The organism is Sphingomonas sp. BE138 (assembly GCF_031456125.1).
Classification (GTDB): Bacteria; Pseudomonadota; Alphaproteobacteria; order Sphingomonadales; family Sphingomonadaceae; genus Sphingomonas.
Genome location: NZ_JAVDUC010000005.1, coordinates 111,667 through 169,337, shown reverse-complemented (window position 1 = coordinate 169,337; position 57,671 = coordinate 111,667). Strand labels below are relative to the sequence as shown.

General features: G+C 69.9%; 40 protein-coding genes and 1 tRNA gene (2 of these 41 only partly in view). 27 read left to right on the top strand and 14 right to left on the bottom strand.

Annotated features, from left to right (window positions below; all coding sequences use genetic code 11):
* The 3 genes in view from ileS to J2Y58_RS08945 are tightly spaced (each overlapping or abutting the next) and all read left to right on the top strand, a layout consistent with a single transcriptional unit that may run on beyond the window.
* Positions 1-2,646: the 3' portion of an isoleucine--tRNA ligase gene (gene ileS, locus J2Y58_RS08955; RefSeq protein WP_310101739.1), read on the top strand. 243 nt of this gene lie to the left of the window's left edge; only the last 2,646 of its 2,889 coding nucleotides appear in the window; its start codon lies off the left edge, out of view; the stop codon is at positions 2,644-2,646.
* Positions 2,643-3,146: a signal peptidase II gene (lspA, locus tag J2Y58_RS08950; protein ID WP_310101736.1), complete on the top strand. Its 504-nt coding sequence runs from the start codon at positions 2,643-2,645 to the stop codon at positions 3,144-3,146. Before ileS ends, lspA begins: the two co-directional genes overlap by 4 nt.
* Positions 3,139-3,594: a DUF3035 domain-containing protein gene (locus tag J2Y58_RS08945; RefSeq protein WP_310101734.1), complete on the top strand. Its 456-nt coding sequence runs from the start codon at positions 3,139-3,141 to the stop codon at positions 3,592-3,594. The genes lspA and J2Y58_RS08945 overlap by 8 nt, the downstream gene beginning before the upstream one ends.
* Before the next feature lie 145 nt (positions 3,595-3,739).
* Here J2Y58_RS08945 and metC read toward each other — a convergent pair whose 3' ends face one another.
* Complete coding sequence (metC, locus tag J2Y58_RS08940; protein ID WP_310101731.1) at positions 3,740-4,936, bottom strand: cystathionine beta-lyase; 1,197 nt, start codon at positions 4,934-4,936, stop codon at positions 3,740-3,742.
* Positions 4,933-5,781: a sulfurtransferase gene (locus J2Y58_RS08935; RefSeq protein ID WP_310101728.1), complete on the bottom strand. Its 849-nt coding sequence runs from the start codon at positions 5,779-5,781 to the stop codon at positions 4,933-4,935. Before J2Y58_RS08935 ends, metC begins: the two co-directional genes overlap by 4 nt.
* A gap of 101 nt (positions 5,782-5,882) precedes the next feature.
* Between J2Y58_RS08935 and queF the strand changes: the two genes are divergently transcribed.
* The 3 genes from queF (at position 5,883) to J2Y58_RS08920 (ending at position 10,056) form a co-directional block, all read left to right on the top strand.
* The gene (gene queF / locus J2Y58_RS08930; RefSeq protein WP_310101725.1) at positions 5,883-6,329 is read left to right on the top strand and encodes a preQ(1) synthase; all 447 of its coding nucleotides are present in this window, start codon (positions 5,883-5,885) and stop codon (positions 6,327-6,329) included.
* Positions 6,330-6,455: 126 nt separating this feature from the next.
* Entirely contained in the window at positions 6,456-8,729 is a 2,274-nt protein-coding gene (locus tag J2Y58_RS08925; protein WP_310101723.1) for a glycosyltransferase family 4 protein, read from the top strand.
* Between the two features lie 46 nt (positions 8,730-8,775).
* Complete coding sequence (locus J2Y58_RS08920) at positions 8,776-10,056, top strand: glycoside hydrolase family 130 protein (RefSeq protein WP_310101720.1); 1,281 nt, start codon at positions 8,776-8,778, stop codon at positions 10,054-10,056.
* Positions 10,057-10,263: 207 nt separating this feature from the next.
* Here the strand turns inward: J2Y58_RS08920 and J2Y58_RS08915 are convergent, their stop codons facing one another.
* Both J2Y58_RS08915 and J2Y58_RS08910 read right to left on the bottom strand, forming a co-directional pair.
* Positions 10,264-10,728, bottom strand: a complete 465-nt coding sequence (locus tag J2Y58_RS08915) for a glycine zipper 2TM domain-containing protein (RefSeq protein ID WP_310101718.1) — start codon at positions 10,726-10,728, stop codon at positions 10,264-10,266.
* Positions 10,729-10,837: 109 nt separating this feature from the next.
* A complete protein-coding gene (locus tag J2Y58_RS08910) occupies positions 10,838-12,544 on the bottom strand; it encodes an alpha-L-fucosidase (protein ID WP_310101715.1) in 1,707 nt (568 codons plus the stop codon).
* Between the two features lie 164 nt (positions 12,545-12,708).
* On the opposite strand from J2Y58_RS08910, the gene J2Y58_RS08905 reads away from it, so the two are divergent.
* A complete protein-coding gene (locus J2Y58_RS08905) occupies positions 12,709-14,619 on the top strand; it encodes a CocE/NonD family hydrolase (protein WP_310101712.1) in 1,911 nt (636 codons plus the stop codon).
* A gap of 232 nt (positions 14,620-14,851) precedes the next feature.
* Positions 14,852-17,488, top strand: coding sequence for a PAS domain-containing protein (locus J2Y58_RS08900; RefSeq protein ID WP_310101710.1), 2,637 nt, complete (start codon positions 14,852-14,854; stop codon positions 17,486-17,488).
* Here the strand turns inward: J2Y58_RS08900 and J2Y58_RS08895 are convergent.
* Complete coding sequence (locus J2Y58_RS08895) at positions 17,386-18,387, bottom strand: LysR family transcriptional regulator (RefSeq protein WP_310101990.1); 1,002 nt, start codon at positions 18,385-18,387, stop codon at positions 17,386-17,388. The genes J2Y58_RS08900 and J2Y58_RS08895 overlap by 103 nt on opposite strands.
* A gap of 95 nt (positions 18,388-18,482) precedes the next feature.
* Between J2Y58_RS08895 and J2Y58_RS08890 the strand changes: the two genes are divergently transcribed.
* The 9 genes from J2Y58_RS08890 (at position 18,483) to J2Y58_RS08850 (ending at position 32,657) form a co-directional block, all read left to right on the top strand.
* Positions 18,483-20,552, top strand: coding sequence for a malate synthase G (locus J2Y58_RS08890; protein WP_310101707.1), 2,070 nt, complete (start codon positions 18,483-18,485; stop codon positions 20,550-20,552).
* 337 nt (positions 20,553-20,889) lie between these two features.
* Positions 20,890-21,726, top strand: a complete 837-nt coding sequence (locus J2Y58_RS08885; RefSeq protein ID WP_310101704.1) for a TorF family putative porin — start codon at positions 20,890-20,892, stop codon at positions 21,724-21,726.
* A gap of 110 nt (positions 21,727-21,836) precedes the next feature.
* Positions 21,837-21,926 carry a K(+)-transporting ATPase subunit F gene (kdpF, locus tag J2Y58_RS08880; RefSeq protein WP_310101702.1) on the top strand — a complete coding sequence of 30 codons (90 nt, stop codon included), beginning with the start codon at positions 21,837-21,839 and terminating at the stop codon, positions 21,924-21,926.
* Positions 21,927-21,939: 13 nt separating this feature from the next.
* Positions 21,940-23,643: a potassium-transporting ATPase subunit KdpA gene (gene kdpA / locus J2Y58_RS08875; protein ID WP_310101699.1), complete on the top strand. Its 1,704-nt coding sequence runs from the start codon at positions 21,940-21,942 to the stop codon at positions 23,641-23,643.
* 14 nt (positions 23,644-23,657) lie between these two features.
* Positions 23,658-25,682 carry a potassium-transporting ATPase subunit KdpB gene (kdpB, locus tag J2Y58_RS08870; protein WP_310101696.1) on the top strand — a complete coding sequence of 675 codons (2,025 nt, stop codon included), beginning with the start codon at positions 23,658-23,660 and terminating at the stop codon, positions 25,680-25,682.
* Positions 25,683-25,701: 19 nt separating this feature from the next.
* A complete protein-coding gene (kdpC, locus tag J2Y58_RS08865) occupies positions 25,702-26,277 on the top strand; it encodes a potassium-transporting ATPase subunit KdpC (protein WP_310101693.1) in 576 nt (191 codons plus the stop codon).
* Complete coding sequence (locus J2Y58_RS08860) at positions 26,274-28,955, top strand: sensor histidine kinase KdpD (protein WP_310101690.1); 2,682 nt, start codon at positions 26,274-26,276, stop codon at positions 28,953-28,955. Before kdpC ends, J2Y58_RS08860 begins: the two co-directional genes overlap by 4 nt.
* On the top strand, positions 28,955-29,644 hold the full coding sequence (locus tag J2Y58_RS08855; protein WP_310101687.1) for a response regulator transcription factor: 690 nt from the start codon (positions 28,955-28,957) through the stop codon (positions 29,642-29,644). Before J2Y58_RS08860 ends, J2Y58_RS08855 begins: the two co-directional genes overlap by 1 nt.
* A 202-nt stretch (positions 29,645-29,846) precedes the next feature.
* The gene (locus J2Y58_RS08850) at positions 29,847-32,657 is read left to right on the top strand and encodes a TonB-dependent receptor (protein ID WP_310101683.1); all 2,811 of its coding nucleotides are present in this window, start codon (positions 29,847-29,849) and stop codon (positions 32,655-32,657) included.
* Positions 32,658-32,777: 120 nt separating this feature from the next.
* Here the strand turns inward: J2Y58_RS08850 and J2Y58_RS08845 are convergent, their stop codons facing one another.
* The 5 genes from J2Y58_RS08845 to J2Y58_RS08825 all read right to left on the bottom strand — a co-directional run bounded on the left by J2Y58_RS08845 (position 32,778) and on the right by J2Y58_RS08825 (position 39,226).
* Entirely contained in the window at positions 32,778-33,695 is a 918-nt protein-coding gene (locus tag J2Y58_RS08845) for an alpha/beta hydrolase (RefSeq protein ID WP_310101988.1), read from the bottom strand.
* 92 nt (positions 33,696-33,787) lie between these two features.
* The gene (locus J2Y58_RS08840; protein ID WP_310101678.1) at positions 33,788-34,777 is read right to left on the bottom strand and encodes a glycoside hydrolase family 43 protein; all 990 of its coding nucleotides are present in this window, start codon (positions 34,775-34,777) and stop codon (positions 33,788-33,790) included.
* 692 nt (positions 34,778-35,469) lie between these two features.
* Positions 35,470-35,543, bottom strand: a tRNA-Gly gene (locus J2Y58_RS08835).
* 34 nt (positions 35,544-35,577) lie between these two features.
* Complete coding sequence (locus J2Y58_RS08830; RefSeq protein ID WP_310101675.1) at positions 35,578-35,874, bottom strand: hypothetical protein; 297 nt, start codon at positions 35,872-35,874, stop codon at positions 35,578-35,580.
* Positions 35,852-39,226 (bottom strand): amidohydrolase family protein, encoded by a 3,375-nt coding sequence (locus tag J2Y58_RS08825; RefSeq protein ID WP_310101670.1) that lies wholly within the window; start codon positions 39,224-39,226, stop codon positions 35,852-35,854. Before J2Y58_RS08825 ends, J2Y58_RS08830 begins: the two co-directional genes overlap by 23 nt.
* A 187-nt stretch (positions 39,227-39,413) precedes the next feature.
* Between J2Y58_RS08825 and J2Y58_RS08820 the strand changes: the two genes are divergently transcribed.
* The 3 genes from J2Y58_RS08820 to J2Y58_RS08810 all read left to right on the top strand — a co-directional run bounded on the left by J2Y58_RS08820 (position 39,414) and on the right by J2Y58_RS08810 (position 44,152).
* Positions 39,414-40,145: a Crp/Fnr family transcriptional regulator gene (locus tag J2Y58_RS08820; RefSeq protein ID WP_310101667.1), complete on the top strand. Its 732-nt coding sequence runs from the start codon at positions 39,414-39,416 to the stop codon at positions 40,143-40,145.
* A gap of 113 nt (positions 40,146-40,258) precedes the next feature.
* Complete coding sequence (locus J2Y58_RS08815) at positions 40,259-43,543, top strand: glycosyltransferase (protein WP_310101985.1); 3,285 nt, start codon at positions 40,259-40,261, stop codon at positions 43,541-43,543.
* 186 nt (positions 43,544-43,729) lie between these two features.
* Complete coding sequence (locus tag J2Y58_RS08810; protein ID WP_310101665.1) at positions 43,730-44,152, top strand: VOC family protein; 423 nt, start codon at positions 43,730-43,732, stop codon at positions 44,150-44,152.
* A gap of 95 nt (positions 44,153-44,247) precedes the next feature.
* On the opposite strand, the gene J2Y58_RS08805 is transcribed toward J2Y58_RS08810, so the two are convergent.
* From J2Y58_RS08805 to J2Y58_RS08795, 3 genes are read right to left on the bottom strand one after another with little or no spacing between them, the layout of a single operon-like run.
* A complete protein-coding gene (locus J2Y58_RS08805) occupies positions 44,248-45,411 on the bottom strand; it encodes a glutathionylspermidine synthase family protein (RefSeq protein ID WP_310101663.1) in 1,164 nt (387 codons plus the stop codon).
* Positions 45,412-45,417: 6 nt separating this feature from the next.
* Positions 45,418-46,146 carry a PspA/IM30 family protein gene (locus J2Y58_RS08800; RefSeq protein ID WP_310101660.1) on the bottom strand — a complete coding sequence of 243 codons (729 nt, stop codon included), beginning with the start codon at positions 46,144-46,146 and terminating at the stop codon, positions 45,418-45,420.
* Between the two features lie 15 nt (positions 46,147-46,161).
* Positions 46,162-46,587, bottom strand: coding sequence for a DUF2170 family protein (locus J2Y58_RS08795; RefSeq protein WP_310101657.1), 426 nt, complete (start codon positions 46,585-46,587; stop codon positions 46,162-46,164).
* Positions 46,588-46,675: 88 nt separating this feature from the next.
* Between J2Y58_RS08795 and J2Y58_RS08790 the strand changes: the two genes are divergently transcribed.
* From J2Y58_RS08790 to J2Y58_RS08765, 6 genes are all read left to right on the top strand, one after another.
* Positions 46,676-47,317 carry a DUF2491 family protein gene (locus J2Y58_RS08790; protein WP_310101655.1) on the top strand — a complete coding sequence of 214 codons (642 nt, stop codon included), beginning with the start codon at positions 46,676-46,678 and terminating at the stop codon, positions 47,315-47,317.
* A gap of 146 nt (positions 47,318-47,463) precedes the next feature.
* Complete coding sequence (locus tag J2Y58_RS08785; protein WP_310101652.1) at positions 47,464-47,877, top strand: DUF350 domain-containing protein; 414 nt, start codon at positions 47,464-47,466, stop codon at positions 47,875-47,877.
* Positions 47,878-47,889: 12 nt separating this feature from the next.
* The gene (locus tag J2Y58_RS08780) at positions 47,890-48,519 is read left to right on the top strand and encodes a DUF1190 domain-containing protein (RefSeq protein ID WP_310101650.1); all 630 of its coding nucleotides are present in this window, start codon (positions 47,890-47,892) and stop codon (positions 48,517-48,519) included.
* Positions 48,520-48,603: 84 nt separating this feature from the next.
* Positions 48,604-49,380 (top strand): metallophosphoesterase, encoded by a 777-nt coding sequence (locus J2Y58_RS08775; protein WP_310101648.1) that lies wholly within the window; start codon positions 48,604-48,606, stop codon positions 49,378-49,380.
* 110 nt (positions 49,381-49,490) lie between these two features.
* Complete coding sequence (locus J2Y58_RS08770; protein ID WP_310101645.1) at positions 49,491-51,899, top strand: RNB domain-containing ribonuclease; 2,409 nt, start codon at positions 49,491-49,493, stop codon at positions 51,897-51,899.
* Between the two features lie 11 nt (positions 51,900-51,910).
* Positions 51,911-52,216: a hypothetical protein gene (locus tag J2Y58_RS08765; RefSeq protein WP_310101641.1), complete on the top strand. Its 306-nt coding sequence runs from the start codon at positions 51,911-51,913 to the stop codon at positions 52,214-52,216.
* 185 nt (positions 52,217-52,401) lie between these two features.
* Here the strand turns inward: J2Y58_RS08765 and J2Y58_RS08760 are convergent, their stop codons facing one another.
* Positions 52,402-56,856 (bottom strand): AAA domain-containing protein, encoded by a 4,455-nt coding sequence (locus J2Y58_RS08760; RefSeq protein ID WP_310101638.1) that lies wholly within the window; start codon positions 56,854-56,856, stop codon positions 52,402-52,404.
* A 258-nt stretch (positions 56,857-57,114) separates the two neighbouring features.
* Between J2Y58_RS08760 and J2Y58_RS08755 the strand changes: the two genes are divergently transcribed.
* A protein-coding gene (locus J2Y58_RS08755) for a TerD family protein (protein WP_310101635.1) crosses the window boundary here: on the top strand, positions 57,115-57,671 show its 5' end (the start). It continues 616 nt past the right edge of the window; the window shows 557 of its 1,173 coding nt (coding positions 1-557); it begins with the start codon at positions 57,115-57,117; its stop codon lies off the right edge, out of view.

The following is a 57,671-nucleotide window of genomic DNA, read 5'->3' as shown; positions in this document are numbered from 1 at the left end:
AAGGACGTGATCGTCCGCAGCCGCACCCTGATGGGCTATGACGCGCCCTACGTGCCCGGCTGGGACTGCCACGGCCTGCCGATCGAATGGAAGGTCGAGGAGGCGTATCGCGCCAGGAAGCTCGACAAGGATCAGGTGCCGGTCGCGCAATTCCGCGCCGAATGCCGCGCCTATGCCGAGAAATGGGTCGCGGTGCAGCGGCAGGAGTTCGAGCGGCTGGGCGTCATGGGCGATTGGGACGACCCGTACCTGACCATGAAGTACGAGGCCGAGGCGACGATCGCGGCCGAGCTGCTGAAGTTCGCCGAAAGCGGCCAGCTTTATCGCGGCGCGAAGCCGGTGATGTGGAGCCCGGTCGAAAAGACCGCACTGGCCGAGGCCGAGGTCGAATACGAGGACATCGTCTCGACCCAGATCGACGTCGGGTTCGAGGTGATCGACTGCCCCGAATATCCGGGGCTGGCGGGGACGCTGGCGGTGATCTGGACGACGACGCCGTGGACGATCCCCGTCAACCAGGCGCTCGCTTACGGGTCGGCGGTCGATTACCTCCAGTTCGAGCATGACGGGCGTCGCTATCTGGTCGCAGAACCGCTGATGCCCGCCTTCACGAAGCGGACCGGCATCCCGATGGGCAAGATCATCGCGCTCATCAAGGGGCCGGTGCTGGAGGGCGCGACCGCGCGCCACCCGATGCACCATCTGGGTGGCTTCTTCGCGACTCCACGCCCGTTCTTCGAGGGCGCGTTCGTCACCACCGACGCGGGAACCGGGCTCGTCCACATGGCCCCCGATCACGGTGAGGACGACTTCCTGCTGTGCAAGGCGCACGGGCTGGATCCGGTGTTCGCGGTCGACGGCGCGGGCATGTACCGCGCCGACTGGGCGTGGCTGGGCGGGCAGGGCAGCGTCATCAACAAGAAGTTCGTCAGCGCGGAAGGGCCGATCTGCTCGGACCTGCGCGCGACCGGCAACCTGCTGTCGGCCAGCGACGATTTCGCGCACAGCTACCCGCATTCGTGGCGGTCGAAGGCGAAGGTGATCTTCCGCGCGACCCCGCAATGGTTCATCCCGATGGACGCCAATTCAAAGCCCTCTCCCCTCCGGGGAGAGGGTTTGGGTGAGGGGCAGGTGTCTCATGGAGAGGCCGTTCTCGGTGAGACCCCGACCCCTCACCCAACCCTCTCCCCGGAGGGGAGAGGGCTTGATGGGGGCAACGCCGCCACCCTGCGCGAGGTCGCGCTGGATGCGATCGGCCGCACGCAATGGGTCCCGGCCCGCGCCGAGAACCGCATCCGTTCGATGGTCGAGGGGCGTCCCGACTGGGTCATCAGCCGCCAGCGCGCCTGGGGCGTGCCGATCGCGCTCTACGTCCACCGCCAGACCGGTCAGTATCTGAACGACCGGGCGGTCAACGATCGCATCATCGCGGCCTTTCGCGAGGGCGGTGCGGACGCGTGGTTCACCGCCGACCACCAGGCACTGCTCGGCGACCGCTACGACCTCGCCGATTACGAGCCGGTCAACGACATTCTCGACGTGTGGTTCGACTCGGGCTCGACCCATGCGTTCGTCGTCGAGGCGCGCTACGGCGAGGGCACGCGCGCGAACCTCTACATCGAGGGCTCCGACCAGCATCGCGGCTGGTTCCAGTCGTCGCTGCTCGAATCGTGCGGCACGCGCGGGCGTGCGCCGTACGATGCGGTGCTGACGCACGGCTTCGCGCTCGACGGGCAGGGGCGGAAGATGTCGAAGTCGCTCGGCAACGTCGTCGATCCGCTCAAGGTCATCGGCGAGTCGGGCGCGGACATCCTGCGGCTGTGGTCGGTGTCGACCGACTATTTCGACGACGTTCGGATCGGCAAGGAAGTGCTGGCGACAGCGTCGGACGGCTATCGCAAGCTGCGCAATACCTTCCGCTACCTGCTCGGCGCGCTCGACGGCTTCACCGACGGAGAGCGCGTGCCCGTCGCCGAGATGCCGGAGCTGGAGCGGTACATGCTCCACCTGCTCCACGCGCTCGACCGCGAGCTGAAGGATGCGGCGCAGACCTACGAGTTCAACCGCTACGTCCGCCGTCTGACCGACTTCTGCAACGAGGATCTCTCCGCGTTCTTCTTCGACGTGCGCAAGGACTCGCTCTATTGCGATGCCGCGACCGACGTGAAGCGGCGCGCGTATCGCACGATGCTCGACGTGCTGTTCCACGCGCTGGTCCGCTATGCCGCGCCGATCCTCGTCTTCACCGCCGAGGAGGTGTGGCAGGCGCGTTACCCGAGCGACGACAGCTCGGTCCACCTGCTCGAATGGCCGTCGCTGCCTGCGGAAGCGGGCGAGGACGTGTCACAGCGCTGGCTGGCGGTCCGGCAGCTGCGCGAGCGCGTGACCGAGGCGATCGAGCCGCTGCGCCGCGAGAAGACCATCCGCTCCAGCCTGGAGGCGGAGGTGACCGTCCCCGAACTGCCGCTGGCGGCAGATGCGCTGGCGGAGGTGTTCATCGTCGCCAGGGTCGACGAGGCGCCGACCGTCGACGTCGCACGCACCGATTACCACAAGTGCGGGCGGTGCTGGCGTCACCTGCCCGACGTCGCCGCCGACGCTGACCTGTGCGGACGTTGCGCGGACGTGACCGGAGGCACCGCGTGATCCCGCGCGCCGGATTGCTGGTCGCCGGCGTCGTGCTGGTCGTCGATCAGGTCGTGAAGTGGTTCGTCACCGGGCCGCTGCGAATCGACTTCCTGGGCGCCTATCGCACCTTGCTGCCGATCTTCGACCTGCGCTTCACCAAGAACGAGGGCGTGTCGCTGGGCATGTTGCGCGCGGAGACCGACGTGACGCGCTGGCTGCTGGTCGCGTTCACCGCCGCGATCGCGATCGCGGTGGCGGTGTGGATGTTCCGGGAGCGCAAGCGCGCCGACCAACTCGCGCTCGGGCTGGTGCTGGGCGGGGCGCTGGGCAATATTCTGGATCGGGTGCGGCTGGGCTATGTGGTCGATTTCGCCGACCTGCACTTCGGCGAGTGGCGGCCCTTCCTGGTGTTCAACGTCGCCGATGCCGCGATCTCGATCGGGGTGGTGATTTTGCTGGTGCGCGCGCTGCTGATCCGCGAGAAGCGCGACGAGATTTCGGAGAATGTCCATGCGTAAGTCTGTGGTGGTGGTGGCCGGGATGGCGGCGCTGGGGCTGCTGGGCGGCTGCGGCAAGCGCGGCTACGACCGGGCGCGCCCCGACGAGTTCGCGGTCGCGCGGCAGGCGCCGCTGATTATCCCGCCCGACTTCGCGCTGGTCCCGCCGCAGCCGGGTGCCGCGCGGACGCAGGGCAACAACCCGCAGGCGCAGGCGATCGAGGCGCTGTTCGGCGGCCCGGCCGCGCGCAGCGCGGGCGAGACGGGCGTGATCGACCAGGCCGGCGGCACCGGCGCCGCGACGCCGGGCATCCGCTCGGGCGTGGGCGATCCGGCCACCAACGTGATCGACAAGGGGCAGACGACCAACGACATCGTCGCCGCCCCGCAAGGCGACGGGCAAGACGCGCGGGCGGCGGCCGGTGGCGCGGCGACCGCGCCGGCGGCGCAGCCCACGCCGCAGAACTGACGCTTTCTCCCCGACCAACGTCATCCCAGCGAAAGCTGGGATGACGTGCCGCATCGGCATCGCTGGTGGAAAGAAGTCCCAGCTTTCGCTAGGGTGACGAAGGGGAAGTCTACCGTCTCCCCCTGCCAGCGTGGGGACGACGCCGCTATACCCCCCGCGCCGCCCGCCAGGCCGCGAGTCCGCGCTCCAGATCGGCGATCAGGTCGTCGGCATCCTCCAGCCCGATCTGCAACCGAACGACCGGCCCGGCGAAGGCGCGATCGGTGACGCTGCGGTGGCGCTGCGGATCGACCGGCACCGCCAGGCTCTCGAACCCGCCCCAGCTGTAACCGATCCCGAAGTGGTCGAGCGTGTCGATCAACGCCGTCCGCGCTGCATCGTCGCCCCCCGCCAGCACGAACGAGAACAGCCCCGCCGCGCCGCGGAAGTCGCGCGTCCAGATGTCGTGCCCGGGGCAGGAGGGCAGCGCGGGATGCAGCACCTGCGCCACCTCGGGCCGGGCCGCGAGCCACTGCGCGATGCGCAGCGCGCTCGCCTCGTGCCGCTCCAGCCGCACCCCCATCGTGCGCAGCCCGCGCGACGCGAGATAGGCGTCGTCGGCGCTCACCACCTGCCCCAGCTGGAAACTGGTCTCGCGAAGCGCCGCGAATCGCCCCGGCCCGGCGGTGACCGACCCCATCATCACGTCCGAATGCCCGCCGATGTACTTGGTGCACGCCAGGATCGCATAATCGACGCCCAACCCGATCACCGGGAACAGCAGCGGCGTTGCCCAGGTATTGTCGATGACCGTCGCCACCCCGCGCGCCTGCGCGGCGGCGACGATCGCGGGCACGTCCTGCACCTCGAAGGTGAGGCTGCCGGGGCTTTCCATGAAGATCGCGCGCGTTCGCTCGCCGATCAGTTCGGCGATGCCCGCGCCGATCATCGGATCGTAATAGCGCGTCGTCACCCCCATCCGCGCCAGCAGCTTGTCGGCGATCCCGCGCGTCGGGTCGTAGGCGCTGTCGACCAGCAGGAGTTCGTCGCCCGGCGACAGCAAGGTCAGCAGGCACGCCGCCACCGCCGCCACGCCCGAGGGATAGAGGAAGGTCCCTTCCGCGCCGGGCTCCAGCTCGGTCAACGCATCGGCGAGGCTCCACTGCGTCGGCGTGCCGCGCCGGCCGTAGAACAGCCGGTGGTGGGTATCGCGCGCGCCGGTCGCGCGCAGGTGCGCGACGTCGTCGTAGAGGATCGTCGAGGCGCGCCACACCGGCGTGTTGACAACCCCGGCCGTCCACTCCTTGCGCCGCCCGCCGGTGACCAGCCGCGTCGCGGGGCGGATGTCGTCGCGGTCGCTCATGCTTCACCTGTCGCCTTCGGCGTGGTGGGGTCGCCGCCCCATTCGGTCCAGCTGCCGTCATAGACGGCGGCCTCCTGCCCCAGCAGATGCGCTCCGAACGCCAGCACGCTGGCGGTGATTCCGGAACCGCAGGTCATCGCCATCGGCTTGTTCGGGTCGATTCCGGCGGCGGCGAACGCGTCGGTGAGTGCCGCACCCTGCCTCCACGTCCCGTCGGCGTTGAACAGCCGCGGATAGGGCAGGTTGCGCGACCCCGGAATGTGACCGAGTGCCACGCCGGTGCGCGGATCGGCCTCCGCGCCGGTAAAGCGCGCCGCCGAGCGCGCATCGACGATCTGCACGGTCCCTTCCTGCTGGATCTTCCGCATCGCGGCGAGGTCGAGCACCCCGACCCCGGCGGCGGCCACATCCACCGTCGTCGGCGCCGGCGTGGGCGTTCCCTGTTCCAGCGGCCGCCCCTCCGCTTTCCACTTCGCCAGTCCGCCATCGAGCAGCGCGACCTGCGCGAAGCCGAACGCGCGCAACATCACCCACGCCCGCGCCGCGGTCCGGTGCGGCGCGTCGTCGTAGAGCACGATCCGGTCGTCCGCACGCAGCCCCAGCCGCCCGGCCAGCGCCGCGAAGTGGGTCGCGCCCGGCATGGTCGAGGGCAGCGCCGCGCCCGGCTCCGCGAACGCCGCCAGGTCCATGAATGCCGCGCCCGGAAGATGGCCGGCGGCGAACTCGGCGGCGGCGTCGCGCGGCGGCTCGCCGGGCAGCCCGACATGGTAGCTGGCGTCCAGGACGCGCAGGCCCGGCGCCCCGGTGTTCGCGGCGAGCCATTCGGTGGAGACGAGATCGTGCATCGCCTTCCCATAGCCCTTCGGACGCCGCGGTGAACAGGTCGCAGGCGCGCGCCGCGGTGAACAGGTCGCAATCGCGCACGCGAGCGCCTATGTGCGCGCGCATGACCCCGATGCACCTTGGCCAGACCAGCACGCTTCCCGCCTCGCCGGAGGAAGCGGTCCTCGACTATGTCCCGAACCCGCGCCCCGGCACCACCTATCTGGTGCGCTTCACCCAGCCCGAATTCACCTCGCTCTGCCCAGTTACGGGGCAGCCCGACTTCGCACATCTGGTGATCGATTACGCCCCCGCCGCGACGATCGTCGAATCGAAATCGCTAAAGCTGTTCCTGGGCAGCTTCCGCAACCATGCCGCCTTCCACGAGGATTGCACGGTGGGGATCGGCGAGCGACTGTTCCGCGAGATGCAGCCGCAATGGCTGCGGATCGGCGGTTACTGGTATCCGCGCGGCGGCATGCCGATCGACGTGTTCTGGCAATCGGGCGCGGCGCCTGCCGGCCTATGGCTGCCCGATCAGGGGGTCGCGCCGTACCGCGGACGCGGGTGAACTGATCGCGATCAACCCGTTCGCGGATGCTGCATTGCGGAATTATGGCAACCTTTCGTCTTAATGTCGGTTCATCTTCGCGAACGCGCAGGCATCGGGCCGCGTACCATCGGCAAGGGCAAGGGGATGAAGCAGTCGACCGGAGCGCTGGATGTCGGGCATATCGCGCTGATCGGTAATTTCCTGCCGCGAAAGTGCGGGATCGCGACCTTCACCACCGATACATACACCGCGCTCCGCGCGCGTTTCCCCGACATGCAGGTCGACGTCTACGCGATGGACGACCATCCCGGCCGCTACGATTACCCCGAGGCGGTGGTCGGTGCGATTCCGCAGCACGATCGCGACAGCTACGTCGCCATCGCGCGCACGATCGAGAACAGTGGTGCGCAGGTGCTGTGGCTCCAGCATGAATACGGCATCTTCGGCGGCGAGGCCGGCGGGCACATCCTCGCGCTGCTCGACCGGGTGTCGATCCCGCTGATCGTCACGCTCCACACCGTGCTCGAGAAGCCCAGCGCGGCCGAGCGTACGGTGCTGGAAGGGTTGTTGCGTCGCGCCGCCAAGGTCATCGTCATGGCCGAGCGCGGGCGCGAAATTCTCGAGCGCGTCTATGGCGCTAATCCGAAGCAGATCGCGACCATCCCGCACGGCGTCCCCGATCGGCCGTTCGCCGAGCCTGACGCGTTCAAGACGCGGTTCGGCTGGGAAGGGCGACGCGTAATCCTCACCTTCGGGCTGCTGGCGCCGGGCAAGGGGATCGAGACGATCATCGAGGCGATGCCCGCGGTCGTCGAGCGCAACCCGGAGGCGATGTATGTCGTGCTCGGCGCGACGCACCCCAATCTGGTCGCGCACGAGGGCGAGAAGTATCGCGACTCGCTCAAGGCGCGCGCGGAGCGCTTGGGCGTCGGCGCGAACGTGGCGTTCATCGACGCGTTCGTCGACCATGACGACCTGATCGACTATCTGCAGGCCGCCGATATCTATGCCACGCCGTACCTGAACCCCGCGCAGATCACGAGCGGTACGCTCAGCTACGCGGTCGGCGTCGGCAAGGCGGTGGTGTCGACCCCTTACGTCCATGCGACCGAGATCCTCGCTGACGGGCACGGCGTGCTCGTCGACTTCCGTGACCCGGCCGCGTTCGCGCGTGAAATCAACGACCTGCTCGGCAGTTCGCGCAATCTCGCGCGGTTGTCGGCCCGGGCTTATGCGCGGGGCCGGACGATGATCTGGCCGCGCGTGGTGGAGAAGGCGATGGACGAGCTGATGGCCAGCCTGGCGACCCGGACGCAGCGACTGCCGCATCCGGGCAAGGCCGACAAACAGGTGCTGCCTCCCGATATCGCCGCGGTCGAACGGATGAGCGACGCGACGGGCATGCTCCAGCATTCGATCTTCTCGGTCCCCGACCGCCGCCACGGCTATTGCATCGACGACAACGCCCGCGCGCTGATGTTGATGAGCATGGTGGAGGATTTGGAGCCCTCCGTCCGCGACAAGTGGATGACGATCTACGCCTCGTTCGTCCAATATGCGTGGAATCCCGACGCGCGGCGCTTCCGCAACTTCATGAATTTCGACCGGACGTGGTGCGAGGAGGTCGGCTCGGAGGATTCGAACGGCCGCACGCTCTGGGCGCTGGGTGTCACCGCGCGCGACGCACGCGAGCCCAAGCATCGCGACTGGGCGAAGGCGATCTTCGACAACACCGCGAGCCTCGCGCTGGAACTCGGCAGCCCGCGCGCACAGGGGTTCGCGATGCTCGGTGCGGCGGCGATGCTGGAGGCGTCGCCCGGCCATGAGATGGCGCTGCAGATTCTGCGTCGCTTCCCCGACGAGCACCTCGCGCTGCTCGACGCCGCGCGCCGGCCGGAATGGGGCTGGTTCGAGATCGTGCTGGCCTATGACAACGCCCGCCTGCCCGAGGCGATGTTGCGCGCGGGTATGGCGCTCAACCGCGCGGACCTGATCGCGTGCGGGCTGGACACGCTCGACTGGATCGTCGCGCGCCAGACCGCCCCGGAGGGGCACTTCCGCGCGGTCGGGTCGGAGAGCTTCGGGCGAGTCTATGCCGATCCGCTGCCGTTCGATCAGCAGCCGCTGGAGGCGCAGGCGACGATCGATGCGTGCGCGGCGGCGTTCGACGCGACCGGGGACGCCCGCTGGTACGAGGAGGCGAAGCGCGCCTACGACTGGTATCTCGGCGTCAACGACCTCGATCTGCCGCTGGCGACGCAGCGCGACGGCGGCTGTTTCGATGGGCTGATGCCGACGGGTCTGAACCGCAACCAGGGTGCCGAATCGATCCTTGCGCTGCAAATGGCGTCGTGCGCGATTTCAGGGCTATCAAAGCGCCTCGGAAAAGTGGCAGGGACGGCGCGCGTCTCGGCCTGACGGCTGCGGCGCCCGCGTTCGACGTCACCAACCACGAGGCTAGTCCTTGGAGCTGTTCAACCACCGGCTGCGTTTGCACGCCGATCCGTCGCGCGTCGTCGTGCGCCCCTTCCACATCGGCTGGATCGCCAATGCCAACGGCATCAGCCGTTCGCAGCGGCTGATCAGCGAGGTCATGGACATGTCGCCGCAGGAAGCGCGCGACCAGCTCGACCTCGTGCTCAAGGACTTCGAGGCGCGCCACTGGCAGACGCGGCGCGTGTTCATGACCCGCTACGACGAGATCGCGGCGGCGCACGGCCTCGACGGCAGCCGCATCTCGGACGAGAAGCGGCAGTTGATCGGCGCCTATTTCTGCCACGAATACAGCTACGCCGCCGCCGCGCTGATGAATCCCAGTGCCGTCCCGCACCCCGATCAGTCGGGGATGGAGGACGGTGCGCAGCGGATCGTGATGAGCCTGCGCGCGGTCGGCGAGGGGCATATCTCCTCGGTGGCGTTCCGCGAAGGGATCATCACCAGCGACAACGAGCTGAAGCTGGCGCCCGAGCCGCCGTTCGCGACCGCGACCGACGCGACCGGCACCGACGAGGAAGCGCCGCCCACCGGGCCGGTCACCGTGTATCGCCACCGCGACAGCACGTTGTCGGGCACGGTGATCTTCCCGATCACCGACGCGCAGTCGAAGGGGCTCGAGGATCTGCGCCTCGTCCACTTCACCCACGACGACGGAACGCAGGAGTGGCTGGGCACCTATACCGCCTATAACGGCGCGACGATCCAGTCGGAGCTGCTGCGCACGCGCGATTTCCGTGCATTCGACCTGATTCCGATGACCGGCAGCGCGGCGCGCAACAAGGGCATCGCGCTCTTCCCGCGCAAGGTCGGCGGCGAATATCTCTCGATAGGGCGGCAGGACGGTGAGAACCTGTACCTGCTGCGCACGGACGACCTGACGCATTGGGACGACGGCGAGCTGATCCTGAAACCGGTGTTCCCGTGGGAGTTCGTCCAGATCGGCAATTGCGGCCCGCCGATCGAGATCGACGAGGGCTGGCTGCTGCTGACCCACGGCGTCGGCGCCATGCGCAAATATTCGATCGGCGCGGCGTTGCTCGACAAGCACAATCCCGCGCGCGTGATCGGCCGGACCCGCTCGCCGATCCTGGCGGCGGCGGATCAGGACCGCGAAGGCTATGTGCCTAACGTCGTCTACACCTGTGGCGCGATGAAGCACGGCGACAAGTTGTTCATGCCGTATGGCATTGCGGACAGCTCGGTCGGCTTTGCATTCGTGTCCATCAAGGAGCTGCTGGCGAAGATGTGACCGGTCGCTGCCGCGGCCGCGCCCGCAGCGATGCGCCGGCCGACTGGCCGCGCAGCGACCGGTCCGGCCGGCGGGGCGGCAAGGCCGATCCCGTCAGACGTCAAGCCGGCGGCTCTGCCGTCGACGCCCGCGCCCGTGCCCGCCGTTCCGTCATGGCGAAAGGGCCAGGTCACCTGGTCCCTCCGCCTCGACAGCCCGCGCGTTCGATCACCGCTGGCAGTACCGCGGGTTGTTGCTCCGCTCGACCGCATTGCCCGCCAGCGCACCCGCGCCCGCGCCCAGCACCGTGCCGAGCGTGCGGTCGCCGCGCGAGTCGATCACGCGTCCCAGCAGCCCGCCGGCGATCGCGCCGACCACCGACCCGGTCGTCCCGCTCTGGCAGCGCGCATTGTAGCGATACCGCCCGTTGTCGCGATAGTCGCGATACCCGCGGTCGTCGCGATAATAGCCGCCGCGGTCGTATTCGGCATAGCGCGGCCCCCGGTTCCAGCCGTCGCGATAGGCGCCGCGATACGCACGGTCGTGATCGCGATAGCCATCGTCGTCATAGCCACGATACTCGCGCTCGTAATAGTCGCGCTCGACATACCGCTGCGCCTGCGCCGCCACCGGGGTCAGCGCGACCAGCGCCAGCGCGGCAGACCCGAGACCGACCGACATCTTCCTGAACATGACCAGCTCCCCAACACGCATCACCGTCGCGACACCGGGATCGGCTGCGACGATGATCCGTATTCGCGGGCGCGGTTGAGCCGGTCCTGAATGCGTCCGTTATCGTGCGTTAAGCCACCGATCCCTCGGTCAGCCCCGCGCCCGACAGGATCAGCGCCACACCGATGTCGTTGCGGCGCTCGGCGGGCACGTCCACCTCCAGCGCTTCGGCGGTGCGCCGGAACCGCAGCGGCGCATCGCTGCCGGGAAGGGTGACCCGCTCCACCGTCCCGCGGCCGACGCGATCGTCCCTGGCCAGCAACGTCAGCCGTACGACGTTGTCCTCGGGCCAGCCGAGCACGAGGGCGTGCAGCTTGCCCGCCTTCGTGACGTAGCGGACGTCTTTCGGACCGTAGAGCGACGTCGGCCCGCCCTCCGAGAACAACCCGCCGCCGGACTTGCGCGGCCCTTCGCCGAAGACGCGCCACGGTCGCGTCGCATGGATCGCCGCGCCGTACCGCTGCATCCACGTGGCAATACCTTCGACGATCCGCTCTTCCTTGTCGTCGATCGTCCCGTCGCCGCGCAGCGGCACGTTGAGCATCAGATTGCCGTTCTTCGAGACGACATCGCACAGCGTGTGGATGACGGTGGCGGCGGATTTGTAGCGGTCGTTGTCGTAGACGGCCTGATCGTAATGCCATTCGCCGATGCAGGTGTCGGTCTGCCACGGGAAGCGCTCGATATAGGTCTTGCCGCCGCGCTCGACGTCGTCGACGATGCCGGTACGCCGCTGCGGCGGAATGTTCTTGCCGGTGACGACCGCCTCCAGCCGCCCGCGGTTCCACGCCATGCTGCGGTTGTAGAAATAGGCGGTGATGTCCAGCCCGGCCTGTTCCAGCGGCAGATCGAAATTGTCGAAATAGACGAGGTCGGGCTTGTAGCGGTCGATCAGTTCCTGACAGCGCAGGTACCAGTTGCGCACGAACGCGGCGCTGGCGGGCGTGCCCTCGTTCCACAGCCGGTCGTGCGCCTCGTGCCAGGCATCGGCCTCCAGGATCGTCTCGATGCCGTCCGGCATGATGTCGTCGCGCCCGGTGTAGAGCTGTTGCGGGTCCAGCCCCTCCCACCACTTCCCGCGGCCGTCCGCCTTCGTCAGCCGGAACGCGTCATAGCGCTCGCCGCGCCGCGGCCCTTCGGGGTCGTAGCCATAAGCGGCCTGGTTCCAGTGCCAGGCATGCGCCGAGTGGTTCGACACCCCGAACCGCAAGCCCCGCTCGCGCGCCAGCCGCTCCCAGGTGCCGACGATGTCGCGCTTCGGCCCGACGCGCGTGCTGTTCCAGCCATGATGCGTCGAGGCATAGCAATCGAGATTGTCGTGGTGATTGGCGAGCGCCATGAAATAGCGCGCGCCCGCCTTCTGATAGAGGTCGATCAGCCGCACCGGGTCCCATTTCTCGGCCTTCCAGCGGTTCTGGATCTCCATGAAGCCGGTGTCGGCGGGATGGCCGTAGGTCTTCAGGTGATGCGCATAGTGCGTCGACCCTTGAAGATACATGTTGCGCGCGTACCAGTCGCCGGCCGCCGGCACGCATTGCGCGGTCCAGTGCGCCCAGATCCCGAACTTGGCGTCGCGGAACCAGTCGGGGACGGTGTAGCCGCTGGTCAGCGATCGCCAGTCGGGCGTGAAGGCCGCCGGTGCGGGAACGCGGACCGGGCGGAAACCGCCCGCGTGCGTGCCATAGCCGCACGACGACGGCGCGGCGGTGGCGGGCGCCCCCGCGATCGCACCGGCGGCGGCCCCGGCGCCCAGCGCCTGCCTGCGGGTTACCTTCATCGCGGTTCCTCTCCCATGATGGCACGTTCGACCGTGCCTGTTTTTGAAAACTGGTTTTCATCATGCCTGCGCCCTCGCGGACTTACCAGTCCCTCATGCGCCGCTTGCCGTCGCGCCGGGTGTAGGCCACAGGACCGGGTCAGTCATTCTGCCGGAGTTTCTCCATGCGTCGTCTCGCCGTGCCGCTGATCGCCCTGGCCACCATCGCGGCGCAGGCGCCCCAGCAACCGCCCGCCACCGGCGATATCCCGGCCAAGTTCGTCCTGCCAACCGCCGCCAACGATTACGAGAAGCGCGAGGTGATGATCCCGATGCGCGACGGTGTGCGGCTCCACACCGTCATCGTCATCCCGAAGAACGCCGCCAACGCACCGATCGTCCTGACCCGCACGCCCTACAACGCGTCGGCGCGCGCGAATCGCAGCGACAGCCCCTCGATGCTGAACGCGCTGCCGCTCGCCGACGAGATCTTCGTGAAGGGCGGCTATATCCGCGTCTATCAGGACATCCGCGGCAAATACGGGTCGGAGGGCGATTACGTCGTCACGCGCCCCGTGATCGGCCCGCTCAACCCGACGAAAGTCGATCACGTCACCGACGCGTACGACACGATCGACTGGCTGGTGAACAAGGCGAACCTGCCACAATCGAACGGCCGCGTGGGGATGATCGGCTCGTCCTACGAAGGCTTCACCGTCGTCATGGCGTTGCTGAACCCGCACCCCGCGCTGAAGGTCGCTGCACCCGAAAGCCCGATGATCGACGGCTGGATGGGCGACGACTGGTTCCATTACGGCGCGTTCCGCCTTGCCAATATCGCGTGGCTCGGCGGGCAGACCGGCTACAAGTCGGGCGGGGCGTTGCCGCCGACCGGCGGGTGGGACGACTACGACAATTTCCGGAGCGGTTCGGCGGGAGACTGGGCGAAGAAGTCGGGCTACGACCAGCTGCCGTACTGGACGCGCATGTCGCAGCATCCCGCCTATGACGCCTTCTGGCAGGGGCAGGCGCTCGACAAGTTGCTCGCCGCCAATCCCTCCAACGTGCCGACGCTTTGGGAACAGGGCTTGTGGGATCAGGAGGATATGTACGGCGCGATCACCGCGTGGGAGGCGCTGAAGGCCAAGGGCAGGACCGGCAACAACTTCCTCGTGATGGGGCCATGGCGACACAGCCAGATCAACCGCGAGGGGCGGAGCCTCGGCCCGTTTGAGTGGAACGGCGACACCGCCGCGCAATTCCGCGAGCAGATGGTGCTGCCGCTGTTCGACCAGTATCTGAAGGATGCCGCACCCGCGAACCTGCCCGCAGCCGCGATCTACAACACCGGCGAGAACCATTGGGACCGTTTCGCGACGTGGCCGCTCGCGTGCGAACAGGGCTGCGCCGCGCCGCTGACGCCGATGTACCTCCAGGCGGACGGCGGCCTCGCCGCGGCGAAGGGCGCGACCGGCGGCGACGCGTACGTCTCCGATCCCGCCAAGCCTGTCCCGCACCTGCCGCGCCCGGTCAATTTCAACGACGGCCGCTGGGGTGACTGGCTGGTCAGCGACCAGCGCCACGCCGACGGCCGCCCCGACGTGCTGACCTATATGACGCCGGTGCTGACGCAGCCGATGCGCGTGTCCGGCGCGCCGATCGCCGACCTTTATGCGGCGACGACCGGCACCGATGGCGACTTCGTGGTCAAGATCATCGACGTCCTGCCGCCCGAAAACGCCACCGACCCGAAGATGGGCGGCTATCAGCTGCCGATCAGCCTCGACATCTTCCGCGGTCGCTACCGCAACAGCTTTTCCGCGCCCAGCGCGATCCCGGCCGGCAAGGTCCAGCGCTACCGCTTCCGCCTGCCGACCGTGAACCACGTCTTCCAGCCCGGGCACCGCGTGATGGTGCAGGTCCAGTCGTCGCTGTTCCCGCTCTACGACCGCAACCCGCAGACGTACGTGAAGAACATCTTCTACGCGCAGCCTGGCGATTATCGGAAGGCGACGGTGACGATCGAGCGCGGGGGCGCGCAGGCCAGCGCGGTCCTGCTGCCGATCGTCCCGGTGCAGCAGGCGCAGGTGCAGTGACCGCTTCGTCGCTGCGCGCGTGATCAAGCGACCCACAGCGTCCTGATCCGACGCGGGAGAAACGCCGCCGCTGCCGCCATGTCATGCGGCGCGGCGGAGCGGGCGGCCTACCTCGCGCACCGTATCGCGCGGCGGCCCGTGTGGGCGCGAACGCCGCGTCGATGCGGCTGTCGCCGCCACGCGCTACAACGCCTGTCTTGACAAGGTTTAATGATCGCGTGTCGAAAGGGCCATGCCGCAGATGACACGCCCGTTCGGCACCGGTGAGATGGCGGAGCGCATCCGCGCCTTCGACTGGGCCGCCACGCCGCTCGGCGCGATCCACGGCTGGCCGGCCGAGCTGCTCTCCACGGTCGAGACGATGCTGGGGCTGCCCGGCCCCGCGACGTTGCTGTGGGGCGACGATCACCTGCAACTCTATAACGACGCCTATATTGCGATCGCGCGGGACCGCCATCCGGCGCTGCTCGGTCATTCGGCGACCGCCGGCTGGAAGGACATCTATTCGTCGGACGCGGCGCAGCGGCTCGCGACGGTTCGCGCCGGCGGGTCGGTGTCGGTCGCCGGGCTGGAGGTCGCGGTGCGCAACGCCGAGGGCGTCTTCGAGCGGCGCGCCTTCGACATCGGCTGGTCGCCGGTCCGCGACGCCGCCGGCGCGGTCGTCGGTGCCCTTCAGACACTGGTCGAGGTGACCGAGCATCGCCGCGCCGTCACGCAGTTGCGCGACAGCGAGGCGCGGCTGCGGATGCTGGTCGCGACCGGCAGCCACATGCTCTACCGGATGAATGCCGACTGGAGCGAGCTGCTCTACGTCGACGGGCGCGGCATGGTGGACGACGTTGCCGAACCGACCGGCAACTGGGTCGAGCGCTTCATTCCGGCCGTCGATCGCGGCGCGGTCTTCGCGGCGATCGCCGCGGCGATCGAGGGCAGGACGCCGTACGAGCTCGAACATCGCGTCTACGGTCGCGACGGATCGATCGGCTGGGCGCTGTCGCGCGCGATCCCGATCCGCGACGATGCGGGGAATATCGTCGAATGGTTCGGCACGGGCATCGACGTCACCGCGCGCCGCACCGCCGAGGAGGTGGTTCGCCGAAGCGAGGAATTGCGCGGCATCGCGCTCGACGGCGGCGGCATGGGGGCGTGGCGGATCGATCTGGCCGCGCGCGAGGTGCGCGGCGATGCGCGCTTCTTCGCCTTGTGCGGGATGCCGCCAGGCGACGAGCCGCGCCCGTTCGCCGACTTCCTCGCACGGATTTCGCCGCAGGGCGTCGCGGCGATCGAGCGGCTGGCGGCGCGCCGCATCGCACCCGGCGCGGAGTTCGACGGCGAAGTCGAGATCGTCGCGGGGCCGACCGCCGGTTGCTGGTTGCGGTGGCGCGGGCGTGCCGACGGGCCGAACACCGCGATGATCCACGGCGTGGTCTTCGACGTCACGGAGCAGCGGCACGCGCTGGCCACGCTGCGCGAGCGCGAGGCCTTGCTGCGGCAGTTCGGCGATGCGTCGCAGGACGTGTTGTGGATCCGCGAGGCCGCGACGCTGCGCTGGCGCTACATGACCCCGGCGTTTCGCACCATCTACGGCTGGTCGCGTCGCGCGGCCATGGCGGGCGACCATTATCGCGACTGGCTCGATCGCGTGCTGCCGGAGGATCGCGGCCCGGTCGAGCGTGCGATCGCGCGCGTGCAGGGTGGGGAGCATATCGGCTTCGACTATCGCATCCGCCGCGTCGCGGATGGCGAGACGCGCTGGCTGCGCACCACCGGTTTCCCGATCCGCGACGACGATGGGCGCGTGACGCTGATCGGCGGGATCACCGCCGACGTCACCGCCTCGCGGCTGGCGCGCGACGCGGTGGCGCGCAGCGAGGAACGATTGCGCAGCGCGGTCGAGGTCGGCGGAGTCGGGCTATGGGACTGGAACGTCGCCACCGGCGACGTGCATTGGTCCGACGAGCATTACCGTCTGCAAGGGTATGAGGTCGGCGCGGTGGAGCCGGGTTACGCGGCCTGGCTCGCGCGGCTCCATCCCGATGATCGACCCGAGGCGCAGGCGCGGATGGAGGCGGCAATGGGGGGCGGCCCCGCCTACGTCCAGGAGTTCCGCGCCGTCCATCCGGACGGTTCGGTCCACTGGCATTCGGCGCGCGGCCGCTTCTTCTTCGACGATCAGGGGCAGCCGGTGCGGATGATCGGCGCGATGGTCGACGTGACGCAGCGCCGCGAATGGGAGGAGCGGCAGAAGGTGCTCGTCGCCGAGCTTCAGCATCGCACCCGCAACCTGATCGGGGTCGTCCAGGTGCTCGCCGACAAAGCGGTGCGCTCCAGCCGCGATCTCGTCGACTTCCACCAGCGCTTCGGCCACCGGATGCAGGCGCTCGTCCGCGCGCAGCAATTGCTGTCACGGCTCGACGAAAGCGACCGCGTGACCTTCGACACGTTGCTCGGCGCCGAACTCGCCGCGCTCGACGGCGAGGCGGGAGAGGTGGCATGCGATGGGCCGAAGGGGGTGCGGCTGCGCTCCTCGACGGTGCAGACGCTGGCGATGGCGCTGCACGAGTTGGCGACCAACGCGGTGAAATACGGTGCGCTCGGGCAGCCGGGCGCGCGGCTGTCGATCGTCTGGACGGTGGAGCCGGGTGCGGACGGCGATCCGTGGCTGCACGTCGACTGGCACGAAAGCGGCGTGACGATGCCCGACAGCGACGCCGCGCCGCTCGGCTCGGGCGAGGGGCGGGAACTGATCGAGCGTGCGCTGCCGTATCAGCTCGGCGCGCGCACCTCGTTCACGCTGGGGAACGATGGCGTCCGCTGCCGGATCGCCATTCCGGTGTCGACGAGCGGCGCGGCGGCTCGCGCCACCTGATCCTGGCCGGCCGGCCGCTCCCACGGCGCCGGGTCGAGCGTCCCGCGCAGGAAGTCGACGAACGCGCGCACGGCCGCCGGCACCGCCGGCGCGCGTGGGTGGATCGCGTGGATGCCCAGATCGCGCGGCCCCTCCCAGCCGGGTAGCACCGGGACCAGCCGTCCGTCCGCCAGCGCGTCGCCGACATCCCAGACGGAGCGTAGGGCGATTCCGACACCGGCCAGCGCCAGCTCCCGTACGATCTCGCTCGAATTGGTGCGCACATGGCTGCGCCCGTCGACCTGCCGGCGCCGATGCCCGTTGACCAGCCGCCAGGGCCATTGCCCGTCGGCGGCGAGCAGGCGCTGCTTCGCCAGCTCACCGATGGTGCGCGGCGCGCCGTACTCCGCCAGATAGGCCGGCGCCGCGCACAGCAGCCGCTGGCTGCTACCCAGCCGGTGTGCGACCAGGCTGGGCGGGATCTCGGCCGCGATCCGCACCGCCACGTCGACGCGCTCGCCGATCAGGTCGACGTTGGCGTCGGTCAGGTTCAGCTCCAGTTCGACACGCGGCGCGGCATCAAGGAAGCGATGCAGGTGCGGGGCGATGTGCAGCCGCCCGAACGAGGTCGGCGCCGACACGCGCAGCACCCCCGCCGGCTCGTCGCGCGCCCCGGCCGCGCGCGCCTCCGCCGCCGCGATCGCGCCCAGGATGGCGACCACATCGGCATGGAACCGCTCGCCCGCGTCGGTCGCCGCCAGCCGTCGCGTCGTCCGCTGGATCAGCCGCACGCCCAGCCGCGCCTCCAGCCGCGCCAGCCGCTTCGACGCCATCGCAGGCGAGATGTTCAGCACGCGCGCCGCCGCCGACAGGCTGCCTGCCTCCATCACGCGGGCGAACAGGACGTAGTCAGGGTCCAGCGATCCGTTCCTCCGGAGAAAAGATGTTTCGAACCTTCGCTGTCTACCGACAGGATCGCAAGCCTTCTATGTCGGCGGGCAGGAGGATGCCGACGATGACCGAAAGCTACACCGACCGCGCCGGGCTGCACGTCGCCACCGAACTCGCCGCCTTCGTCGAGCAGCGCGCGCTGCCCGGCACCGGCATCGCCCCCGACGCCTTCTGGCCGGGCCTCGCCGACCTCTACGCCCGCCTCGCTCCCGAGAACGAAGCGTTGCTCGCCACCCGCGATGCGCTCCAGGCGCGCATCGACGACTGGCACCGCAGCGGCGCACCGCAGGCCGGCTACGAGGCGTTCCTGCGCGGGATCGGTTATCTCGTCCCCGAACCCGCGCCGTTCACGATCGCGCCCGGCGTGGTCGACGACGAGGTCGCGCGCATCGCCGGGCCGCAACTGGTCGTGCCCGTTCTCAACGCGCGCTTCCTGCTCAACGCCGCCAATGCGCGCTGGGGCAGCCTCTACGACGCGCTTTACGGCACCGACGCGATCCCCGGCGCGCCGGCCGACGCCGATTACGATCCGGAGCGCGGTGCGCAGGTCATCGCCTGGGCGCGCGACTTCCTCGACCGCGCGGTTCCGCTGGCCGCCGGCAGCTGGCGCGACTGGCGCGGCGACACCCCCGCGCTCGCCGACCCCGCGCACCTTGCGGGCCGCGCCGGAGACAACTGGCTGCTGCGCCACCACGGGCTGCATATCGAACTGGTCATCGACCGCGCGCATCCGATCGGCGCCACCGATCCCGCGGGGCTCGCCGACGTCATCCTCGAATCCGCGCTCACCACCATCTGCGACCTGGAGGATTCGGTCGCCGCGGTCGATGCCGCCGACAAGGTCGCAGCCTATGGCAACTGGCTCGGGCTGATGCGCGGCGATCTGGCCGACACGTTCGAGAAGAACGGCCGCACCGTCACCCGCCGCCTCGCCGCCGACCGCCGGTATACCGCGCCGGACGGTAGCGCCTTCACGCTGCCCGGCCGCGCGCTGCTGTTCGTCCGCAACGTCGGCCACCTGATGACCACCCCCGCGCTGCTGCTGCCGGATGGGGCGGAGGCGCCCGAGGGCATCCTCGACGCCGCGCTCACCACGCTGATCGCGCTCCACGATCGCTGCGCAAACTCACGCAGCGGCGCGATCTACATCGTCAAGCCGAAGATGCACGGCCCGGACGAGGCGGCGTTCACGAACCGCCTGTTCGACGCGGTCGAGGACCTGCTTGCGCTCCCGCGCCACACGATCAAGGTCGGGGTGATGGACGAGGAACGCCGCACCAGTGCGAACCTTGCCGCCTGCATCCATGCGGTCCGCAATCGCGTCGTGTTCATCAACACCGGCTTCCTCGACCGCACCGGCGACGAGATCCACACCGCGATGCAGGCCGGGGCGATGGTCCGCAAGGCCGAGATGAGGGACGCCGCGTGGATCCGCGCCTATGAGGATCGCAACGTCCGGATCGGGCTGGCCTGCGGGCTGTCGGGCAGGGCGCAGATCGGCAAGGGGATGTGGGCCGCTCCCGACCGGATGCGCGACATGCTCGAGCAGAAGATCGCGCACCCGCAATCGGGCGCGACCACCGCCTGGGTGCCGTCGCCGACTGCCGCGACGCTCCACGCGACGCACTACCATCTGGTCGACGTTGCTGCCCGCCAGCGCGCGCGCGCCGCGGAGCCGATCGCGCCGCTCGGCGATCTGCTGACGATCCCGCTCGCCGCCGGACATCATTGGTCGGCGGACGAGATCGCCGCCGAGCTCGACAACAATGCGCAGGGCATTCTCGGCTATGTCGTGCGCTGGATCGATCAGGGCGTCGGCTGCTCCAAGGTTCCCGACATCCACGACATCGGATTGATGGAGGACCGTGCGACGCTGCGCATTTCGTCGCAGCACATCGCCAACTGGCTTCTCCACGGCATCGCCACGCCCGATCAGGTCGACGCCGCCTTCGCGCGCATGGCCGCCAAGGTCGATGCGCAGAACGCCGCTGACCCGGCCTATCGCCCGCTCACCGCGGACAGCCTCGCGATGCAGGCGGCGCGCGCGCTGGTGTTCGAGGGTGCGGCACAGCCGAACGGCTATACCGAACCGCTGCTGCACCGTTTCCGGCGCCGGGCGAAGACCGCAACCTAACCCAGATTGGCGATCCGAGGGAACGAACCCGCCGGTTTGGCACTGGCAGGTCGTGAAATCGATTGCCCTTCATCTCCATGAACAGGCGGAGCGTTATTATCGCCTCGCCGCCCAACTGGATACCCGCGGCGACGGGGCGTTTCTCCGTCACATGGCGCGCGGGTATCGCGCGCAGGCGGAGCGCCATGCCGCCACGGAGCCGGCGCGCGAACCCGCGCTATACGCCGGCTATATGCGAAACCCCGGAATCGCTCTCGAATAACAACGCGATCCGCGCCTAATCGCCTGTCCTTGAAGCCGCCCCCGAACGGGGCGGCGCGTTGTTCGAGGGACAGGAATGACCATCCTCCGTGCCGCCGCGGCGCTCGCCGCGCTCGGCCTTTCCGGCACCGCCGCCGCCGCCGAAGCGCCGCGCCTCACCGCTAGCGGCACCGCGACGCTCGCCACCGACTACCGCCTGCGCGGCGTGTCGCAGTCCGATGGCCGCCCCGCGGTTCAGGGCGGTCTGACGCTCGCGCACGACACCGGCGTCTATGCCGGCGTCTGGGCATCGAACCTTGCGGGCTGGGGTACGTTCGGCGGCGCGAACATGGAACTCGACCTGATCGGCGGTTACCGTGCGAAGGTCGCGAACGACGCCACGCTCGACGCCGGGCTCACCTGGTACATGTACCCCGGCGGCGCCGCGAAGACCGATTATGCGGAGGCGTTCGCGAAGCTGACCGGCACCGTCGGCCCCGCGACGCTGACCGCCGCAGTCGCTTATGCGCCCGAGCAGCAGGCGCTCGGCAAATGGTACGCCACCGGCGCCGATGCCGCGGCGGGCACCTATACGTCCCCCGGCGCAAAGGGCGACAACCTCTATCTCTGGGGTGACGGCGCGCTCGCGGTCACCGGCACGCCGTTCACCGTCAAGGCGCATGTCGGGCACAGCCACGGGCAGGACGGGCTCGGTCCCAACGCTACCGCGGTGTCACCGACCGGCGATTACTGGGACTGGTCGGTCGGCACCGACGTGACGTGGCGCACCCTGACCTTCAACCTTTCCTACGTCGACACCGACATCTCCACCCGCGCGGCGCGCTATCTCCAGCCCAGCTTCAGCCGCGGGCAGGACGGGCGCGGCAGCATCGCGGGCGCGACGCTCGTCGCTTCCCTCTCCGCCGCCTTCTGAAAGGGCACCGACCATGCAGGATCTGATCTGGCTCGCCGTGCTGGCCGGCTTGGGCGCGCTGACGCTCGCCTATGTCCGCCTGTGCGATCGCGCATGAGGGAGACGCGCGCATGACCCTCGACCTCACGCTCGCCGCGCTCGTCGCGGTGGGGCTGCTCGTCTATCTCGTGGCGGTGCTGCTCCGCCCCGAACGCTTCTGAAGGGGCGTCGTTTATGACCATCCAGGGCTGGACGCTGATCCTCGCCTTCGTCGCGATCCTGCTGGCGCTCGCCAAGCCGGTCGGCCTGTGGCTGTTCGCGCTCTACGAGGGCCGCCGCACGCCGCTCCACCTCGTGCTCGGCCCCGTCGAGCGTGCCTTCTACCGCCTGTCGGGTGTCGATCCGTCCGCCGAGCAGGGCTGGCGCCGCTACGCTGTCCACATGCTGTTGTTCAACCTCGCCGGCGTGTTCTTCACCTATGCCCTGCTGCGGACGCAGGCGCTGTTGCCGCTCAACCCAGGCGGGTTGCCGGCGGTGAACGAGCATCTGTCGTTCAACACCGCGATCAGCTTTGTCGCGAACACCAACTGGCAAAGCTATGGCGGGGAAGCGACGATGTCGAACCTCAGCCAGATGCTCGCGCTCACCATCCACAACTTCCTGTCGGCCGCGACCGGGATCGCGCTGGCCTTCGCGCTGTTCCGCGGCTTCGCGCGCGCCGGCAAGGGCACGATCGGCAACTTCTGGGCCGACCTGACGCGCGTCACGCTGTACCTCCTGCTGCCGGTCTCGGTCGTCTACGCGCTGTTCCTCGTCGCCTCGGGCGTGCCGCAGACGCTGGCGGGCAGCGCGGTGGTCGACACGCTGGAGGGCGCGCGCCAGACGCTGACGCTCGGGCCGGTCGCCAGCCAGGAAGCGATCAAGATGCTCGGCACCAACGGCGGCGGCTTCTTCAACGCCAACAGCGCGCACCCGTTCGAGAACCCGAATGCGCTGACCAACTTCATCCAGATGCTGTCGATCTTCGTCCTCGGCACCGGGCTGACGTGGACGTTCGGCCGCGCGGTCGGCAACCCGCGTCAGGGTTGGGCGATCCTTGCCGCGATGATGATCCTGTTCGTCGCCGGCACCACCGTTACCTATTGGGCGGAGGCGGCGGGCACGCCGCTCGCCCACCATCTCGGCATCGCCGGCGGCAATATGGAGGGTAAGGAGGTGCGGTTCGGCATCGCCGCCTCCGCGCTGTTCGCCACCGTCACCACCGCCGCGTCATGCGGCGCGGTCAATGCGATGCACGACAGCTTCACCGCGCTTGGCGGGATGATCCCGCTATTCAACATGCAATTGGGCGAGGTCGTGATCGGCGGCGTCGGCGCCGGCATCTACGGCTTCCTGCTCTTTGCGATCCTCGCCGTCTTCGTCGCCGGGCTGATGGTCGGGCGCACGCCGGAATATGTCGGCAAGAAGATCGAGGCGCGCGAGGTCAAGCTGGCGGTGCTCGCCATCGCGGTCCTGCCGCTCGTCATCCTCGGGCTCACCGCGCTCTCGTCGGTGGCGGCACCGGGGCTGGCGGGTCCGCTCAACAAGGGGCCGCACGGTTTCTCGGAGATCCTCTACGCCTTCACCAGCGCGGTCGCCAACAACGGCTCCGCCTTCGCCGGTCTGACCGCCGCGACCCCGTGGTACGATGGCCTGCTCGGCGTCGCGATGTGGCTGGGGCGGTTCTTCGTGATCGTGCCGATGCTGGCGATTGCCGGCAGCCTGGCGGCCAAGAAGGTCGTGCCCGCCAGCACCGGCTCGTTCCCGACCACGGGCGGCTTGTGGGTCGGGCTGCTGGTCGGAATCATTCTGATCCTCGGCGGCCTCACCTTCCTGCCCGGCCTCGCGCTCGGCCCCATCGCGGATCACCTCGCCATGATCCGCGCCCACACCTTCTGATCCGGACCATCCACATGGCAAAGCAATCCGCCAGCCTGTTCACCGCCGCGCTCGTCGGGCCGGCGGTGAGGGCCTCCTTCACCAAGCTCGACCCGCGGCAGCTGATCCGCAACCCGGTGATGTTCGTCACCGCCGCCGTCGCCGCGCTGCTCACATTGCTGCTCGTCGTGGGACACGATGATCTGGCGATCGGGTTCAAGCTGCAACTGGTCGTCTGGCTGTGGCTCACCGTTCTCTTCGGCACCTTCGCCGAGGCGCTGGCGGAGGGCCGCGGCAAGGCGCAGGCCGCGTCGTTGCGCGCCGCCAAGGCCGAGCTGACGGCCAGGCGCCTCACCGCCGCCGGCACCGAACAGGTCCCCGCCAGCCGTTTGCGCATCGGCGACGTGGTGCTGGTCGAGACCGGCGACCTGATCCCGTCCGATGGCGAGGTCATCGCCGGCGTCGCATCGGTCAACGAAGCCGCGATCACCGGCGAAAGCGCGCCCGTCATCCGCGAGGCCGGCGGCGACCGCTCCGCCGTCACCGCCGGCACGCGCGTCATCTCCGACGAGATCCGGGTGAAGGTGACCGTCGAGCCCGGCAAGGGCTTCCTCGACCGCATGATCGCGCTGGTGGAGGGTGCGGAGCGGCAGAAGACGCCGAACGAGGTCGCGCTCACGCTGCTGCTCGTCGGCCTGACGATCATCTTCCTGATCGCGGTCGGCACCATCCCCGGCTTCGCCTCCTATGCGGGCGGCAGCATCCCGGTCGCGATCCTCGCCGCCTTGCTCATCACTTTGATCCCGACCACGATCGCGGCGCTGCTGTCGGCGATCGGGATCGCGGGCATGGACCGGCTGGTGCGCTTCAACGTGCTCGCCAAATCGGGGCGCGCGGTCGAGGCGGCGGGCGACGTCGACGTGCTGCTGCTCGACAAGACCGGCACGATCACGATCGGCGACCGCCAGGCCAGCCAGTTCCGCGCGGTCGGCGGCGCGACCGAGGCCGAACTGGCCGAGGCCGCATTGCTCGCCAGCCTCGCCGACGAAACGCCGGAGGGGCGTTCGATCGTCGCGCTGGCACGCGAACGCGGTGTCGCCGTCACGGCGCTTCCGGAGGGCGCGGCGGTGATCCCCTTCACCGCGCAGACGCGCATCTCCGGCGTGCAATTGGGCGACACGCTGATCCAGAAGGGTGCGGTCGACTCGATCCTGCGCGCCAATCCGGGCACCGGCACCACCGCGGCGGCCACCGAGCTGCGCCGCATCACCGACGAGATCGCCCGCGCCGGCGGCACGCCGCTGGCGGTCGCGCGGGGCGGGCGTCTGCTCGGCGCGATCTTCCTGAAGGACGTGGTGAAGGCCGGCATCCGCGAACGCTTCGGCGAACTGCGCGCGATGGGAATGCGCACCGTGATGATTACCGGCGACAATCCGCTCACCGCCGCCGCGATCGCCGCCGAGGCGGGCGTCGACGATTTCCTCGCCCAGGCCACGCCCGAGGACAAACTGGCGCTGATCCGGCAGGAGCAGCAAGGCGGCAAGCTGGTCGCGATGTGCGGCGACGGCACCAACGACGCCCCCGCGCTGGCGCAGGCCGATGTCGGCGTCGCGATGAACACCGGCACGCAGGCCGCGCGTGAGGCGGGCAACATGGTCGACCTCGACAGCGACCCGACCAAGCTGATCGAGGTCGTCGGGCTCGGCAAGCAATTGCTGATGACGCGCGGTGCGCTGACCACCTTCTCGGTCGCCAACGACGTCGCCAAATATTTCGCGATCATCCCGGCGATGTTCGCCGCGCTCTATCCCGGCCTTGGCGTCCTCAACGTCATGCACCTCGGCACGCCGCAGTCCGCGATCCTCAGCGCGATCATCTTCAACGCGCTTATCATCCCCATGCTGGTCCCGCTGGCGCTGCGCGGCGTCACCTACCGCCCGATGGCTGCCGGCCCGCTACTCGCGCGCAACCTCGCGATCTACGGCCTCGGCGGCCTCGTCGCGCCGTTCGTCGGGATCAAGCTGATCGACCTGCTCGTCACCGGCGCCGGGCTGGCGTAATCCTTCGAAGGACCGTGATATGAACACCGACCTCCGCACCGCCCTGCGGCCCGCGATCGTGATGACGATCCTGTTCGCGATCCTGCTCGGGCTCGTCTATCCCCTCGCCATGACCGGCATCGCCCAGGCGATCTTTCCTTCGCAGGCCAACGGCAGCCTGATCCGCGACGCCTCCGGCCGCACGATCGGCTCGGCGGTGGTCGGGCAGGCGTTCGTCGGCGACCGGTATTTCCACACCCGCCCTTCGGCGGCCGGAAGGGGGTATGACGGGCAGGCGTCGTCGGGCTCCAACCTCGGCCCGACGTCGCAGGTGCTCGCCGATCGCTTGCGCGCCGACGTCGCCACCGCACGGCGCGACGGCGTGACCGGTGCGATCCCCGCCGACCTGCTCACCGCCAGCGGGTCCGGGCTGGACCCCGACCTCTCGCCCGCCGCCGCGCTCGCACAGGTGCCGCGCATCGCGCGTGTCCGCCGCCTGCCCGAGCGTCAGGTCCGCGCATTGGTCGCCCGTGCCATCGACGATCCGCTGCTCGGCGACCGCCATGTCAACGTGCTGGCGCTCAACCGCGCGCTGGACGCCGCCGCGCCGCGATGACGGCGGCGGACGATCCGCGTCCCGATCCCGACGCCCTGCTGCGCGCCGCAGCGCAGGAGGGCAGGGGACGGCTGAAGATCTTCCTCGGCGCCGCCCCCGGCGTCGGCAAGACGTTCGAGATGCTGTCGGAGGGCGCGGCGCGCCGCCGCGACGGCACCGACGTGGTCGTCGCGGTGGTCGAGACGCACGGTCGCGTCGAGACCGAGGCGCTGGTGCGTGGCCAGGAGGTGATCCCGCGCCGCGCGATCGCCTACGAAGGCCGCACGCTCCACGAGATGGACCTCGACGCGGTCCTCGCCCGTGCCCCCCGCCTCGCGCTGGTGGACGAACTCGCGCACACCAACGCGCCGGGCAGCCGCCACCCCAAACGCTACCAGGATGTCGAGGAGCTGCTGGCCGCCGGCATCAACGTCTATACCACCGTCAACATCCAGCACGTCGAAAGCCTCAACGACGTCGTCGCCGGCTTCACGCGCGTCCGCGTCCGCGAGACCGTTTCCGACCGCATCCTCGAAGCCGCCGAGATCGAAGTCGTCGACATTCCCCCGGACGAGCTGATCGAGCGGTTGAAGGCCGGCAAGGTCTACCTGCCGCAGGAGGCGACGCGCGCGCTCGCGCATTTCTTCTCCAAGCCCAATCTGTCGGCGCTGCGCGAACTGGCGCTGCGCCGCGCCGCGCAGGCGGTCGACGCGCAGATGCTCGACCATGTCCGCGCGATCGGTGTCAGCGGCACCTGGGCGGGCGGCGAGCGGATCGTGGTCGCGGTCAGCGAGCTGCCCGGCGCCGACGAACTGGTCCGCGCTGCCAAGCGCGCCGCCGATGCGCTGCGCGCGCCGTGGACCGCGGTGTTCATCGAAACCCCGCGCGTGGCGCATTTCGGCGACGCGCAGCACACGCGGATCGCGCGCACGATGACGCTCGCGACCCAGCTCGGCGCATCGGTCGCAACTGTCCCGGCGACCTCGGTGACCGAGGGGATCCGCACCTTCGTCGCCGATGCGCGCGCGACGCAGCTGATCCTCGGCAAGTCGAAGCGCTCGCGCTGGTTCGAGCTGCGCCACGGCTCGGTCGTCGACCGGCTGGTGCGCGAGACGCCCGGTGTCGCGGTCCACGTTCTGCCGGTCGAGGCGCCCGCCGCCACCGTGCGCGAGCCGCAGCGGCGCGGCGGCTGGGGCAGCCCGTACGGCTATCTGCTCACCCTGTTCGGCGTCGCCCTGGTCACCGCCGCGGCCGGCGCGCTGTTCCACATTCTCGACCTCGGCAATGTCGCGCTGCTATACCTCCTGCCGGTGATGGCCGCGGCCAGCCTGTTCGGCTTGCGAACCGGGCTGTTCGCCGGCATCGCGTCCAGCCTCGCCTACAACTTCTTCTTCCTGCCGCCCACCGGCACGCTCAGCGTCAACAATCCCGAGAACGTCGTCTCGATCTTCGTGCTGCTCGGCGTCGCCGCGGCCACCAGCCAGCTGACCTCGCGCGTCCGTGCGCAGGCCGACATGGCCGCCGCCAGCGCGCGCGCCAACGCCACGCTCGCCGGCTTCCTCCACCGTCTCACCGCGGTGAAGACCGCTGCCGAGGCGGCGCGAATCATCGCCGACGACGTGCGCCGCCTGTTCGACGTCGAAGTGCTGCTGCTGACGCCTGAAGGATCGGGGGACGGCGGGGGGCTGTCGGTGCTCGCCGCGACCCGCCCCGACTATCGGCTGGACACCGTCGACATGGCCGCGGCGCAATGGGCCTTCGACAACGCCACCGCCGCCGGACGCGGCTCGGGTACGCTCACCGCTTCGGAATGGCTGTTCCAGCCGCTGCGCGCGGGCGAGCGGCGCGTTGGCGTGCTCGGGATCGCCGACGCCGATGCCGGTGCGCCGATCCGCGCCGACCGACGACCGTTGCTGGCCAGCCTGATCGATCAGGCCGCGCTCGTCCTCGAACGGCTGCGGCTGGAGGCGGAGATCCGCGATGTCGAATCGGTGCGCACCCGCGACCGCCTGCGCACCGCGCTCCTGTCCTCGGTCAGCCATGACCTGCGCACGCCGCTCACCGCGGTGATGGCCGCCGCCGCCGAGCTGCACCACGGCGCAACCCCCGAATTGATCGCGACGATCGAAACCGAGGCGCAGCGGCTCAACCGCTTCGTGGCCAACCTGCTGGACATGGCGCGGATCGAGGCCGGCGCGCTGACGCTCGCGGTCGAGGCGACCGATCTGTCGGATGCGGTCGCTGGCGCCGCGCACGACGCGCGTCGCGCGCTGCACGGCCGCGCCGTCCGCCTCGACGTGCCGCCCGACCTGCCGCTGGTGCGCGCCGATCCGCAATTGCTCCACCACATCCTGCTCAACCTGCTCGACAATGCCGGGCGCTACGGCGACGCGGGCAGCGAGGTGGTGGTCGAGGGTCGCCACCGCCTGGATCGCCTGTGCCTGTCGGTGCTCGATCGCGGCCCCGGCCTGCCGCCGGGGCGCGAGGGCGAAGTGTTCGAGATGTTCCGCCGCCTCGAAGGCTCCGACCGCGTCGTCGGCGGCACCGGGCTCGGCCTTGCCATCGTGAAGGCGTTCGCCGAGGCGATGGGGATGACGGTCGAGGCCGGCAACCGCCCGGACGGCAGCGGCGCGTCCTTCTCGCTGATCGTCCCGCGCGCGCTGATCGTGCGCGACCCCGTGCCCGAGGAGCTCGCCTGATGCCCGCCACCGTTCTGGTCGTCGATGACGACGTCGCGATCCGCCGCCTGTTGCGCAACACGCTGGAGCGCGCCGGCTATGCGGTGGTCGAGGCGATGAACGCGCAGGCGGCGCTCGCCGCCGCGGGCGCGTGCGACGCGGTGCTGCTCGACCTCGGGCTGCCCGATCGCGACGGCCTGTCGCTGATCCCGCTGCTGCGCCGCGCCGGCGACACCGTGGTGCTGGTCGTCTCCGCGCGCGAGGCGACCGCCGAAAAGGTCGCAGCCCTTGATCTCGGCGCTGACGATTACGTCACCAAGCCGTTCGACAGCGACGAGCTGCTCGCGCGGCTGCGCGTCGCGTTGCGCCACCGTGGCGGTGCGGTGCCCGGCGGCATCGTGCGCCGCGGCGATTTGGCGATCGACCTCGACCGCCGCACCGTCACCCGTGCCGGTGCGGAGGTGCACCTGACCCGCAAGGAGCATGACGTGCTCGCGCTGCTCGCGCGCCATATCGGCCGCGTCCTGACGCACGAGAAGATCCTCGCTGCCGCCTGGACCGGCGAGGAGGAGGCGCGGGTCGAATACCTCCGCATCGTCATCCGCAACCTGCGTCAAAAGCTTGAAGCGCCGGCGCCGATCGGCAGCGTGATCGCCAACGAACTCGGCGTCGGTTATCGCCTGCGTGCCGGCGATCCAAGGCAAATGTAGGACAAGCGACCGCGCCTCGCCCCGAGGGCATGGCGCCCGCGCTACCTTGCTAACCTATCGATAGGCCGGTGCAATATCTTGCAAGTGGCACCCTGTGTAAAGCGACCGTGATATTGACGGTCGCCGGATCCCGCGATTATGTCGGATAAATAATAGTCGCGAGCGAGGTCGCGGCAGCGGGAGAGATGGTGTGAAAGCGAGCGTGTTTCGGGCGATTCTGCTAACCGGGTCGGCCTTCGTCCCGGCCCTTGCCGCCGCGCAGGAGGCACCGCTTCCGCCCGAGAACAGCGCGGCGTCGCCGCCGCCCGCCGCCACCACCGCGCCCGGCCCCGCCGCGGACGACATCGTCGTCACCGGCGTGCGCGCCAGCCTGCGCTCGGCGCAGGAACTGAAGCGCAATTCCGATTCGATCCTGGACGCGGTCGTCGCCGAGGACATCGGCAAATTGCCCGACAACAACGCCTCGGAGGCCCTGGCGCGCGTCACCGGCGTGCAGGTCAACCGCTCGACCGACGAGGCCAACGGCGTGCTGATCCGCGGCCTGCCCGACGTCACCACCACCTTCAACGGCCGCGAGATCTTCACCGCCGAGAATCGCGGCGTCGCGCTGCAGGACTTCCCCGCCGGCGCGCTCGCCGCGCTGGAGGTGTACAAGTCCGGCACCGCCGACCTGATCGAGCCGGGGCTCGCCGGCCTCGTCAACGTCCGCTCGCGCCGCCCGTTCGACTTCAAGGGTTTCGAGATCGCCGGCGGCATCCGCGGCAATTACAACGACCAGTCGGGCAAGCTCGATCCGGTCGGCAACCTCCTGATCACCGATCGCTGGGACACCGGCATCGGCGAGATCGGCGCGCTCGTGAACTTCGCGATCACCCGCACCCGCTATCGCAACGCGGTGCGCTTCAACGATCAGACGACGCGCACCCCGGTCGGCGACGTGAACAACCTCACCGACGATCTCACCGTCGCCACCCCCGATGTCGGCACCGCGTTCCGTATCCCCAATTCGGTCGGCAATTACTTCGCGACCGGAACGCGCACGCGCCCGTCGCTCAACGGCAGCCTGCAATGGCGCCCGAGCGACCGGCTGGAGATCTACGCCGACGGCCTGTGGCAGGCGTATCGCGGCGAACAGTCGAACGAGAATTTCACCGCCTTGCTCGAGGCCGAGACGCTCGCGCTGCCCGGCCAGAACGGGACCCGCCCGACGCTCAGCAACGTCGTGCTCGACCCCGACGATCCGCGCAAGGTGATCAGCCTGACCAAGACCGGCGGCCTCGCGCCGCAGCAGTTCCGCTCGACCTTCAACGACCGCACCGACACCTACCAGGGCGCGATCGGTTTCATCTGGAAGGGCGACCGCGCGCGGATCAGCAGCGACTACGCCTACACCTACAGCACCTATTCGCAGCTCGAATACAGCCTCGACGCGCGCTTCGCCTCGTCGCCGCGGACCGATGTCGAGTTCGACCGCGACGGCGGCGCGTCCTTCACCTTCCCCGGCTTCGACGCGCTCAACCCGGATAACTACATCTGGCGCGGCTTCTATCAGAAGCGATACCACGCCAGCGGCAGCGGGCATCAATGGCGTGCCGACCTGCAGCTCGACACCGATCTGCCGGTCGTGCAGCGGCTCGACTTCGGCGTCCGCTGGGTCTCGCGCACCGGGCGGCTGGAGCAGGGCGACCGCTATCTCGCCACCGACGCGCTCGGCATCCCGCTCGCCAGCCTGCCGACCGGGCAGCTCGAGACGGTGCAGGACGGCTTCCGACAGCCCGCCGCGCAGTTCCGCAACTGGCTGATGCCGTCGCGCGCCTCGATCCGCTCGAACTTCGATGCGTTGCGCGCGCTCACCTATTCGGTCGGCCCGCGGCTGATCGCGCGCGATCCCAACAACGTCGACCTGCGCGACAGCGTCGCGCGCTTCGCGCAGGAGGAGATCGCGCTGCGCCCCGACGGCGGGTTCCGCGCGCAGGAAAGCACCTACGCCGCCTATGCGCTGGCGCATTACGATTTCGAGGTCGGCGGTGTCGAGATCGACGGCACCGCCGGCGTGCGCGTCGTCAACAACGACGGCACCTATCGCGGGGTCACGCGGCTGGTCACCGACGGCGCGATCTCGTTCCTGTCGCAGGTGAATCGGCAGAACTACGTCGACGTGCTGCCGTCGTTCGGCGCGCGGTTGCAGTTCACGCCGAAGCTTCAGGCACGCCTCGGCTACACCGAAACGCGCACGCGTCCGTCCTTCTCGCAGCTCAACCCCGCGTTCAACATCACCCGCAATACCGCGACCGGCGCCGCGTTCGACGCCAGCGGCAGCGGCGGCAACCCGGGGCTCGTGCCGCTGACCTCGAACAACTGGGACGCCACGCTCGAATGGTATTTCGCGCCGACCGGGTCGTTCACCGCCTCTGTCTTCTACCGCGACCTGTTCGGCTTCATCAGCACCTATACCACCATCGTGCAGGACCCGACCTACGGCCGGCTTCAGGTGTCGCGCCCCGAAAATGCCGGGGCCGGGACCATCAAGGGCGCGGAGGCCAATTTCCAGACCTTCTTCGACTTCCTGCCCGGATTGCTCAGCGGCTTCGGCACGCAGCTGAACGTCACCTATCTCGACGGTACCAACCGCCTGCCCTCGGCGCTCGGCGAGGCGGCGCCGATCGTCCCGATCACCGGCGTGTCGAAGTGGACGTACAACATCACCGGCTTCTACGAAAAGGGACCGGTCTCCGCGCGGCTGTCGTACAACCGCCGCTCCAGCTACGTCGACAGCTTCACCCGCAACCCGGGCGAGGCGCAGTTCGCGGGCGTATCGGTCCTGCCGATCTCGCGGCTCGATTTCTCGGCGGCCTATACGCCGTTCGAGAATATCACCTTCACCGCCGACGTCACCAACATCCTGGCGCAGCCGTTCCGCAACTTCCGCAACTTCGCCGCCGACGCCGGCTACCCGGTCGACGTGCGCGAGGAAGGCCGCTTCTACTCGCTCGGCCTCCGCTTCCGCTTCTGATCGGGGGCACCCGAACATCGTCGCCCCTGCCTGCGCAGGGGCGACCGTAGGTCCGTGCCTCCGGTCCGGCGACCGAGCCATACGCCACCGCGCATGCCGATCCGCCGGACGCGACGCCCCCTATTTCTTCGCCGCCAGCAACCCGTGCATCCCCAGCCACCGGACATAGGCATCGAACCACCCGGTGCTCGTCGTCGGCTTCTGGTACATGCCGAAGCCGTGCCCGCCCTGTTCGTACAGGTGGAACTCCACTGGCCGCTTCGCCGCGCGCCACCGGTCGATCAGCCCGATCCCGTCGCCCGCGAAGAACGGATCGTCCGCCGCCAGCGCGACGAACAAAGGCGGCGCGTCGGCCGGCACGTCGACGGCGCCCAGCGGGCCGTAGATGTCGGCGATGAACGCCGGCTTCGCATCCTGCCCGGCCAGCGCCGTCGCCATGGTCAGCATCGCGCCCGCCGAGAAGCCGATCATCCCGACCCGGTCGGGATCGACCTTCCACTCGCCCGCGCGCGCGCGGATCAGCTTGAACGCCGCGCGCGCGTCGGCGATCTGCGGCCCCAGCCGCGCGGTCATCGCCATCGGCTCGACGCGCGGACGCGGCGCCGACCCGGAGAACATTTCCGCCATCGACTTCTCAAACCCCGCCATGTCGGCGGGCGTCTGGTTCAGCCGGTATTTCAGCACGAACGCCGCCACGCCGCGCTTGGCGAGCGCCCTGGCCACGTCCCAGCCCTCGTTCTCCATCGACAGCGTGCGGAACCCGCCGCCCGGCGCCACCACCACCGCCGCGCCGGTTCCGGTGCCCGGCGCAGGCAGGAACGGCGTCAGCGTCGCGACCGTCACGTTGCGCGCGAAGGTGCTGTTATATTGCCGGTGCCACGCTTCCTTGTTCTTCGCGTCCGGCAGCGGCCCGGTGTCGAGCGTGATCGCATCGGGCTGCGCGGGTGCGGCGATCGGCGTCATGCGGTCGTCCTGCGCGCGCGCCGGCGCGGCCATGGTCGCCACGCCCAGCGCCAGCGCCGCAAGCGACACGTACATCCTTCCTTTTCCGAACTGCATCGTCATGGCTTCTCTCTCCCTTGAAGATAGCGCTCCCATTTTCGGATGCGCGACGTGATCGGTTCGCCGGGTCAGCGGCGGGGCGGGGCGCTGACGCCCGCGTCGGTCTGGACGACCGGCTTCATCGTGCCGTCCGGATTGTAGTACAGCCGCTCCACGGTCACCGCGCGCCGTCCGATCGCGCCGTTCAGGTCGCCGATCGCCAGCGTGGCGTTGTGCAGGAACAGGTACCAGTTCTTCCGATATTCGACGATGCCGGGGTGGATCGTGAAGCTGTACTTGCCCGAACCGGTCAGCTCGCCGCGATACGTCCACGGCCCCCGGATCGACGGGGCGGTCGCATAGGACACCTTCTCGTCGCGGTGCTTCGACCGGTCGAGCGAGGCATAGGTGAGGTAATAGAGCTTGCCGCGCTTGTGCAGCCACGGCCCCTCCTCGAAATGCGGCGGGGTGATCTCGGTGATCGGCCCGTCGATCTCGATCATGTTGGGCTTCAGCCGCGCGATATAGCATTGCCGGTTGCCCCACGCGATCCAGGTCGTGCCGTCGTCGTCGGTCAGCACGGTCGGATCGATATCCTCCCAGCTGTGCGTGCCCTTGGGCGTCATCTCGTTGGTGATCAGCGCCGAACCCTTGGCGTCACGGAACGGCCCAGTCGGCGAGTCCGCGACGGCGACCGCGATCGCCTTGCCCGGATGCGTCTTGTCGTGCTCGACGGCGGCGTAGAACCAGAATTTGCCGTTTTTCTCGATCGCCTGCGATGCCCAGGCATCCGCCTTCGCCCAGGTGAAGTCGGCGACGCGCATGATCGGGCCATGGTCGGTCCAATGCTTCAGGTCGGTGGTCGAATAGACCAGCCATTCCTTCATGTTGAACATTTCGTCGCGCTGCGCTTCGTCATGCCCGACGTAGAGGTACAGTCGGTCGCCGACGACCAGCGGCGCGGGATCGGCGGTGAACTTGTCGCGGATGATCGGGTTCGCGCCCGGCGCGTCGCTCGCGGCGCTCAGGATCGTCAGCGCTGCCAGCGCGCATGCCATCCGCCGGTACTGCTTGCGCAACCGCTCTCTCCCACTGCTTATGAGCTTACGATAGCGCTAACGGAACGGCCCTGCCAAGACATGAAGTGAAGCCCGATCAACTGCTTGCGCCATATCGCAACCGGTCGTGCCGATCCCCTCGAAGCACGTGTCGCGGAAACATCGCCGGCTTCTCACCGTCAGGATGATCCCGCGTCGGCTCCGCGCACCGCTGCCGCCGGCAACGACGCGGTGATCGCGAGGCGGTCGCGCGCGACGCGCACGCGATATCGCGCGTCCGGCGCGGCGGACAGCGCGATTGACACCCGCGCGGCGGTACCCCGAACCGTACGAGCGCGGTGCGCGCATCGGCCGCCGTCTGCGCGGCAGCGCTCGTGCCGAGTGTGACTGCGGCGGGCAGGGCAGCGGCGCGCAGCAGCGTCATGGCATCGGTCCTCCCCTCATGATCGCCACCCGTCAGGCGCATGGGCGTCCGTAGCAGCCCACCCTCGCGCGGGGATGCCGTCCTCCGTGTCCGTCCGTGCTCGCCGCGTCCCAACCGCCAACAGGGATTGCTATGTCATTCGTCTGCTCGCATCGGCGGACCGACGGGAAGCGGTGCCAGTAGATCGCGGAAAAGCAACGCAGCGAACGCGTTCGAGCGGCACGGAGGGATCATGCCTCGACGCGGCGGAAAGGGCGGCGACGCAGGTGATCTGGGTTCAGCGCGAATGTGGAGCGGGTGAAGGGAATCGAACCCTCGTCGTAAGCTTGGGAAGCTTCTGCTCTACCATTGAGCTACACCCGCGTGGCGCTTCCGTTGCCACGCGGCTCCCGGCGCGTCAACGCGATTCGGGTTGGTAGCCCAGAACGAAGGCGATCACGGTCGTGGCCGGCATTTCGCACGGGCGCAGCGCAACGCGGGCTCCCGCCAGGCGATAGAGATTGAAGCTGACGCGCGTCGCGCCGCCCAGCGCCTCGGCATAGAGCCACAGCCGCCGGGCATCGGCGCTGACGGTGAGCGTAGCGCCCCAGCGGCGTCCCGCATACGTGCCTTCGGAATAGCCTGGCGGCCATACCTCCAGCGCGTCGAGGAACGCCGCCGGGGGTGCGGCGTCAGTCCTGGTCGCTGTTGCCATGCCCGTGGCCGACCGTCACCCGCGCGCCGGTGTCCGCGCCGCCGCCGGTGCCCGTCTCCCACCAATAGGGCAGCCGCCGCCGCGTGCCCGTGGCGACCTCGTTCAGCGTCGCGGCGTCGAACAGCCGCCCGCCCAGCATCACTTGCGCCACCTTGTCGGTGTTGCGGATGTCGGCGGTCGGGTCGGCATCGAGGACGACCAGATCGGCGAGCTTGCCCGGCTCCAGCGAGCCCACGTCCTTTTGGTAGCCGAGCGATGTCGCTGCTGCGATCGTACCCGCGCGTAGCGCCTCGACCGGGGTCATCCCGCCGCGCACGAAGCTCCACAGCTCCCAATGCGCGCCGAGCCCCGGTTGCTGGCCGTGCGCGCCGATCGCGACCGGTACACCGCGGTCGGCGAGCTTCCTGGCCTCGCGCGCGGTCGCGCCGTCGACGTAATCCTCCTCTGGCGCGATGTCGCGCCGCGCGTTCTGCGCGGCCAGCAACGCCGGCGGCGCATGGCGTGACAGGAGCGGATGCCGCCACACGTCCATATGCGCGCGCCAATACGGATCGCCGGCCGGTCCGCCGTACGCGACCACCAGGGTCGGCGTGTAGCCGACCGTCGTCTGCGCCCACAGGCTAAGCACGTCGTTGTAGAAATGCTCGAGCGGGACGTTGTGCTCGACCGTCGAATTGCCGTCCTGCACCAGCGACATGTCGAGCGTGTAGAGCGACCCGCCCTCCGGCACGACCTCCATCCCCTCGGCCTGCGCGGCGGCGACGACCATCTGGCGCTGTTCGCGGCGCGGCTGGTTGTAGTTTTTGACGCTGCGGGCGCCCTGCGCCTTCAGCCGTCGGACGATCGACAGCGCGTCGTCATAGCTGTCGATCTGCGCATAGACGTCGGGGCTCTTCGCGCCATAGATCACTTCGCCGGTCGAGAAGGTGCGTGGGGCGAGCACCAGCCCGGCCGCTTGCATCTCCGCGGCGGGGAAGATTTCCGCCGAGCGCGACGAGGGATCGTGGATCGTCGTGGTGCCGAGCGCGAGGTTGGCCATCGCCGACCAGTTCTGCTGCGGAACCAGTTCGTCCTCGCCCTGCGGCCCGTGCGCGTGGGCGTCGACGAAGCCGGGGACGATCGTCTTGCCGGCCGCATCGACCGTGACCGCGCCCGCGGGAATCGGTACGGAGCCGCGCGGCCCGACCGCAACGATCCGGTCGCCGCGGATCAGCACCGTGGCGTCGTCGACGATCCCGCCGTCCTTGTCCGCCATCGTGACGACACGCGCGCCCGTCAGCGCGACGGTCTTCGTCGGCTTGGCAGCGGCCATCTCCATCGACAGCGACACCCCGGTTGCAGGGGCGGCGAACGTCGCGGCATCCTCGCCGCCGGGTGCGCTGCGGAACAGCGCGGCGGTGTCGGCGGAATAGAGGGTCGGCCCGGCGCTCCAGTGGATGCGCTTGCCGTTATCGGACCAGTTGATGAAGTCTGCGCCATCACGGCTGACGCGCGTGACGGGCAGCGCGCCGGACTTCGCATCGACCTCGACCGCCTGCTTGCCCGGCAGGATCGGCATCACGAACGCCTCGTAATTCTGCCGGAAGGCGACGTAATCGCCGGCAGGCGAGATCTGGAAGTCGTTGACCAGCTCGCCTGCCGCATGGACGCGGCGCTCGCCGCCCGTCAGGTCGGTGCTGACGAGCTGGCGCTTGTTGCCTTCGTTGGCGATCATGAACACACGGTCGCTGGAGGCGCCGAATTGCGGCGCCGCGGCGTCCTTCGCCATGCGCACCGGGGCGCCGCCGGTCGCGGCGACGCGGTACACGCCGGTACCGGCGTTTCCGCGCGGCGCGGTCAGCCCGCCGCCCTCGCCCTGTTCGAACACGATCGTCTTGCCATCGGGCGAGAAGCGCGCGCGGGCGTAGTGGCCGGCGACCGTCGTCACCGTCTTCGGGGCGCCGCCGGCTGCGGCGACGGTGCGGATCTGCCCCAGCCCGGCATCGGTCCACCCGGTGAAGACGATCGTCCGGCCATCGCGCGACCAGCTTGGCCACAATTCCAGTTCGCCGTCGCCGCGCGTCAACCGCTTCGGCGCGCCGCCCGCCAGCGACTTGACCCACAATTTGCCCAGCGTCTCGAAGACGACCTGACGCCCGTCCGGGGAGACACTCGCCCAGCGGGTCGCCTTGGTCATGAACCGGTCGGGCGCGACCTCGATCTGCGGGTGGGTCGCCTCGGCGATCACGCGCGTGTCGTCGATACGGAACGGGATCACCGTCGCAGGGCCGCCATCGGCAGCGACCCGGCGCAGCTTGCCGCCCGACCAGAAGACGATCGCCTTGTCATCCGGGGTCCAGCTCATGTTCGGATACACGCCGGTGACGGCCCACGTCTCCTGCACGTCGCGGTCGAGTGGACCGTAGACGATCCGCTCGACCCCGGTCGCAAGGTCCTTGATCCATAGCTTCGACACGTTGTTGTCGCGGCGCACGAACGCGATCCGCTTGCCGTCGCGCGATGGCGTCGGGCGTACCGAGCCGCCGACGCCGCTGACCGCCGTGGTCACCTCGCCGGTGTCGATGTCATAGCGTTCGATGTCGAACAGGTCGGTGCGCGAGTTCTGCGCATATTCGAAGATCGGGCCGGACGAGACGTTGCGGGTGTAAAAGATGCTCTTGCCGTCCGGCGCGTAGGTCGGCTCGCCCAGCTCCTTTTGCAGCACCTCGCTGGCGCGCTTGACGAGTTGCACGCCGCCGCCGCCCGAGACGTGGTACAGCCACACCTCGCCAGTACCGAGCGAACGGCCGGTCGTGAAATGCTTCTTGGCGGCGATGAAGCGCCCGTCCGGGCTCCATGTCGGCTGGTTGAGCAGGCGGAAGTCCTCTTTCGTCACCTGCCGCTTGTCGCTGCCGTCGACGTTCATCACCCAGATGTTGTCGCCGCCGCCGCGGTCGGAAGTGAAGGCGATCCGCCGGCCATCGGGGGAGAAGCGCGGCTGATGCTCGAACGCCAGCCCCTCGGCGATGCGCGTCGGCGTGCCGCCCGCGATCGGCATCGTGTAGATGTCGCCGAGCAGGTCGAAGGCGACGGTGCGCCCGTCCGGCGACACGTCGACGTTCATCCAGCTGCCCTCGTCGGTCGCGATCCGCACCTGCTTCGTGCGCAAGCCGCGCGGCGCGTTGACGTCCCACTTGGCAGGCTTGGCGTCCTGCGCGCCGGAGGCGCCCTCGGCGGGGCGGGGCGGGGGAAGCGTACCCGCCGGTGTCGGTGTGGCGTCGGTCGCCTTGTCCTCGGGCACCTGTGTCTGCTCGACCGGCTTGTCCTGCGCCGCCAGCGGCGCGGCGAGCAGGCAAAGGGCGAGGGCGGTCATGGCGCGATAGGTCACGATGGTGGATTTCCCCTGTTTTCTCCTTATCGTTACCCGATCCGCAGCCGAGGTCACGCGCGAAATCATGCGCGAAGGAAGCGGGCGCGAAAGTAGTCGGTGGAGTAAATTGGATCAGCGTGCGGCGGCGACGTCTCGGAGTAGGGAGGGAGGATTTCTCCGGGAAAACCATGTGCTTGATAAACTCCCACTTCACCGCTTCAACGAGTTCCTGCCGATGGACGAGGCGCGCGCGCAGGCGGTACGCGCGCTGGGCGAGCCGCCGATCGACTATCCGCGCCATGCAGTGTTGCGTCGTGAGGGCGAGCCGCCGCGCTATATCTACCTGCTGATCGACGGCTGGGTCGGTGCGTCGGTGCTGCTGCCCGGCGGCGAGCGCCAAATCGTCAAGTTCCATCTGCCCGGCGACGTGCTCGGCACCCCCAGCATGTGCCTGGCGCAAGCGGCGGACACGCTGACGGCGTTGACGGCGGTGCGCGTCAGCCGCGTACCGCTGGCGTCGTTCGGGGCGCTGTTCCGGAGCTCGCCGCACTTTGCCGCCAGTATGTTTCTGAGCGTGCAGCGCGAGCGGGTGGCGTTGATGGACCGATTGGCGGCGGTGGGACGCACGGCGGCGATCGCGCGCGTCGCGGCGCTGCTCCTCGACATCGACGAACGGTTGCGTGCCGCCGGGCTCGCCGCAGACGGACATTTCGAGCTGCCGGTGACGCAGGAGCAGATCGGCGATCATCTGGGGCTAACCGCAGTGCACGTGAACCGTGTGTTCCGGCAGATGGTGGATGACAAGCTGATCGCGCGCGAGCGGCAGCGGATTAGCCTGCTCGACGCACCGCGCCTCCGATCGATGTCGGCGCGCCAGCCGCGCAGCGTGGCACGCGATCTGAACTGGCTGATCGGCGAATGAGTCTCGGTAGTTAACCGCTTATTTGCCACCTGCGCGTATCGGCTGCCGCTCGGTCGGGCGATGGGACGGACACGGGCGTGGCGATTTTCTACGATGCCAGCGGGCAGCGGGCCATGCGGGTGCGCGTGGCGCTTGTCACCATGGCCGCGGTGCCGCTGCTGCTGGCGGCGCTGCTGATCGCGGCGGTGCTGCGCCCGATGACGGACAATGCGCCGCAACTCGGGCGTGCTACCGACGCACCGCACGGGCGCGCTGCGCCGGTCGTTTCGGTCGCCCCGGGCGCGTGGCTGCCGACGCGCACGGGGGCGCCGCTGACCGGCGGCACAATGGGGTTCTACATGCCGTGGGACGCGCCGTCGCGCGCCTCGCTGGCCGCGCATGTCGGTGAGCTGTCGTGGCTCGTTCCCGGACTGGCGACGGTGACGGGGCCCGACCATCGCTTCGTCGCCGAGGACGATCCATATATGCGCGGCGTCGTCGCGCGCGCCGCCCGCCGCCCGCGCGTGTTGCCGATGGTGCAGAATGCCGACGCGGACGGCGGCTGGGACGGCGCGGGTACCGCCGCGCTGCTCGCCGACCAGGCCGCGCGCCGGCGCTTCGCCGACAGGATCGTGGCGTTGATCGATCGCGAGCATGGCGCGGGGGTGATGCTCGACCTGGAGAGCCTTCCGGCGCGTGCGCACCGCGACTATCGCTCCTTCCTGGCCGAACTGCGCGCGCGCTTTGCCCCGCGCGGCTGGGTGGTGGCGCTGGCCGCGCCGGTCGCGGATCCCGACTGGGACCTGCGCGCGTACGCCGCGGTCGCCGACCGGGTCGTGCTGATGGCCTATGACGAACATTGGATGGGGGGCTCGCCAGGGCCGATCGCGTCGCAGCCGTGGTTCGCGCGCGTCGTCGCGAATGCGGTGGCGCAGGCGGGCGCCGACAAGGCGATCGTGGCGATCGGCAGCTACGCCTATGACTGGCAGGGGCGTACGACCACGCCGCTGAGCATCGCCGACGCACTGGCGCTCGCCGCGGAAGCGGGGGTCACGCCGCAATTCGACGCGCGCAGCGGCAACAGCCGGTTCGCTTATGCGCGCGCCGGTGCAGCGCACCAGGTGTGGATGCTCGACGCGCTGAGCGCCGCGAACCAGATGGCGGTGGTTCGGCGTACCGGCGCGGCGGGCGTCGCGCTGTGGCGGCTGGGCAGCGAGGACCCGCAGGTCTGGCGCGCGCTGGCGAACGTGGCGCGCCCCGACGTGCGCGCGCTGCCCGCCCCGGCCGGGATCGCGGTGCGCGGACAGGGCGAGATCATGCGGATGCGTGCCGAGGCGACACCGGGCGCGCGGCGGGTGACATGGTCGGGCGATCTGATCCGCGCGGCACGCTACGATCGCCTGCCGCAGCCCGACACCGTCGAGCGGACCGGCGCACACCGCCGTGAGATCGCGCTGACCTTCGACGACGGCCCCGATCCGACATGGACGCCGAAGATCCTCGACGTGCTGCGCCAGGAGCGTGCACCCGCGACCTTCTTCGTCACCGGGACCAACGCTCTGGGGCAGGGCGCGTTGCTCCGCCGCATCGTCGCGGAGGGAAGCGAACTCGGCAATCATTCCACCTCGCACGCCGATCTGTCGCACCGGTCGGAGACGGCGATCGCGCTCGAGCTGAAAGCGACCGAGCGCGTCGTCGAGGCATATACCGGCCGCGCGATGACGCTGTTCCGGCCGCCGTTCCTGGGCGACGCCGACCCCGATCGCCGCGACGAGTTGCACGCGACGCGCGTCGCGGCTCGGCTCGGCTATCTGACGGTCGGCCTCAACGTCGATCCGCTCGACTGGCAGGGTCCGAAAGCCGCGATGATCGCACGGCGCGTGATCGCGCAGGTCGAGGCCGGCACCGCGGAGCGGCCGGCGCAGATCGTGCTGCTTCACGATTCGGGCGGTGATCGGACCGAGACGGTGCGGGCGTTGCCGCTCATCATCAAAGAGCTGCGCGCGCGCGGATACGATTTCGTGCCCGTTTCGCGGCTGGCGCGGCTGTCGCCGGCGGCGGTCATGCCGAAGCTGACCGGCGCGGCGGCGGCCGACGCCGGCGGTACGCGCGGGCTGTTCGACGGGCTGGCGTGGCTTCGCGATGCCGCGGCGGTGCTGTTCGCGATCATCATCGCCATCGGCATGGCGCGCGCGGTCGCCCTGACGGGGCTGGCGCTGTGGCGGCGCAGGCGCGAGGCGCCGCCGGAGCCTGCGCCGCACCTGGTGCCCACGTTCGTCTCGGTCCTGATCCCCGCCTTCAACGAGGCGCGCGTGATCGCGGCATCGGTGCGCCGCATCCTGGCCAGCACCGGCCCGCGCATCGAGGTGATCGTCATCGACGACGGGTCGAGCGACGGTACCAGCGATGTGGTGCGCGCCGCGTTCGGGATCGATCCGCGTGTCCGGTTGCTGACGCTGGAGAACGGCGGAAAGGCGAAGGCGCTCAACACCGCGCTGGCCAGCGCGCGCGGCGACGTGGTGATCGCGCTCGACGCCGATACGCAGTTCGAGGCCGACACGATCGCCAAGCTGACGCGCTGGTTCGCCGATCCCGGGATCGGCGCGGTCGCGGGCAATGCCAAGGTCGGCAACCGCACCAACATCGTCACGCGCTGGCAGGCGCTGGAATATGTCACCGCGCAGAACCTGGAGCGGCGGGCGCTCGCCGCACTGGGTGCGGTGACGGTGGTGCCGGGGGCGGTCGGCGCGTGGCGGCGCACTGCGCTGGACGCGGTCGGCGGATACCCGGAGGACACGCTGGCCGAGGACCAGGACCTGACGATCGCGGTGCAGCGCGCCGGGTGGCGCGTCGCGTGCGACAATGATGCGGTCGCCTGGACCGAGGCGCCCGAGACCGTCCGAGCGCTGTTCAAGCAGCGGTTCCGCTGGGCGTTCGGCACGTTGCAATGCCTGTGGAAGCATCGTGGGGTGCTCGGGCGGAGCGGCGGTCTCGGGCGCGTCGGGCTGCCGCAGGCGCTGGTGTTCCAGTTCCTGTTCACGCTGGCAGCGCCGCTGATCGACGTCGCGCTGCTGCTGGGTGTCGGCGGGACGGCGTGGCGGGTCTGCGACCGCGGCTGGGACGCGGCGGGCGGCGACGTGCTGACGGTGGCGGCTTTCTGGGCGACATTCGCGTGCGTCGATCTGGCGTGTGGGTGGATCGCCTACCGCCTGGACGGGCGCGAGCCGCGCTTCCCGGCGCTGCGGCTGTTGATGCAGCGCTTCGGGTACCGCCAGTTGCTCTACGCGGTGGTGCTGCGCGCGCTGTATGTCGCGGCGACCGGGGCGCGGGTCGGCTGGGGCAAGCTGGAGCGAACCGGCAGCGTGGCGGTGGTCGAGGGGACGCCGGCGACCGAGGAGCCGCTGCGCGCGGCGGCGTAGTTTGTAAACGAACATTGCCGAATGTTGCGAATGTTGAGACGCTGGCGGGGGTAATTGCTGAGGACGCGGGCGGCATGATCACGCCGTGATGCGGGATGATGGACGGTGTAGGACAGACCATCGTCGCGCTGACACGCGGCGAAAAGCGCGGTAGCGTCGTGCTTTGTCCCTGCCGGAGCGTTGCCGATGTCGTTGTTGTCCGCCCTGTTCGTGCTCGCCGCCGCCGCGCAGGGGGAGCATGTCGCGATCCAGGCATCCGACCTGGATCGCAGCGCGACCTTCTACCGCGAGGCGTTCGGGTTGCAGCTTATCAAGCAGCCGCTGACGAACCGGCGCTGGATCGATCTCGGCCGCGGCTTTGCGCTGCACATTCTCGATGGGCGGACCGCGCCCAAGCCGTCGAACATTAACGAGCATCTGGCGATCCATGTCGACGATCTGGCGAGCGTGACCGCGTGGCTGGACGCCCACCGGCGGCCGTGGACCGATCTGGCGGGCAAGGTGAGCACGATGCAGACGCGGTTCGACGGCGTGCGGCAGATCTACACGCAGGACCCGGACGGTTACTGGCTGGAGGTCAGCGACAGCCGCGGGGTGGCGGGGAAGTAATTGATCTCCTTGCTTTCGACGCTCGGTCGCCCCTGCTTTCGCCGGGGTGGGGCACGTGCTTCGACAGGCTCAGCACGAACGGTGGGAGGGGGCCGTCAGATGATCGCGTGGGGGACGAACCGCGCCAGATCGCGGGTGATCGGGCCGTCGTCTTCGCGGATCGACATCGCGACCGGTTCGTCGCCGACCATCCACGAGCCGATCACCGCGTGCTGGCCATCGAAGACCGGGAGCGGGGCGAGCGCCTGCACCACATGCCCTTCGTCGCCATAGCCGCCGTCCGGACCGCGATCCTCCGACGCGCCATCGTGAAGGAGGATGTCCCAGCCTTCCCGGGAAAACAACGGCTTGCGAACGAAGCGGTCACCGATGGCGGACACGCCTGCGGTGTCGTCGGCGAAGGCGGCGGGGAGCAGGTTGGGGTGGCCGCGGTGGCGTTCCCACAGCAGCGGAAGGATGCCCTTGTTCGACAGGATCGCTTTCCAGGCCGGTTCGAGGAACAGGGTTTTCGTGCGGGGCAAGTGCGCGGCGTACGGTTCGCGCAGCATGTCCTCCCACGGATAGAGCTTGAAAAGCGCAGCGATCAGAACGTCTTCCTCGTCGACGAACTGGCCGTCGCCGTCGACGCCGATGCGGTCGATCGCGACAAAGGCGGGGTCCAGCCCGGCCTGGCGCGCGGCGTCTTCGAGGTAGCGGACCGTCTGGCGATCCTCCTCATGATCGGCGACGCTTGCAAAATGCAAGACACTTCCGGGGGTTAGCAGCGCGCCAAAGCGGTCGACGAGCGCTTCGTGGAGGCGGTTGTATTGATCGGCGCCTTCCGGAAGGGTGCCGTCCGCCAGCCGGTCCTCCAGCCATTGCCATTGGAAGAGGGCGGTCTCGTAGACGCTGGTCGGCGTATCGGCGTTATATTCCAGCAGCTTGGCGGGGCCGGTGCCGTCATAGGCGAAGTCGAAGCGGCCGTAGAGCGTCGGGGCGTTCGCCTTCCATGAGGCGGCGACCACGTCGCGCATCGCGTCCGGGATCGCCAGCCGGTGCATCAGCGTGTCGCTTTCGACCACCTCGGTGACAAGATCGAGGCAAAAATAGTGAAGCTCGGCGCTCGGCGTCTCGATCCCGGCCTCGATTTCGTCGAGCGAGAAGCGGTAATAGGCGCGTTCGTCCCAGTAACGCTGACCATCGAGGTGATGGAAGGTAAAGCCCATCCGGCGGGCGATGTCTTCCCACCCGGCGCGCTCGCCGGTGACGATCCGCTCCACGGGCGATCAGCCGCCGGACTTGTCGTCGAGCCGTTTCGCCTCGCCACCGTCGCGCGGGGCGGACAGGCGGGCGAGGATGTCGTCGGCACTCGACGCGCCCGGCAACAGCCCGGCCCGCTCCAGCTTGGCGTCGAGGTCGGCGCCGGTGCGCATGTCCTCCAGCTCGGCGGCGGCGCGGAACTTCTCCTCGCGCACCGCCTGCCGCTCCTTGAGCCGCGCGAGGCTGTCGGCGGCCGAGCCCAGTTGCGACTGCGCGCCGTGCGTGTTGCTGGCGATCTGCGCCTGCGCCTGCTGGACGCTTTCGTTGGCGCGCACGACGTCGACCTCGCGGCGCAGTGCCTCGATCTTGCCGTCGCCGGACTTGATGATGCCGCGCATCCGGTCCTCGGCGGTGCGCATATCGGCGACCTGCGGCGTCTTGGCGTTCACCTCGCGCTCGATCTGCGCCAGTCGCTCGGCCACCTCGCGCGCGAGGTCCATGTCGCCGCGACCCATCGCGGCGCGCGCCGACGCCTCGTACTTGTCGCGCTGCGCGACAAGCTGTTCGATGTCCTTTTCGATCAGCCGGCGCTTGGCGGTGACGGTGGCGAGGTCGTCGCGCGCCTTGGCCTGCGCGCTGCCGGCGTCGCGCAGTTGCTGGTCGAGGATCGTCAGCGCGCGCTTGTCGACCACCGACTGCCCCGCCTCGTGCGCGGAGCCGCGGATCAGCGTGACGAATTGCTTCCACATCGACATGGTATCGTAGGTCCTTCAGGCAGCCGCAAAGGCGTGGCGCAGGTCGGCGGCGGCGTCGAGCGCGTTGTGCGCCAGCACGCGCAATTCGATCAGGATCGTGCGCAGCGACGATTCGACCGACAGCTCGCCGATCAGCTCGTAATATTCGCGGCCGTCGACCTCGGTGATCGCGAAGTTCGACAGCGGCACCAGCTTCTGCGCCTTGAGCAGGAAGTGGTTGAAGGCGGCGGGGTCGTCCATCTCCGCGACCGGCCACAGCAATGTGGAGACGGCGATCTGCTCGCCCGCGACGCTGAGGAATACCGCCAGGTCGCCGTGGTCGTGCAGCGTGACGTGCAGCGCCTCGCCGACCTGCTCCACGCTGACCTCGCCCAGATGGTCGGGCGCGCCCAGCGCCTCGGCCAGCCGCTCGATCGTCCACACCCGCGTCGTGTCGTCCACGTCATCGTCCTCTCGGTATGCTTGACACTCCAAGCATAAGCCCGCAGCCTTTGGCAAGGTGAATGGGCCGGATGGAGACGCACGCGGCATGATCTTCGGCAGCCTGTTCGGCGGCGGACGCGAGCCTGCAAGGAACGCCGTCGCGGTCGTGCGCGACGTGACGATCGGGCGGATGGTGCGGCTGGACGCGCTGGCGTGGCGGCGGCTGGCGGGCGGGACGTTCACGCTCGACCGCGACACGCTGGAGATCACCGCACAGGGGATCATCAAGCTCGACGACGGCGGCGGCTATGTCCACCGCTTCTACACCGACGACGAGCTGATGCTGCAGGCGGTGAGCCAGCAGCCGGACGGATCGGACGCCGACGACTTCACGCTGTTTCGCCCGTGGTCCTCCACCTATGCCACCGGCGGGTGGGACGATGCGGCGTTCCGCGACCGGCTGAGCCAGCCGGTGTGGAACGAGGCCGGGCTGCCGCCCTTTCGCCGGTTCTGGTATGACGGCGACGAGCGCGTGCAGCCGCCGGTGCAATTGTGGGAAGCGTTGTATTACGAGCGCGACGGCGACCCGGTGAAGCACATCCGCCAGCAATGCATGCTGTACGTCCGCGATCTGGCGCCGGAAGGGCAGGAGCTGCTGCTCGCGCTGTCGGCGCGGCCGGAGGGGGGCGATACCACGCACGACATCATGATCGGGCTGCCGCTGTCGCCGGCGGAGTTCTCGGCATAGGGGAGTGAGGCATCAAGTCAGCAGCGCGCGTACACGGGGGGTGGCAGGTTCAAGTGTCGTTGCTTCGGTCCGCACGCGATGACGGTTTCGGTGCGCGCGATGATGCTCTAAGCCTTCAACCCGTGTAGAATGAGGGGACCGCGCGCATGTTCGACACGACCGCCTTTCTGTTCGGGGCCGGGCATTTCCTGATCGCCTTCGCAATCGCGTGCCTGTTCCTTGGCGTGTTCAAATGGCTGTACCAGGTGTCCACGCCCTATGACGAGCGGCGGCTGGTCGCCGAGGGCAATATGGCGGCGGCGGTGACGTTCGGGGGGGCGATCGTCGGCTTCGCACTGCCGCTCGCCTCCGCGCTGTCGGTGACCGCCGACCCGCTGGAATTCGTCGCATGGGGCGTGCTGGCGGGCGTGATACAGGTGGTGGCGTCACTGGTCGTCCGGCGTATCGTGATCCGCGACCTGGTGGCGCGGATCGAGACCGGCAACGTGGCGAGCGCGGTCTATATGGCCGCGACCTCGATCGCGGTCGGGCTGCTCAACGCCGCCTGCATGACGTATTGAGGGCGCGACGCGATGACCGACCTTTCCCTTCCCCGCCGCAAGCGGTCCGCCGCCGCCGGGCTGACCGCCGCGGGCGCGCTGGCGATGCTGTCCGGGTGCGACGGCACGCCGGACCAGCAACAGCAGTTCGGCCCGCCGACCGAGGTGTCGGCGTTCCGCACCGTCGACGAATGCGTCGCGAGCGGCGCGTTCGCCAAGGTGACCTGCGAGAATGCGCGGAAGGAAGCCGCGCAGACCGACGGCAAGGCCGCGCCGCGCTTCGACAGCCAGAGCCTGTGCGAGGACCAGTTCGGGTCGGGGCAGTGCCTGGCGCGCAACGACGGCGGGCAGAGCTTCTTCGTGCCGCTGCTGACCGGGTTCATGATCGGGCGGCTGCTCGACGGATCGGGCTATCGCTACAACGGCCTTTATCGCAACAACCGCGACGACCGCTGGTACACGCCGTCGGGGGCGTGGCTGTACGGCGGCGGATACGGCGGGCGCGGGTATAATTATCAGGTCGGGTCGCGCGCGGTGACCGCGCCGATCACGACGCAGCGCATCCAGACGCGCAGCTCGGTCGTGTCGCGCGGCGGCTTCGGCGGGCGCGTCTCGGCGCGCTCCAGCGGTGGCTGGGGCGGGGGCCGCTCGTTCGGGGGATGAGCGGCGGAAGATGAAGGGCGGGGGGTGACGCATCGGAATCCGCGGTCGGGCGTTCGCGATGGAAACGATCGACAAAGGACAGGGATGACCCGGCTTTTCCACGTCAGCGACGTCCATTTCGGTGCCGAGGATCCGGAGGCGGTGCGGTGGTTCCGCGAGGTCGTCGCGCTGGAAAAGCCCGATGCGGTCATCATGACCGGCGACCTGACGATGCGCGCGACGAAGCGCGAGTTCGACGAGGGCGGCGCGTGGCTGGCGAGCCTGGGCGTGCCGGTGACGCTGGAGGTCGGCAACCACGACATCCCCTATTACTGGGATCCGCTGCGCCGGCTGTTCGCGCCCTATTCGCGCTATGCCGCGGTCGAGAAGATGATCGAGCGGCCGCTGGAGATCCATGGGATCACGATCGTGCCGCTGAAGACCACCGCGCGCGCGCAATGGCGCTGGAACTGGTCGAAGGGGCGGGTGAGCGCGGGCTCGCTGCGGCGTGCGCTGGCGCTGGTCGAGGCGGCGCCGCGCGGCAACCTGATCTTCGTGGCCGGGCACCATCCGCTGATCGACGGCGGCAGCAAGGGCACCGCCAAGACGAGGCGCGGCGACGAGGCGCTGGCGGCGCTGGCGGATGCGGGAGTCCATGCGGTGCTGTCGGGGCATGTCCACGATCCGTTCGACATGCCGTACGAGCGCAACGGGTGGCGGCTGCGGCTGATCGGGGCGGGGACGCTGTCGAAGCGGACGCGCAACTCGCCGCCGGCGTTCAACGAGATCCGCGTCGAGGGGGACCGGTTCGAGACATTGGTGCGCACGATGTCCGAGCAGCCGGTGCATCCGATCAGTGCGATGAGCGCGGCGGGGCGGTAGCGCTTTCGTCATTCCCGCGGAAGCGGGAATCCAGACGCGCAGGTCGTCGCAAGGGCCGGAAGGTCAGAGGTTCTGGATTCCCGCCTGCGCGGGAATGACGAGCAGGCACGATGGCTTTCCCGCCGCACACTCCCTATCTCCCGTCCGTGCCCAAGAAACCCAGCCCCGGCCTGCCGACGCGCGAGCAGATCCTCGACTTCATCACCTCCTCCGCCACGCCCGCGGGCAAGCGCGAGATCGCGCGTGCCTTCGGCCTGACCGCGCAACAGAAGATCGCGCTCAAGGCGCTGCTCAAGGACATGGGGGACGAGGGGCTGATCGATGCCGCGCCCGGACGCGCGTTCCACAGGATGGGCGGGCTGCCGAAGGTCACGGTGCTGCGGATCGTCGACATCGACCAGGGCGGCAACGTGTGGGCGGTGCCCGAGCGCTGGGACGCCGACGTGCCGACCCCGCGGATTCGCGTGCGCGACCGCAAGCGCGGGGCGCTGGGCGTCGGCGAACGCGTGCTGGCGCGCACCGAGGAGACCGGCGGCGGCTGGACCGCGCATCCGATGAAGGTACTCGCGCCGGCGTCCGAACAAGTGATCGGGGTGTTGCGGCGCGAGGGCGACCGATTGTGGTTGCAGGGCGTGGAGAAGAAGGAGCGGCGCGAATATCCGGTGTCGGATGCCGGCGGCGCGGACGCGGGCGATCTGGTCAGCGCCGAGATCGCGGGACGGCCGCCGCGGGTCATGGCCAAGGTGGTGGCGCGGCTGGGCGATCCGTTCGCGCCGCGCAGCTTCTCGCTGATCGCGATCCACAAGCACGGCATCCCCGACACGTTCGCGCAGGAAGCGCTGGACGCGGCCGAGCGGGTGGCGGGGCAGCCGCTCGGGGAGGGGCGGGAGGATCTTACGCATCTGCCGATCGTCGCGATCGACCCGGCCGACGCGCGCGATCACGACGATGCGGTGTGGGCGGCGCCCGACGACGATCCTGCGAACGACGGCGGGTGGAAGGCGATCGTCGCGATCGCGGATGTGAGTTTCTATGTACGGCCGGGCAGCGCGATCGACCGCGAGGCGCGGGCGCGGGGCAATTCGGTCTATTTTCCCGACCAGGTCGTGCCGATGCTGCCGGAGGTGCTGTCGGCGGATGTCTGCTCGCTGAAGGCGGGCGAGGATCGCGCGGCGCTGGCGTGCCATCTGCAGGTGTCGAAGGCGGGGGCGCTGAAGAGCTGGCGGTTCACGCGCGCGGTGGTGCGGCTGGCGGCGAACGTGGCGTATGAGGATGCGCAGGCGATTGTCGATGCTGCTTCAAGCCCCTTTCCCCTTGGCGAGGGGGATGGGGGTGCCGCGGGTGCTTCTCTCGGTGAGACACCGGCCCCTCACCCAACCAGTTCCGGGTCAACATCGCCCCGCGATGTTGAGAATGTGCCGGGGGCACCTTCGACCCGGAACTCCCCGGAGGGGCGAGGGCTATTGCCTGAGCTCACCAACCTCTGGGACTGCTGGCGCGCGCTGGCGGAGGCGCGGGACAAGCGGGAGCCGCTCGATCTCGACCTGCCCGAGCGGCGGGTGGTGCTCGACGAAAAGGGGCGGATCATGTCGGTGGCGCCGCGCGACCGGCTCGACGCGCACCGCCTGATCGAGGATTACATGATCGCGGCCAATGTCGCCGCCGCCAAGGCGCTGGAGGCGAAGAAGGCGCCGGTGATGTACCGCGTCCACGAACCGCCCGCGCGCGAGAAGCTGGTGGCGCTGAAGGATTACCTCGAAACGTTCGAGGTGCCGTTCGCGCTGGGGCAGGTCGTCAAGCCCGCGACCTTCAATCGCATCCTGGAGCGGGTCGGCGACGTGCCGTTCCGCCCGGAGATCATGGAGCAGGTGCTGCGCACGCAGACGCAGGCCTATTACGCGCCCGCCAACCACGGGCATTTCGGGCTGTCGCTGGGCAGCTATGCGCATTTCACCTCGCCGATCCGCCGCTATGCCGACCTGATGGTGCACCGCGCGCTCGTCTCCGCCTATGCGCTGGGGCCGGGCGGGCTGAACGGCGACGAGGATTTCGAGCTGGCGGGCACGACGATCAGCAAGCTGGAGCGGCGCGCGATGGAGGCGGAGCGCGAGACGATCGACCGCTATGTCGCCGCGTTCCTGGCCGAGCGCGTCGGCGAGCTGGTCGAGGTGCGGATCACGGGCGTGACCAACTTCGGGTTCTTCGCGACCGTCGACGGGATCGGCGGCGACGGGTTGATGCCGGTGCGCGACCTGGGCGGCGAGTATTTCCGTTTCGACGAGGCGGCGCGGCGACTGGTCGGCGAGCAGAGCGGCGAGGAATATGCGCAAGGGCAGCGGCTGGAGCTGCGGCTCGCCGAGGCGAACCCGGTGTCGGGCGCGCTGCGCTTCGAATTGCCCGAGGGGCGGTACGGCGGCGCGCGGACCGAGCGCGCGCCGGCCAAGGGCGTGAAGCCGCCGCGCGTGCTGAAGCGGCGCGGACGGCCGGGCAATCTGCGCCACCAGAATCGCAGGAAGTAGGAGGAACGACCATGTCCGGCACGATCATGGCGGCGCTGATCGCCAAGGCGCGCAACCGCGTGGTGTGGCATTTCACCTCGGCGGGCGCGACGACGAAGGAGACCGCGACCCGCTTCGAGACGCCCGAAAAGCGGCTCGACCGGCGCGTGTTCGAGCGGATGGTGGCGTTCGGGGCGATCGAGAAGACGCCGGCCGGGCTGTACTGGCTGAACGAGAAGCGGCTGGCGGATTACCGCAAGGAGTCGCTGGCGCGGGTGCTGGGGATCCTCGCCATCGCGGGGTTCGCAGCGGCCGGGGCGATGGCGGTCGGCGGGTGAGCGCGTAACACACAAGGGGTACGTGGCCCTCACGGCTTCGTTCCTTCGGAGCCTGTCGGCGCCTGTCGTGCGCTTCACCGAAGAGCCGCATCCGGGGCACGTGCTTCGACAAGCTCAGCACGAACGGCGAGAGCAGAACCCGGCACGAACGGTGGAAAGGGGGCGGATCGGCGATTGCGGCCGGGCTACACCGCCACCAGCCATGCGTAGGGAACCGGGCCGTCGTGCGCGGGGGTGCTGCGCCAGCGGTGGTGTTCGGTGTGGCGGCCGGGCGGCAGCGCAGCGCCGGTTTCGGGGACGATGCCGCGCGCGGTGAGCAGTGCGACCAGTTCGGCGATCACCGCGTCGCGTTCCCGGACGAAGCGCGAGGCGAAGCAGCGCCAGATCGTCCAGCCGGCACGCTCCAGCATCCGCTGCCGCGCCATGTCGTCGGGCCATTGTTCGGGGCCGTGGAAGCGGTCGCCGTCGCACTCGATCGCCAGGCGGCGGTCGTCGGCGCCCTCCACAACCATGTCGATGCGCCTGCTGCCGACCGCGACCTGCGTGTCGACGCGGTAGCCGCGTTCGACGAGCAGGTCGTACATGTCCTCCTCGAAGCGCGACTCGCAGCGGGCGCGCCGACCGGCGGCCTGTGCGGTGTCGCCCGCGAACGGCGCGTGAAAATGCTCGATCAGCGAGCGACGGAGGCGATCGGCGGGACGCAGTTCCTCCAGCTCGACCGAGCGGACCAGCACCATCCGGTCGCGCGCGCGCGAGGCGGCGACGTTGAAACGCTGCTCGTAGCCGAGCCCCGACAGCGCGGTGCTGCCGCGGTCGGCGACCAGCGAGACGAACATGATATCGCGTTCGTCGCCCTGGAAGGCGGCAGGCTCGCCGACGCGGATGTCGTGGCGCAGCATCGCCTCGGCACCGATCACCTGCTCGATCGCCTGCATGATCGCGCTGGCCTGTTCGTGGCCGAGCAGGGTCGTCACCCCGACCGAGCGGGTCGCCATCGCGGGATCGTCGACGATGCGGCCGATGTGCTCGACGATGCAATCGACCTCGGGCGGGTTGATCTTGCCGCGGCGGTGGCCGTCCTCGACCAGGATGTCGACCAGCGGCGGGTCGAGCCGTTCGCTGGCGCGCGGCAGCCGCAGCGGGATCAGCTGGTGGCTGTAGAATTGCGCCTTCGAATATTCGATGATCGGCGCGACGCAGCGGAAATGCTCCTTGAGCATGATCGCGCCGCCCGCGAACACGACGGAGCCGAGGTCGAACAGTGACTTTTCCTCGCGCAGGGCGCTGCGATAATCGGGGATCTGGCCGGACAGGTGGCGATCGGCGAGCAGGTTCATGCGCGCCTCCTCGCGGAATCCGGCGTCGGGGCTGACCTGGCGGTCGTCACCGACGATCAGCACCTGCCGCGCACGCAGCAGCGCGGGCAAGGCGGCGATCGTCGATTGCGACGCCTCGTCGATCACCACGAGGTCGAACAGGCCGAGTTCGGCGGGAAGCGATTCGGACACGCGGTAATGCGGCATGATCCAGCACGGCAACGCGTTCTTCGCGCGGTCGGCGGCGGCGCGCGCGTCGAGCCGGTAGCGGGCGGCGCGCACCCCCGTGCCGCGCCCGATCCGGCGCATCGCCTGCGCATAGGCGGCGAGCGCGGTGCGGACCTGATCGCTGGCCTTTTCGGCGAGCCCCAGCCAGGTGCGCGCCTCGATCGCTTCCTCATAGGCGCGCGCGAGCTGCGCCTCGCGGTCGCGGCGCTCGGCCCCCAGCGTGCGGAGCCGGTCGTGGCGGTCGACGCGCGCGAGCCACGTCGATAGCCGCCGCAGCGTCCAGCGCGCGCGCCAGTCGGCGGGAGTGGCGGGGTCCTCGACGCCGGTCACCGCTTCGGTGCGGCAGCGCGCGGCCCACAACGGCGCGCCGCTGGCGGCGATCGCGGCGGCGGTGTCGCGGATCGTGGCGAAGGCGGGGGCAAGCGCGCGCAAGGCCGCGGCCTCGTCGAGCGCGGCCTGCCATCGCGTGGCCAGCGCGGCGGCAACGGTGCCCGGCGCGCCGACCTGTTCCCACAGGAGCGCCCGCACTTCGGTGCCGATCGCGCCGGCCAGCGGCCCGGCACGGCGGCGGCACTCGGCGAGGCGGGTGCGGCCGTGTTCGAGCCGCTGGAGGCGCAGGTGACGATCGAGGACGCCGAGCAGTGTCGCGGCTTCCGCATCGTCGCCGGCCAGCGTGCCGGGCCAGCGCGGCAGCAGGCGACGGAGCGCGTCGGTCGTCGCGCGTTCCTGCGCCGCCAGGTCGCGCAGCGCGGCGGAGGCGGCGAGCGCGCGCTTCATGGCGTCGGCGACGGCGGGGGTGTCGCCGGCCACCGGGGGAAGGCCGGCGAGCGCGGCGGCGTGGTTCCAGGCGGCGGCGAGCCGCTGCGCGGTGGCGACTGCCGCGAGCCAGCGGTCGACCTCTCCCCAGTCCGCGGCGCTTTCGGGGGCACGGCCGCTGAGGCGGACCGCAGCGAGCCGGAGCGCGATCTGCCGGGCGAACAGCGAGTGCAGCAGGCCCGGCTCCTCGCCGGCGGCGCGGCGCGCGATCCGGTCGCGCAGGCTCTGGTCGGGATCGGCGGGCAGCGTGACCGGGCGGGTGATGAAATGGTGCGCCTCGGCGGCGAGCGCGGCGACCTCGTCGGCCAACCCGGCGATGGCGGTCAGCGCAGGATCGTCGGGGTCGGCGCGCCAGCGGTCGAGCGTCGCGGGATCGGTGACGCGCGACCAGCGTGCGCGCAGATGCGCGACGCCGGCACGTGCCTCCTCGATCGTCGTGACGGTCGCGCCGTCTGCAAGCCGGTCGTCGGGACCGATCGTGAGCGCGACCGCGCTGGCGTCGCGCAGGTCGCCGTGAAGCGCGGCGATCGCGGCGGTGTCGGGCAGGTCGGCAGGGACCGGGGCGTCGTCGAGCGCGGCGATCCGCGTGCCGGCCTGTTTGCGGGCGCGGCGCACGGCAGCGATCGCTTCCTCGTCGAACGCGGGTTCGTGCGCGGCGACGATGTCGATCGCGTCGGCGAGCCAGTGCGCATCCGCGCCGGCGGCGACAACGCGGCGCGCGGCATCGGCGGGCGTGACGGTCGCGCCGTCGATCGTCGCGTCGGTCATCGCGCCGCGGCCGATATCCTCGACCTCCCGGTCGATCGCCGCCAGCCCGCGGTGGAGCGCGTCGATGCGCGCGTCGAGCGCGGCGATCTGCCGCCGGACGTCGGCGGGTCGGGTGCGGTGGAGGCGATCGGCGATGACGTCGACCGATTCCTGGAACTGCCTGAGCCCGTCGCGGTTGCTGTCGAGCAGGCTGACCGCCAGCGGCCGGACGGCGGCGGGCAGCTTGTCGCGCAGCACCTTGAGCGCTGGCGCCTTTTGCGAGGTGACCAGCACGCGTTTGCCGGAGGCGAGATAGTGGCTGATGATGTTGGCGATCGTATGCGTCTTGCCGGTGCCGGGCGGCCCCTGCACGACCACGCCGGGGCGGACGCCAAGCCGGCGGACGACCTCCACCTGTTCGCGGTTGAAGGGCAGCGGGAAGAACAGGTCGGCGCCGGTGCCGTCGGCGCTGGTGACGCCGGGAATCGTCGAGACGCCGCGGCACGGCGCATATTCCTCGGACGCCGCGGCGTCGGCGGGCGGGGTGACCAGCACGCGCACCGCATCCGGCAGTTCCTCGCCCATGTCGATCGCGCGGCGGAAGCGCTGGAGATCCTCCATCAGCTGCGTCGCGCGGCGCGGGCGTTCGAGGAGCACCCAGGCGTCGTCGACCTGGAGCGTGCCCGGCGGCGGGACGGGGCGCTCACCGAGATCGGGGAGGTAGTGGCCGTCGGGGTCGAGCACCGCCACCGCGCGGCGGAGGATCGGCGTGACCTCGGCGGGCGCGAAGGGCGAGATGGTGCCGGCGAGCGCGTCGAGCGCGCCTTGCGCCCCGCGGCGCCATTCGTCGACGCCGGGCACCTCCAGCGCGTCGAGCGCGGCAGTCTCCAGCAGCGGCGGCGCTTCGCTGCGCGGGCGGACGGTGATGGCGTGGTCGGCATCGTCGAGCGCGAGTTCGACCGCGACGGTGACGAGCGGATGGTGGAGCCGTCCCGCGGAGTGCGTCCAGCGCGCGATGCCGATGCCGACCACCAGCTCGACCGGTTGCGCAGCGGCGCCGTCGAGCGACTGACGCAGCGCAAACAGCGCGTTGTAGAGCGCGATCGTCTGGCGGCGGAGGCGTTCGTCGAGCGACCAGGGCGTCCAGACCTCACGCTTCCACGCGGCGAGCGCAGCCTCGAGCGCGGTGCGCTCGGGCTGGTCGGCGAGCCGGTGCACGCCGTCGCCGCCGGGCGCGGGCCGCTCGGCATAGAGCGTCGGGGCGAGCGCGGGGTCGTCGCGCAGGTCGATCCAGCGGCGCAAGCCTGCGTCGCCGGGCAGCGGCGGCGCGCGGCGGGCGAGGCGTTCGACCCGCAGCCACACCGGCTCCTCCCCCTCCGCGCGGTTCACGAGCACGCCGGGCAGGCGCAGCAGCTCGTCGCCGGTGCGACGGAAACCACGATAGTCCACCATGTCGACGACGCGCGGCAGGCGGTCGCGCTCGCTCGCCTCGACATAATCGATCAACGCCTGCAGCCGTTCGCGCTCCGTCATCGTCCCCCGCGTCCTGCCCTTCCTATCGGCTAGCGATGCCCGCGCGGTCGTGTCGGCGAGATGGCGCCGAAATGGATGTATCCCCGGTCCCGGCCGATTGCGGCGTGAGGAACAGCGCGGCAACCCGGACGGCGACGCGGCGCAACCGCTTAGTCGCCAACAGGGATCGGGGATGATGCAGGGGCACGGGCAGGCTGTTCGTCCGGCGGGGACGGGCGAGAGGGATCGCGCGCGCAAGGCGCCGCGGGGACGCGGGCGATGATCGAGCTGCCGCGCGGCGGCAACGCACCGGTGCCGACCGGCCCGATCTCGGTCACGTTCGACTGGACGGTGGCGGCGGGGCGCGACGTGGAGGCGGATGCGTCGGCCTATCTGCTGACCGCGGGCGGCCGCGTGCGCGGCGACGCCGACATGATCTTCTACAACCAGCCCGACGGCGCGGACGGCGCGATCCGCTTCGCGGCCGATCTGGGCGCGCGCGGCGGCTTCGCGGTCGACCCGTCGCGGCTGCCGCCGGCGATCGAGCGCGTGGTGTTCTGCGTGACGGTGCACGAGGCGCAGGCGAAGGGGCAGACGCTGGCGCTGCTGGACGGGGCGGCGATCACGGTGGCGGGCGCGACGCGCTTCGCCCCGCCGCTGCTAGCGGCGGCCGAGGCGGCGATGATCTTCGGCGAACTCTACCGCCGCGCCGGACAGTGGAAGTTCCGCGCGGTCGGGCAGGGGTTCACCGGCGGGCTGGCGCCGCTGGCGCGCTCGTTCGGGATCGACGTGGGCGAGGAGCCGGCGAGCGCCGCGCCGCCACCGCCGCTTCCGTC

Bases quoted from the DNA above. Each gene is read 5' to 3' on its own strand.
- J2Y58_RS08945 (WP_310101734.1), top strand. From the start codon at position 3,139: ATGCGTAAGTCTGTGGTGGTGGTGGCCGGGATGGCGGCGCTGGGGCTG.
- metC (WP_310101731.1), bottom strand. From the start codon at position 4,936: ATGAGCGACCGCGACGACATCCGCCCCGCGACGCGGCTGGTCACCGGC.
- J2Y58_RS08935 (WP_310101728.1), bottom strand. From the start codon at position 5,781: ATGCACGATCTCGTCTCCACCGAATGGCTCGCCGCGAACACCGGGGCG.
- queF (WP_310101725.1), top strand. From the start codon at position 5,883: ATGACCCCGATGCACCTTGGCCAGACCAGCACGCTTCCCGCCTCGCCG.
- J2Y58_RS08925 (WP_310101723.1), top strand. From the start codon at position 6,456: ATGAAGCAGTCGACCGGAGCGCTGGATGTCGGGCATATCGCGCTGATC.
- J2Y58_RS08915 (WP_310101718.1), bottom strand. From the start codon at position 10,728: ATGTTCAGGAAGATGTCGGTCGGTCTCGGGTCTGCCGCGCTGGCGCTG.
- J2Y58_RS08910 (WP_310101715.1), bottom strand. From the start codon at position 12,544: ATGAAGGTAACCCGCAGGCAGGCGCTGGGCGCCGGGGCCGCCGCCGGT.
- J2Y58_RS08905 (WP_310101712.1), top strand. From the start codon at position 12,709: ATGCGTCGTCTCGCCGTGCCGCTGATCGCCCTGGCCACCATCGCGGCG.
- J2Y58_RS08900 (WP_310101710.1), top strand. From the start codon at position 14,852: ATGCCGCAGATGACACGCCCGTTCGGCACCGGTGAGATGGCGGAGCGC.
- J2Y58_RS08890 (WP_310101707.1), top strand. From the start codon at position 18,483: ATGACCGAAAGCTACACCGACCGCGCCGGGCTGCACGTCGCCACCGAA.
- J2Y58_RS08885 (WP_310101704.1), top strand. From the start codon at position 20,890: ATGACCATCCTCCGTGCCGCCGCGGCGCTCGCCGCGCTCGGCCTTTCC.
- kdpF (WP_310101702.1), top strand. From the start codon at position 21,837: ATGACCCTCGACCTCACGCTCGCCGCGCTCGTCGCGGTGGGGCTGCTC.
- kdpA (WP_310101699.1), top strand. From the start codon at position 21,940: ATGACCATCCAGGGCTGGACGCTGATCCTCGCCTTCGTCGCGATCCTG.
- kdpB (WP_310101696.1), top strand. From the start codon at position 23,658: ATGGCAAAGCAATCCGCCAGCCTGTTCACCGCCGCGCTCGTCGGGCCG.
- kdpC (WP_310101693.1), top strand. From the start codon at position 25,702: ATGAACACCGACCTCCGCACCGCCCTGCGGCCCGCGATCGTGATGACG.
- J2Y58_RS08860 (WP_310101690.1), top strand. From the start codon at position 26,274: ATGACGGCGGCGGACGATCCGCGTCCCGATCCCGACGCCCTGCTGCGC.
- J2Y58_RS08855 (WP_310101687.1), top strand. From the start codon at position 28,955: ATGCCCGCCACCGTTCTGGTCGTCGATGACGACGTCGCGATCCGCCGC.
- J2Y58_RS08845 (WP_310101988.1), bottom strand. From the start codon at position 33,695: ATGTACGTGTCGCTTGCGGCGCTGGCGCTGGGCGTGGCGACCATGGCC.
- J2Y58_RS08830 (WP_310101675.1), bottom strand. From the start codon at position 35,874: ATGGCAACAGCGACCAGGACTGACGCCGCACCCCCGGCGGCGTTCCTC.
- J2Y58_RS08825 (WP_310101670.1), bottom strand. From the start codon at position 39,226: ATGACCGCCCTCGCCCTTTGCCTGCTCGCCGCGCCGCTGGCGGCGCAG.
- J2Y58_RS08815 (WP_310101985.1), top strand. From the start codon at position 40,259: ATGCGGGTGCGCGTGGCGCTTGTCACCATGGCCGCGGTGCCGCTGCTG.
- J2Y58_RS08810 (WP_310101665.1), top strand. From the start codon at position 43,730: ATGTCGTTGTTGTCCGCCCTGTTCGTGCTCGCCGCCGCCGCGCAGGGG.
- J2Y58_RS08800 (WP_310101660.1), bottom strand. From the start codon at position 46,146: ATGTCGATGTGGAAGCAATTCGTCACGCTGATCCGCGGCTCCGCGCAC.
- J2Y58_RS08790 (WP_310101655.1), top strand. From the start codon at position 46,676: ATGATCTTCGGCAGCCTGTTCGGCGGCGGACGCGAGCCTGCAAGGAAC.
- J2Y58_RS08785 (WP_310101652.1), top strand. From the start codon at position 47,464: ATGTTCGACACGACCGCCTTTCTGTTCGGGGCCGGGCATTTCCTGATC.
- J2Y58_RS08780 (WP_310101650.1), top strand. From the start codon at position 47,890: ATGACCGACCTTTCCCTTCCCCGCCGCAAGCGGTCCGCCGCCGCCGGG.
- J2Y58_RS08775 (WP_310101648.1), top strand. From the start codon at position 48,604: ATGACCCGGCTTTTCCACGTCAGCGACGTCCATTTCGGTGCCGAGGAT.
- J2Y58_RS08770 (WP_310101645.1), top strand. From the start codon at position 49,491: ATGGCTTTCCCGCCGCACACTCCCTATCTCCCGTCCGTGCCCAAGAAA.
- J2Y58_RS08765 (WP_310101641.1), top strand. From the start codon at position 51,911: ATGTCCGGCACGATCATGGCGGCGCTGATCGCCAAGGCGCGCAACCGC.
- J2Y58_RS08760 (WP_310101638.1), bottom strand. From the start codon at position 56,856: ATGACGGAGCGCGAACGGCTGCAGGCGTTGATCGATTATGTCGAGGCG.